At 72.7% G+C, this 56,738-nt stretch carries 50 protein-coding genes (2 of these 50 cut by a window edge); 33 read left to right on the forward strand and 17 right to left on the reverse strand.

Going from position 1 to position 56,738, the window contains the following annotated elements:
- Nucleotides 1–269, reverse strand: partial view of a zinc-dependent alcohol dehydrogenase gene (locus ABD817_RS20550; RefSeq protein ID WP_344919644.1) — the 5' end (the start) only. 778 nt of this gene lie to the left of the window's left edge; the window shows 269 of its 1,047 coding nt (coding positions 1–269); the start codon lies at nt 267–269; its stop codon lies off the left edge, out of view.
- A gap of 189 nt (nt 270–458) precedes the next feature.
- Between ABD817_RS20550 and ABD817_RS20555 the strand changes: the two genes are divergently transcribed.
- The 6 genes from ABD817_RS20555 (at nt 459) to ABD817_RS20580 (ending at nt 7,996) form a co-directional block, all read left to right on the forward strand.
- A complete protein-coding gene (locus ABD817_RS20555; RefSeq protein WP_344919645.1) occupies nt 459–1,817 on the forward strand; it encodes an ABC transporter substrate-binding protein in 1,359 nt (452 codons plus the stop codon).
- Nucleotides 1,818–1,851: 34 nt separating this feature from the next.
- On the forward strand, nt 1,852–2,865 hold the full coding sequence (locus ABD817_RS20560; RefSeq protein WP_344919646.1) for a carbohydrate ABC transporter permease: 1,014 nt from the start codon (nt 1,852–1,854) through the stop codon (nt 2,863–2,865).
- A complete protein-coding gene (locus ABD817_RS20565) occupies nt 2,862–3,728 on the forward strand; it encodes a carbohydrate ABC transporter permease (protein WP_344919647.1) in 867 nt (288 codons plus the stop codon). Before ABD817_RS20560 ends, ABD817_RS20565 begins: the two co-directional genes overlap by 4 nt.
- Nucleotides 3,729–3,747: 19 nt before the next feature.
- Complete coding sequence (locus ABD817_RS20570) at nt 3,748–4,956, forward strand: ROK family protein (RefSeq protein ID WP_344919648.1); 1,209 nt, start codon at nt 3,748–3,750, stop codon at nt 4,954–4,956.
- Between the two features lie 64 nt (nt 4,957–5,020).
- On the forward strand, nt 5,021–5,896 hold the full coding sequence (locus ABD817_RS20575; RefSeq protein WP_344919649.1) for a Gfo/Idh/MocA family protein: 876 nt from the start codon (nt 5,021–5,023) through the stop codon (nt 5,894–5,896).
- Between the two features lie 567 nt (nt 5,897–6,463).
- Nucleotides 6,464–7,996, forward strand: coding sequence for a hypothetical protein (locus ABD817_RS20580; RefSeq protein WP_344919651.1), 1,533 nt, complete (start codon nt 6,464–6,466; stop codon nt 7,994–7,996).
- A 17-nt stretch (nt 7,997–8,013) separates the two neighbouring features.
- Here ABD817_RS20580 and ABD817_RS20585 read toward each other — a convergent pair whose 3' ends face one another.
- Nucleotides 8,014–10,113 (reverse strand): tetratricopeptide repeat protein, encoded by a 2,100-nt coding sequence (locus tag ABD817_RS20585; protein WP_344919652.1) that lies wholly within the window; start codon nt 10,111–10,113, stop codon nt 8,014–8,016.
- Between the two features lie 286 nt (nt 10,114–10,399).
- The gene (locus tag ABD817_RS20590) at nt 10,400–11,446 is read right to left on the reverse strand and encodes a YihY/virulence factor BrkB family protein (RefSeq protein WP_344919653.1); all 1,047 of its coding nucleotides are present in this window, start codon (nt 11,444–11,446) and stop codon (nt 10,400–10,402) included.
- Nucleotides 11,447–11,583: 137 nt separating this feature from the next.
- Between ABD817_RS20590 and ABD817_RS20595 the strand changes: the two genes are divergently transcribed.
- Nucleotides 11,584–12,141: a ferritin-like domain-containing protein gene (locus tag ABD817_RS20595; protein ID WP_344919654.1), complete on the forward strand. Its 558-nt coding sequence runs from the start codon at nt 11,584–11,586 to the stop codon at nt 12,139–12,141.
- Between the two features lie 172 nt (nt 12,142–12,313).
- On the opposite strand, the gene menC is transcribed toward ABD817_RS20595, so the two are convergent.
- The 3 genes from menC to ABD817_RS20610 all read right to left on the reverse strand — a co-directional run bounded on the left by menC (nt 12,314) and on the right by ABD817_RS20610 (nt 15,685).
- Complete coding sequence (gene menC, locus ABD817_RS20600; RefSeq protein WP_344919655.1) at nt 12,314–13,414, reverse strand: o-succinylbenzoate synthase; 1,101 nt, start codon at nt 13,412–13,414, stop codon at nt 12,314–12,316.
- Nucleotides 13,415–13,505: 91 nt separating this feature from the next.
- Nucleotides 13,506–14,339 carry a GNAT family N-acetyltransferase gene (locus ABD817_RS20605; RefSeq protein ID WP_344919656.1) on the reverse strand — a complete coding sequence of 278 codons (834 nt, stop codon included), beginning with the start codon at nt 14,337–14,339 and terminating at the stop codon, nt 13,506–13,508.
- On the reverse strand, nt 14,336–15,685 hold the full coding sequence (locus ABD817_RS20610) for a M20/M25/M40 family metallo-hydrolase (RefSeq protein WP_344919657.1): 1,350 nt from the start codon (nt 15,683–15,685) through the stop codon (nt 14,336–14,338). Before ABD817_RS20610 ends, ABD817_RS20605 begins: the two co-directional genes overlap by 4 nt.
- A gap of 478 nt (nt 15,686–16,163) precedes the next feature.
- Between ABD817_RS20610 and ABD817_RS20615 the strand changes: the two genes are divergently transcribed.
- The 8 genes from ABD817_RS20615 (at nt 16,164) to ABD817_RS20650 (ending at nt 25,797) form a co-directional block, all read left to right on the forward strand.
- The gene (locus tag ABD817_RS20615; RefSeq protein WP_344919658.1) at nt 16,164–17,972 is read left to right on the forward strand and encodes an ABC transporter substrate-binding protein; all 1,809 of its coding nucleotides are present in this window, start codon (nt 16,164–16,166) and stop codon (nt 17,970–17,972) included.
- Nucleotides 17,969–18,976 (forward strand): ABC transporter permease, encoded by a 1,008-nt coding sequence (locus tag ABD817_RS20620; RefSeq protein ID WP_344919659.1) that lies wholly within the window; start codon nt 17,969–17,971, stop codon nt 18,974–18,976. Before ABD817_RS20615 ends, ABD817_RS20620 begins: the two co-directional genes overlap by 4 nt.
- A gap of 67 nt (nt 18,977–19,043) precedes the next feature.
- A complete protein-coding gene (locus ABD817_RS20625; protein WP_344919660.1) occupies nt 19,044–19,976 on the forward strand; it encodes an ABC transporter permease in 933 nt (310 codons plus the stop codon).
- Nucleotides 19,977–19,980: 4 nt separating this feature from the next.
- The gene (locus ABD817_RS20630; protein ID WP_344919661.1) at nt 19,981–21,414 is read left to right on the forward strand and encodes an ABC transporter ATP-binding protein; all 1,434 of its coding nucleotides are present in this window, start codon (nt 19,981–19,983) and stop codon (nt 21,412–21,414) included.
- Complete coding sequence (locus tag ABD817_RS20635; protein ID WP_344919662.1) at nt 21,411–22,421, forward strand: ABC transporter ATP-binding protein; 1,011 nt, start codon at nt 21,411–21,413, stop codon at nt 22,419–22,421. Before ABD817_RS20630 ends, ABD817_RS20635 begins: the two co-directional genes overlap by 4 nt.
- Nucleotides 22,418–23,428: a GNAT family N-acetyltransferase gene (locus tag ABD817_RS20640; protein ID WP_344919664.1), complete on the forward strand. Its 1,011-nt coding sequence runs from the start codon at nt 22,418–22,420 to the stop codon at nt 23,426–23,428. The genes ABD817_RS20635 and ABD817_RS20640 overlap by 4 nt, the downstream gene beginning before the upstream one ends.
- A 96-nt stretch (nt 23,429–23,524) precedes the next feature.
- Complete coding sequence (gene murQ / locus ABD817_RS20645; protein WP_344919666.1) at nt 23,525–24,454, forward strand: N-acetylmuramic acid 6-phosphate etherase; 930 nt, start codon at nt 23,525–23,527, stop codon at nt 24,452–24,454.
- Between the two features lie 260 nt (nt 24,455–24,714).
- A complete protein-coding gene (locus ABD817_RS20650; protein WP_344919667.1) occupies nt 24,715–25,797 on the forward strand; it encodes a serine hydrolase domain-containing protein in 1,083 nt (360 codons plus the stop codon).
- Between the two features lie 200 nt (nt 25,798–25,997).
- Here the strand turns inward: ABD817_RS20650 and ABD817_RS20655 are convergent, their stop codons facing one another.
- Both ABD817_RS20655 and ABD817_RS20660 read right to left on the reverse strand, forming a co-directional pair.
- Nucleotides 25,998–26,900 carry a MurR/RpiR family transcriptional regulator gene (locus ABD817_RS20655; protein WP_344919668.1) on the reverse strand — a complete coding sequence of 301 codons (903 nt, stop codon included), beginning with the start codon at nt 26,898–26,900 and terminating at the stop codon, nt 25,998–26,000.
- Between the two features lie 27 nt (nt 26,901–26,927).
- Nucleotides 26,928–28,433 (reverse strand): glycoside hydrolase family 3 protein, encoded by a 1,506-nt coding sequence (locus ABD817_RS20660; protein ID WP_344919669.1) that lies wholly within the window; start codon nt 28,431–28,433, stop codon nt 26,928–26,930.
- Between the two features lie 335 nt (nt 28,434–28,768).
- On the opposite strand from ABD817_RS20660, the gene ABD817_RS20665 reads away from it, so the two are divergent.
- Both ABD817_RS20665 and ABD817_RS20670 read left to right on the forward strand, forming a co-directional pair.
- Nucleotides 28,769–30,343, forward strand: a complete 1,575-nt coding sequence (locus ABD817_RS20665) for a glycoside hydrolase family 10-like protein (protein WP_344919670.1) — start codon at nt 28,769–28,771, stop codon at nt 30,341–30,343.
- Between the two features lie 28 nt (nt 30,344–30,371).
- Nucleotides 30,372–31,532 carry an anhydro-N-acetylmuramic acid kinase gene (locus ABD817_RS20670; protein ID WP_344919671.1) on the forward strand — a complete coding sequence of 387 codons (1,161 nt, stop codon included), beginning with the start codon at nt 30,372–30,374 and terminating at the stop codon, nt 31,530–31,532.
- A gap of 63 nt (nt 31,533–31,595) precedes the next feature.
- On the opposite strand, the gene ABD817_RS20675 is transcribed toward ABD817_RS20670, so the two are convergent.
- Entirely contained in the window at nt 31,596–32,576 is a 981-nt protein-coding gene (locus ABD817_RS20675) for a LysR family transcriptional regulator (protein WP_344919672.1), read from the reverse strand.
- Nucleotides 32,577–33,114: 538 nt separating this feature from the next.
- On the opposite strand from ABD817_RS20675, the gene ABD817_RS20680 reads away from it, so the two are divergent.
- Entirely contained in the window at nt 33,115–33,273 is a 159-nt protein-coding gene (locus ABD817_RS20680) for a hypothetical protein (RefSeq protein WP_344919673.1), read from the forward strand.
- A gap of 314 nt (nt 33,274–33,587) precedes the next feature.
- The gene (locus ABD817_RS20685) at nt 33,588–34,964 is read left to right on the forward strand and encodes an FAD/NAD(P)-binding protein (RefSeq protein WP_344919674.1); all 1,377 of its coding nucleotides are present in this window, start codon (nt 33,588–33,590) and stop codon (nt 34,962–34,964) included.
- Nucleotides 34,965–35,101: 137 nt separating this feature from the next.
- Here the strand turns inward: ABD817_RS20685 and ABD817_RS20690 are convergent, their stop codons facing one another.
- Nucleotides 35,102–35,725: a GNAT family N-acetyltransferase gene (locus ABD817_RS20690; RefSeq protein ID WP_344919826.1), complete on the reverse strand. Its 624-nt coding sequence runs from the start codon at nt 35,723–35,725 to the stop codon at nt 35,102–35,104.
- Nucleotides 35,726–36,295: 570 nt separating this feature from the next.
- On the opposite strand from ABD817_RS20690, the gene ABD817_RS20695 reads away from it, so the two are divergent.
- The 3 genes from ABD817_RS20695 (at nt 36,296) to ABD817_RS20705 (ending at nt 38,482) form a co-directional block, all read left to right on the forward strand.
- A complete protein-coding gene (locus tag ABD817_RS20695) occupies nt 36,296–36,850 on the forward strand; it encodes an NADPH-dependent FMN reductase (protein WP_344919675.1) in 555 nt (184 codons plus the stop codon).
- Nucleotides 36,851–37,034: 184 nt separating this feature from the next.
- Entirely contained in the window at nt 37,035–37,583 is a 549-nt protein-coding gene (locus ABD817_RS20700) for a hypothetical protein (protein WP_344919676.1), read from the forward strand.
- Nucleotides 37,584–37,606: 23 nt separating this feature from the next.
- A complete protein-coding gene (locus ABD817_RS20705) occupies nt 37,607–38,482 on the forward strand; it encodes a diacylglycerol/lipid kinase family protein (RefSeq protein WP_344919677.1) in 876 nt (291 codons plus the stop codon).
- Between the two features lie 185 nt (nt 38,483–38,667).
- Here ABD817_RS20705 and pgm read toward each other — a convergent pair whose 3' ends face one another.
- Entirely contained in the window at nt 38,668–40,305 is a 1,638-nt protein-coding gene (gene pgm, locus ABD817_RS20710; RefSeq protein ID WP_344919678.1) for a phosphoglucomutase (alpha-D-glucose-1,6-bisphosphate-dependent), read from the reverse strand.
- Between the two features lie 283 nt (nt 40,306–40,588).
- Between pgm and ABD817_RS20715 the strand changes: the two genes are divergently transcribed.
- From ABD817_RS20715 to ABD817_RS20725, 3 genes are read left to right on the forward strand one after another with little or no spacing between them, the layout of a single operon-like run.
- On the forward strand, nt 40,589–41,509 hold the full coding sequence (locus ABD817_RS20715; protein ID WP_344919679.1) for an ROK family protein: 921 nt from the start codon (nt 40,589–40,591) through the stop codon (nt 41,507–41,509).
- 57 nt (nt 41,510–41,566) lie between these two features.
- Nucleotides 41,567–42,316, forward strand: coding sequence for a sugar phosphate isomerase/epimerase family protein (locus tag ABD817_RS20720; RefSeq protein WP_344919680.1), 750 nt, complete (start codon nt 41,567–41,569; stop codon nt 42,314–42,316).
- Nucleotides 42,313–43,416 (forward strand): Gfo/Idh/MocA family protein, encoded by a 1,104-nt coding sequence (locus ABD817_RS20725; protein WP_344919681.1) that lies wholly within the window; start codon nt 42,313–42,315, stop codon nt 43,414–43,416. Before ABD817_RS20720 ends, ABD817_RS20725 begins: the two co-directional genes overlap by 4 nt.
- A 206-nt stretch (nt 43,417–43,622) precedes the next feature.
- Here ABD817_RS20725 and ABD817_RS20730 read toward each other — a convergent pair whose 3' ends face one another.
- Nucleotides 43,623–43,838: a hypothetical protein gene (locus tag ABD817_RS20730; protein WP_344919682.1), complete on the reverse strand. Its 216-nt coding sequence runs from the start codon at nt 43,836–43,838 to the stop codon at nt 43,623–43,625.
- A gap of 17 nt (nt 43,839–43,855) precedes the next feature.
- Here ABD817_RS20730 and ABD817_RS20735 point away from each other — a divergent pair, with 17 nt between their 5' ends.
- Together ABD817_RS20735 and ABD817_RS20740 are read left to right on the forward strand one after the other, a co-directional pair.
- Nucleotides 43,856–44,491 (forward strand): hypothetical protein, encoded by a 636-nt coding sequence (locus ABD817_RS20735; protein ID WP_344919683.1) that lies wholly within the window; start codon nt 43,856–43,858, stop codon nt 44,489–44,491.
- Nucleotides 44,492–44,633: 142 nt separating this feature from the next.
- Nucleotides 44,634–45,860, forward strand: a complete 1,227-nt coding sequence (locus tag ABD817_RS20740) for an NAD(P)/FAD-dependent oxidoreductase (RefSeq protein WP_344919684.1) — start codon at nt 44,634–44,636, stop codon at nt 45,858–45,860.
- Between the two features lie 19 nt (nt 45,861–45,879).
- On the opposite strand, the gene ABD817_RS20745 is transcribed toward ABD817_RS20740, so the two are convergent.
- Nucleotides 45,880–46,341 carry a PPOX class F420-dependent oxidoreductase gene (locus ABD817_RS20745; protein WP_344919685.1) on the reverse strand — a complete coding sequence of 154 codons (462 nt, stop codon included), beginning with the start codon at nt 46,339–46,341 and terminating at the stop codon, nt 45,880–45,882.
- 210 nt (nt 46,342–46,551) lie between these two features.
- On the opposite strand from ABD817_RS20745, the gene ABD817_RS20750 reads away from it, so the two are divergent.
- Entirely contained in the window at nt 46,552–47,226 is a 675-nt protein-coding gene (locus ABD817_RS20750; RefSeq protein WP_344919686.1) for a fasciclin domain-containing protein, read from the forward strand.
- Between the two features lie 191 nt (nt 47,227–47,417).
- Complete coding sequence (locus tag ABD817_RS20755) at nt 47,418–49,076, forward strand: RecQ family ATP-dependent DNA helicase (protein WP_344919687.1); 1,659 nt, start codon at nt 47,418–47,420, stop codon at nt 49,074–49,076.
- Nucleotides 49,077–49,159: 83 nt separating this feature from the next.
- Here ABD817_RS20755 and ABD817_RS20760 read toward each other — a convergent pair whose 3' ends face one another.
- The 3 genes from ABD817_RS20760 to ABD817_RS20770 all read right to left on the reverse strand — a co-directional run bounded on the left by ABD817_RS20760 (nt 49,160) and on the right by ABD817_RS20770 (nt 51,665).
- Nucleotides 49,160–49,978 carry an SAM-dependent methyltransferase gene (locus tag ABD817_RS20760; RefSeq protein ID WP_344919688.1) on the reverse strand — a complete coding sequence of 273 codons (819 nt, stop codon included), beginning with the start codon at nt 49,976–49,978 and terminating at the stop codon, nt 49,160–49,162.
- 105 nt (nt 49,979–50,083) lie between these two features.
- Nucleotides 50,084–50,899: an SAM-dependent methyltransferase gene (locus ABD817_RS20765; RefSeq protein ID WP_344919689.1), complete on the reverse strand. Its 816-nt coding sequence runs from the start codon at nt 50,897–50,899 to the stop codon at nt 50,084–50,086.
- Nucleotides 50,900–51,161: 262 nt separating this feature from the next.
- Complete coding sequence (locus ABD817_RS20770) at nt 51,162–51,665, reverse strand: ATP-binding protein (protein WP_344919690.1); 504 nt, start codon at nt 51,663–51,665, stop codon at nt 51,162–51,164.
- A 230-nt stretch (nt 51,666–51,895) separates the two neighbouring features.
- Here ABD817_RS20770 and ABD817_RS20775 point away from each other — a divergent pair, with 230 nt between their 5' ends.
- The 3 genes from ABD817_RS20775 to ABD817_RS20785 all read left to right on the forward strand — a co-directional run bounded on the left by ABD817_RS20775 (nt 51,896) and on the right by ABD817_RS20785 (nt 54,788).
- Entirely contained in the window at nt 51,896–52,132 is a 237-nt protein-coding gene (locus tag ABD817_RS20775; protein WP_344919691.1) for a DUF397 domain-containing protein, read from the forward strand.
- Between the two features lie 128 nt (nt 52,133–52,260).
- Entirely contained in the window at nt 52,261–53,178 is a 918-nt protein-coding gene (locus ABD817_RS20780; protein ID WP_344919692.1) for a helix-turn-helix domain-containing protein, read from the forward strand.
- A gap of 77 nt (nt 53,179–53,255) precedes the next feature.
- Nucleotides 53,256–54,788, forward strand: a complete 1,533-nt coding sequence (locus tag ABD817_RS20785; RefSeq protein WP_344919693.1) for an SDR family oxidoreductase — start codon at nt 53,256–53,258, stop codon at nt 54,786–54,788.
- Between the two features lie 13 nt (nt 54,789–54,801).
- On the opposite strand, the gene ABD817_RS20790 is transcribed toward ABD817_RS20785, so the two are convergent.
- A complete protein-coding gene (locus tag ABD817_RS20790) occupies nt 54,802–55,347 on the reverse strand; it encodes a TetR/AcrR family transcriptional regulator (protein WP_344919694.1) in 546 nt (181 codons plus the stop codon).
- A 92-nt stretch (nt 55,348–55,439) separates the two neighbouring features.
- Between ABD817_RS20790 and ABD817_RS20795 the strand changes: the two genes are divergently transcribed.
- Nucleotides 55,440–56,738, forward strand: partial view of a molybdopterin-dependent oxidoreductase gene (locus ABD817_RS20795; protein ID WP_344919695.1) — the 5' portion only. 1,215 nt of this gene lie beyond the right edge of the window; the window shows 1,299 of its 2,514 coding nt (coding positions 1–1,299); the start codon lies at nt 55,440–55,442; its stop codon lies off the right edge, out of view.

Below are 56,738 nucleotides of genomic sequence, written 5' to 3' on the forward strand. Positions count from 1 at the left end.
GAGACCTCGACGACCTCACCGACCTCGGAGTAGCCCCAGCCCGCCACCGGGTAGGAGATGCCGGGCCCCGCGTCGCGGAAGATCCTGGCCTCGGGGTCCCAGGTGCGGGTCAGGTAGGGGTTGGTCCCCCGGTAGGCGGTGAGCTCGGTGCCCGCGGAGATGCCGGAGTACAGGGTCCGGACGCGCAGGTGGCCGGGGGGCAGCGGGGGTGATTCGCCGGTGGCGACCTCCACCTGGCGGGGGCCGGTGAACTGGACGACGCGTTCCACGGGGGCTCCGGAAGATCGTTTTTGTGTATCTGTTGGTCATATACGAACTGCTTGTGTCGAAGATAGTGCAAACTTAGGTCTTGTCAATAAGCAAAAGTGGTGCTCTGATGCAACACGTACGAAACACGGCGGCAGTGAGGAAGATCTATGCGCGGGCGGTCTCGAAGGTCGAGGACACTGGCGGCCGCTGTGGCCGTCGCGCTGGGGATCGGGCTGGTGTCCGGTTGCGCCGCGCGGGGCCGGAGCGCTCCGGACGGCAGGATCACGGTCTGGAGCCTGGAGAACCTCACTCCCCGGGTCGAGGCGACCAAGAAGATCGTCGCGGCGTTCGAGAAGGAGAGCGGCGTCCGGGTGGAGCTCGTCGGGATCGACGAGGGCCAGCTGCCGCAGCTGATCATGTCCGCCGCGGCCGCGGGCACCCTCCCCGACGTCATCGGCAGCGTCCCGCTCGCCCCGGTCTGGCAGATGTACACCAACGGCCTGCTCGACACCGCCGCCTCGGGCAGGATCGTCGAGAGGCTCGGCGCCGGGACCTTCAACCGCAACGCCCTGACGCTGACCGGCGACAAGAACACCCGGCTCAGCGTCCCCAGCGACGCCTGGATGCAGATCCTCGTCTACCGCAAGGACCTCTTCGCCAAGGCCGGGCTCGCCGTCCCCGACTCCTACGACACCATGCTCCAGGCCGCCAAGGCCCTGAACGGCGCCGGCAACAGCGGCATGTCGCTCGCCACCGACCCGAGTGACGTCTTCACCCAGCAGAGCTTCGAGGACCTGGCGCTCGCCAACGACTGCCGCCTCGTCGGCGCCGACGGCCGCGTCGGACTCGACAGCCCCCAGTGCGTCCAGGCCTTCACCACCTACGACCAGCTCGCCGCCGACTACGGCGCGGCCGGCACCCAGAGCGTGGACTCGACCCGCGCCACCTACTTCGCCGGACGCTCATCGATGATCGTCTGGTCCACCTTCCTGCTGGACGAGCTGGCCGGCCTGCGCGCCGACGCCCTGCCCAGCTGCGAACGGTGCGCGGCCGACCCGCAGTACCTCTCCGACAACAGCGGGATCGTCACCGCCCTGAAGGGTACGGGTGCCGCGCGGCCCGCGCAGTTCGGGGAGATCTCCTCCTGGGTGGTCACCCGCACCGCCGAGACCGCGGCCGCGGAGAAGTTCGTCGAGTACATGATGAGCGGCGGGTACGAGGACTGGTTCGGCATGGCCGCCGAGGGCAAGATCCCGGTCCGCAACGGCACCGCCGAGGAGCCCGACAGATACCGTACGGCCTGGCGGGCCAGCGACATCGGCGTCGACACCAAGAAGCCCATGCAGTCCGTCTTCCCCGCCGAGCTCCTCGACGCGCTCGCCGCCGGTGTCAGCGACATGCGGCGCTGGGGCATCACCGAGGGCCAGGGCGCGCTGGTCGGCGCGACGATCGGCGAGCTGCCCATCCCCAAGGCGGTCGGCGCCATGACCTCCGGCCAGATCTCCCCCGGCGAGGCCGCCAAGGAGGCCGCCGAGGAAGTCAGGGCCCTGCAGAAGTCCCTCCAGTGAGCCGCCCCCGGCCCCGTCCCCCTAGGAAGCCGTGATGAGCACCGTGCACGACGCCAAGCAGCGCCCGTCCCCCGCGCCGGACCCCGGGCGGCGGCCGGGGCCGGGCAGACCCCTCACCCTGGCCCAGCGCGAGAACCGGGCCGGGATGGCCTTCGTGTCGCCCACCGTCCTGGTGGTCGCGGTCGTGGTCGTCCTGCCCATCGCCTGGACGGTACTGCTCGCCTTCCAGCACGCGCGGCTGGTCGACATCCAGAGCATGGACCTCCTGTCCAACTGGACCCTGGACAACTTCGCCGAGGTCTTCACCTCGCCCGGTTTCTGGACCTCGCTCTGGACCACCCTGCTCTACACGGCGGGCAGCACCGTCGGCTCGATCCTGCTCGGGCTGGTCGCCGCCCTCGCCCTGCGACGGCCGTTCCGCGGCCGGGCCCTGTTCCGCGGCTCGATGCTGCTGCCCTACGTCGCGCCCGTGGTGGCCGTCACGTTCGTCTGGGAGATCGCCCTCAGCCCGCAGTTCGGCATCGTCAACGAGTGGGGGAGCAGGCTGTTCGGCTGGGACGAGCCGCTGGCGTTCCTGTCGACCCGCTCGCACGAGGTCTCCGTCCTCGGCTGGCAGGTGGAGCTCCCGCTCGCCCTGCTCACCGTCATCGCCTTCGAGATCTGGCGCTACTTCCCGTTCGCCTTCCTGTTCCTGCTGGCCAGACTCCAGGCCGTGCCCGCCGGGATAGAGGAGGCGGCCACCGTGGACGGCGCCACGCACACCCAGCGCTTCCGCCACATCCTGCTGCCCCAGCTGATGCCGGTGATCGCGCTGCTGTCGATACTGCGCTTCATCATGACGTTCAACAAGTTCGACGACGTCTACCTGCTCACCGGCGGAGGCTCCGGCACCGACGTCGTCGCCGTGCGGGTCTACGACTTCCTCACCGCCCGCTACGACGTGGGGGCGGCCGCCGCGCAGGCCCTGGTCCTCGCGGTCATCCTCGCCGTACTGCTCGGAATCTACTTCACGTTCTTCGCCAAGAGGGTCCAGGAGGAGGCGTCATGAGCCGCGCGCGGACCGAACAGAGGATCTTCGGCGTCCTGCGCTGGATCGTGATCGCCTTCCTCGCGATCATCACCCTGTTCCCCTTCTACTACATGCTCGTGCTGTCGGTGAAGCCGATCGACCGGCTGCTGCTCGACCCGGGCCGGATCTGGGTGGACCTGTCCGAGCTCACCTTCAGCACGTACCAGGACGTGCTGCGGTCGGTCGACGAGGGCGGCCAGGGGTTCGTGCGGATGCTCGGCAACTCCGCGCTCGTCGCCCTCGCCACCGTGGCGCTCACCCTGCTGGCGTCGGTGCCCGGCGCCTACGCCGTCAGCCGGATGAGGTTCTTCGGCGGACGCCAGGTCAGCGCGGTGTTCCTGGCCGTCTACCTCTTCCCCGCCACCCTGCTGGCGGTCCCGCTGTTCGTGATGTTCGCCAGGATGGGCCTGCAGGGCAGCCTGTTCGGGCTCGTCGTCGTCTACATTGCGCAGACCGTGCCGGTCTCCATCTACATGCTGAAGAACTACTTCGCCACCATCCCCAGGAGCGTCGAGGAGGCCGCCGCGCTGGACGGCTGCTCGCGGCTGCAGACCGTGCGCCGGATCGTGCTGCCGCTCGCCGCCCCCTCGCTCATGGCGACCGGCCTGTACGTCTTCATGATCGCCTGGAACGAGTTCCTCTTCGCCCTGCTCTTCCTCGCCGCGGTCCCCGACAGCTGGACGGTCTCGCTGGGCCTGCAGCAGCTCGCCAACGGCATCGAGGTCCCCAAGACCGTTCTCATGGCGGGGTCGGTGGTCCTCACGATCCCCGTGGTACTTCTTTTCTACGCCGCCGAGAGACTCCTCACCGAGGGCCTCACCAGTGGCGCGGACAAGAGCTGAACGAGGAGAGACACACCGGATGGCAACCCCCTGGAGCACCGCGGGCCACCTTTTGGAACTGGTCCGCACCGGACAGGCGCGCACCCGGGGCGAGCTCCAGCGCGTCACCGGCCTGTCCCGCTCCACCGTCGGCCAGCGGCTCGACCAGCTCTTCGACGCCGGATGGCTGCGCGCCGTCCCCGGAGGACAGTCGACCGGGGGACGCCCCTCCAACCTGCTGGAGTTCGACACCGGGCACGCCGTGGTCCTCGCCGCCGACCTGGACGCCACCCACGCCCGCGCCGCCGTCATGGACCTGGCGGGCGGCGTCCTGGCCGAGCACGCCGAGGCCCTGCCGATCGAGGACGGCCCCGAGATCGTCCTCGACCGGCTCGGCCGGTGGTTCGCCGATCTGCTGGCCACCGCCGGGACCGCTCCGGAGACGGTCTGCGGGGTGGGCCTGTCGCTCCCCGGGCCCGTCGACACCTCGACGGGCCGGGTCGTACGGCCGCCGATCATGCCGGGCTGGGACGGCTACCCGGTCCCCGAACGGCTGCGGCGCTCCCTCGCCCTGCACGCCGGCGTGGACGCCGCCGTCCCGGTCCTGGTCGACAACGACGCCAACCTGATGGGGCTGGGCGAGCAGCGCCACTCGTTCGCCGACTGCTCCGCGTTCGTCCTGGTCAAGGTCTCCACCGGCATCGGCGCCGGTGTCGTCGTCGACGGCAGGGTCTTCCGCGGCATCGACGGCGGAGCCGGGGACCTCGGCCACATCCGCCTGCACGACCAGTCGGAGGCCCGCTGCATGTGCGGCTCGTACGGCTGCCTGGCCGCCGTCGCCAGCGGCCGCGCCCTGGCCGGGCAGCTCGCCGCCCTCGGCGTGCCCGCCCAGTCGGGCGCGGACGTCCGCGCCCACCTCGACGCGGGCTCCCCCGACGCCGGGCGGCTGGCCCGCGAGGCCGGGCGGCGCTGCGGGGAGGTGCTCGTCACCGTCGTCACCCTGCTCAACCCCGGCGTCCTGATGATCGCCGGAGACCTGGCGGAGACCCACTTCGTCACCGGGGTACGCGAGCTGCTCTACCAGCGCGCCCTGCCCCGGGCCACCCGCAACCTGCAGGTCGTCACCTCCCGGCTCGGCGACCGCGCCGCGCTCGCCGGGGCCACCGCGACGGTGGTGGAACACCTGTACGCCCCCGACCATGCCGACGCCCGCCTCGCGGCCCGCTCACCGGCCGGAGCCGCCTCGTGAGAGGCACCGTGTCCGACCGGGCCGGTGCGCGCCCGCATGACCGTTCACCGGCAGGAGCCGACTCATGAGAAGCACCGCGCCCGTCGAAGTGGGCCTGATCGGCGCCGGTCCGTGGGCCCGTGCCATGCACGCCCGGATGCTGGCCGCGGGCCCGGAGACCCGTCTCTCCGCCGTCTGGGCGCGCCGCGCCTCCGCCGCCGAGGAGGTCGCCGGACCGTACGGGGCGGTCGTCGCCGGCACGCCGGAGGAGCTGTTCGACCGGTGCGAGGCCGTCGCGTTCGCCGTACCGCCCGCCGTCCAGGCGGGGCTCGCGGTGCGCGCGGCCGGAGCGGGCAAGGCCCTGCTGCTGGAGAAGCCACTGGGGCCCGACCTCGCGTCGGCGCGTGCGGTGGCGGAGGCCGTCGCCGAGGCGGGGGTCGTCTCGCAGATGGTGCTGACCAAGCGCTACCACCCCTCCACCCGTGACTTCCTGCGCCGCGCGGCACTGGTGGAGACGACCGGTGCCCGCTCGTGTTACCTGCACGGCGCCTTCCTCGGCGGGGAGTTCGCCACCGGCTGGCGGCTGGAACAGGGGGCCCTGCTCGACCTCGGCCCGCACCTGCTGGATCTGCTGGAGGCCGCGGTCGGTCCCATCACCGGCATCCGGGGTACGGGCGACCCGCGCCGCTGGGTGGAGCTGACCTGCGAGCACGAGAACGGCGCCGTCAGCCAGGCCTCCCTGTCGGGCAGTGTCCCATTGCCCCGGGCACGCACCCGGATCGAACTGTTCGGGCCGGAGGGGGAGCTCGTCTTCGACACCTCCGGCATCGACCACGAGGAGTGCTGGCCCGTCCTGCGCGCCGAGTTCGCCGCCGCCGTGCGGTCGGGCCGCCCGGGTGAGCTGGACGCGGCCCGGGGCCTGCGCTTACAGGAGCTGATCGACGCCGCGACCCCGCGCTGACCTCGGTCAGGACCGCCGCGCCGGTGACGGCCGCCGAGGCTGACCGCTGACCCGCCACCGCCGCGTCGGCCATGGCCGGTGCGGACGTCCGCCGGTCGTGGCCGCCGGGACGTGGTGCTGTCCGGCTCCGTGATCGTGACCGCGCGAGAGGAGTAGGTCCGGCCGGGTGGGGAAAGGTCGTACCGGTTCGTATAGCTCTGGCAATATGGAGCCACGACCGGAGCTTTACATGGATGCATGGGAGCCGCGGTGAGCGACGACTTCTACCCGGAGGAGACGGGCCCGCCGCCCGAGGCGCACGCGTCACCGAGCCCGGCCTCTCCCACCGTGACCCGGGACCTCACCGCCCCGCACACCGTACGCGAACCCCCTCACCCGAGCCCGGAGACAAACGTCGGCTCCGTGCATCCGAGGCGCGACCGAATCGGGGCCGCCGAGACGCTCCGGAAGAACAATGCTCGGCAGCGGTCTTCCCATTCTCCCCTTCAAGGACGGTTCTTTACTTGCCACAAGGATGAGAGAATTCTATTTATATAGTTTCATACAGGCTCGGAAGGGAGATCCAGCATGGCTGGGGATGAGGTCACGCGGTTGCGTGCCCTGCGGGCGGAGGTGGTCGGCGCCTACGGCGAGGCCGGGTGGCGCCAGGCGCTCACCCAGGCGATCCTGCGCCGATGCGCGGAGGGGGACGTCCTGGGCACCGGGAACCGGGTGGATCTCGACGAGGCGGCCGAACACGCGGGCTGGCTCCTCGCCCACGACTGCGACCAGTGGTCCTTCGCCCTGGTGGGACGGGTGCACGAGGTCCGCTGGGAGGAGTTCGGGGATCCCGCCGATCGCGACGTCGCCATCACCATGCTCTCCGAGGCGGACGACCTCCGCGCGGAGAACGCCTGGTTCAGCGCCGCCGACCACGAGGCCCTCGCCGAGCTGCTGCTGAGCCGCCACGCCGACCGGGGCGTGCCGTACGACCTGGACCTGGCGGTCGACAGGCTCAGGGCGGCCCTGCGCGAGTGTGACGACGGGTGGTCGTCCCTCTACCTGCGCTACCGGCTGGGCACGACGCTGGCCCTGCGCGTCACCCGCCCGGGTGCCGGCCGCGCGGATCTCGGCGAGGCCGTCGCCCTGCTCGAGGACGTGCTCCCCGACCTGCCGGAGGGCGACCCGGCCACGCAGCAGGCGACGTTCACCCTGGGCGGGCTCCTGCGGACCAGGGGGCTCGCCAACGGCAGCGCCGCCGACCTGGAGCGGGCGGCGGGACACTTCGGGCTGTTCCTGGAGGCCACTCCCGACGACGACCCGCTCTGGCCGAAGGCGGCGCACGACCTGGCCAGCACGCTCACCCACCTCGGCGAGACGTCGGGCGATCCCGCGCCGCTGGGCCGGGGCATGAGCCTCCTGGCCAGGATCCACGCCACCTCCGACAGGAAGGCCGCCGTCGGAGCCGCCTGGGATCTCGCCCTCGCGCTGGCGACGCGCTCGGAGACCCCCGGAGGGTCGCCCGCCGACCTCGACGCGGCCGTGGAGTGGACCCGCCGCGTGCTCGGCGAGCCGGGTCTCGCCGAGCGCAGGGAGAGCCCCACCGTGGCCGGCTGCCACTCCTACCTGGCCGTCCTGCTCATCGTGCGGAGCCGGACCGGCCTCACGGCCGACCTCGGCGACGAGGGCGCGCTGCTCGCCCTCCGCCTCCGCCGGCGGCTCCCCCCGAGAGGGCAGGACGACCTGGACGCCGCGCTCCGGCACCTGGAGGTGGCCGTCGCCCTCGATCCCGGCGACGCCGGATCCGCCGTCCTGCTCGGCCTGGTACGGCTGGCGGGTGCCGACGGGCCGGCCGAACGCGCGGCCGGCCTCCTTGAGCGCGCCGCCACCCGGCTGGCGTCCGGCGATCCCGTGCGGTCCCGTCTCGGCGGGCTGGCCGTGCTGCTCCGCTCGGAACCCGTCACCGAGGCCGGACCGGGACACGACGGCCTCGTCGAGCACCTCGCCAGGGCCGCCGCCGGCCTCGACACCGGTCACCCGTTCCGCCCCGCCGTGCTCGCCGCGCTGGAAAGCGAGTCCGCCGTACGGGGGCCCGTGAGGGCTCGCCACGGAGAACCGTGACCGGCGGTGCGGGTCGGTCAGTCGTCCTCCCAGAGGCGGTCCTCCGGGGTGCTTGACGGGGGCTCGCCCACCCGCGTGGCCACGGACCGCGCCTCGGCCAGCAGCGGGTGCCCGTCACCCAGGGGCGGGCGGCCGTGGGCCAGCGGGCGGCGGTCGAGCAGCGGCGCCAGCAGGGGCGCCACCTCCTCCACCCGGCCCGAGCTCATCCGGCACAGCGCGAGGTCCAGCCGCCCGGCGAGGACCAGCGGGTGGGTGGCGTCCAGCACGTCCTCGCCCATGGCGACGAGTGCCGCGCTCGCGGCCTCCGCCTCGCCCTCCTGCCCGAGGGCGTACGCGGCACGGGCGGTGAGCAGCAGCCGCTCCGCCTGGCCGGGGAAGTCGTCGTCCATGTCGCGCTCGTCCTTCGCGAGGGACGCGAGCACCCGCGCCGCGCCGGCCGCGTCGCCGAGGGCGAGCCGCGCGACGGCCTGGGCGCGCCGCACCGGCCGCTCGGCGGGGATCGTCCGCAGGACGGCGAGCGCCTGGGTGGGGTCGCCCGACGCGGTGAGCGCCGTCGCGCGGACCAGCGTCGCCTCGGCGCCCAGCCGGGGCGACACCTCCCGCGCGAACCACTCCGTGGTGACGGCGGTCCCGGTGAGCAGCCGCACCGCCTGCGCGGGGAATCCCGCGGTCAGCTCGATCTCCGCCAGGCGCACCGTGTCGTACTGGGGCCAGTAACCCTCGGGCGGCAGGTACTGCGTCCGCAGCCGGAGCGCCTCGGTCAGGTGGTGGCGCGCCTGCGCGGGCTGGCCCGCCGCGAGCAGCGCCTCGGCGAGGGTCACCCTGGCCGAGGCGGTGTTGACGTTGTCGGGGCCGAGGCGCTGCTCGCGGTCGGCCAGCGTCGCCTCGGCCACGGTCACGCCGGTGACGATCCGGCCCGCGCGGGAGGCGGCCCTGGCCATCGCCTGCTGGGTGAGGGTGAACCGCCGCCACGCCGGGGCGACCCCGGTGGCGGGCACCCCCTTGGCCCGCTGCTCGCTCACCTTCCGCAACTCGCGCAGGCCCTCGCCGGGACGACCGGCCTCCACCAGCACCTCGGCGAGGTTGTGCCGGGCCCGCCCGCTGAGCGACGTCACGTCCGAGGAGGCGGGAAGCTCGCCCGCCACCCGCAGCGACCGCTCGAAGCAGGACCGCGCGCCCGGCAGGTCGCCCAGGCGCAGCAGGGCGAGGCCCTGCCTGCTGGTCACGTCGCACAGGGTGCGCGGGTCGGACTCGCCGGTCGCCAGCAGGCCCGCCAGCTCGCCGCCGACCTCCGCCGCCCGCGCCAGCAGGGGACTGCTGTCGAGCAGGACCTGCAGGACCACCTCCAGGGCGCGAACCCTGGCACGGCCGTCGGAGCCCATCCGCTCGGTGAGCTCGGCGGCCCGTTCGGCGGTGTGCAGCCGCTCGGCCCACTCCCCGGCCAGCGGGAACAGGTCGCGGGCGAGCCAGTGCGCGCAGAGCGCCGCCGCCTGGCGGTCCGCCGGTCCCTCGGGATCGTCGGCCATCGACCGGAAGGCCAGCTCCGACAGGCGCTCGGCGCTCGCCTCGGCCCACCCCGCGGACGGGACGCCGACCGCCAGCGCGGCGAGCTCCAGCCGGGGCTCCAGATACCGCGCGTACGCGGTGACGCGGCCCTCCCACCCCGTGGCGGCCGTGGCGCCGTAGACCTCCGCCGTCTCCCACACCGGCTGGGTCTGCCCGGCCGACGGGCGCTTCTCCGAGGTGGAGATGTCACCGATGCCCAGGCGCACCTGGGCCAGCATGAAACGCTCCACCTGGTGGAAGCGCGCCACCCTGCGCAATGCCGCCGTGACCAGGCGCTGGGCGTCGAGCAGTGAGCGCGGCGGCTCCGGCGCGCCGTCGCCGGAGGTGAACTCGTCGAAGGCGTGCTTGACCGCCAGGGCCACCAGCACGCGGCGGCTCCTGACCTCGTTGTACAGCCAGACGGCGCTGCGGCCCTTGTCGCCCTCGGCGCCCCTGGGCAGCCGCACCCGCTCCGCGACGTCCTCGGCCCTCACCTGGTGGTAGTCGCCGCCTCGGAAGGCGTCGGCCGATGCCGCCGCGATGGCCGCGAGCCTGCGTTCCTGTGCCGACACCCTCGCACCCCCTTCGGATCCGCACATGAATATATCTCACTATGGTTCGGTGAACCCTAGGTTGATGAGTTGACTATCGCAACGGATGTCCCGATGCCGCCCTGGCATCGCCGGATCGTGACCGGGAGGTCGGACGGAACGCGCCGGTCCGCCGGTGTCACCGGTGTCAGGAGACCGGCGAGTGCCAGAGGTGATCACACGTGAGGTCGACATCGTACGGCGCCCCGGACGAGGCCGAAGGCGGGCGAGGCGGGCGGAGCCGACGGCCGTCGCGCCGAGGACCGCGTCATCTACGGGCGCCGCCCGTCTTCGGGCCCCGCCGGCGTCCGCGCACGGCCTCCACGAGCGTCCTGGCGACCGCGATGGTCGCCGCGCCCGCCGCTCCGACCAGGGGTTCCCGCTCCTCGGCGGCCGTGGGGCCGGGGTCGGGGTGCGCGGGCCCGGCCCGGCCCGCGCGGACGGCCTCCAGCTGCGCGGCGAACGCGAGCCCCAGGAAGAGGGCGATCGAGCTGAGAAACGACCACAGCAGCAGCGCCATGACGGCCGTGAGCGGCCCGTACGTGGCGCCGAAGGTACCGCTGCTCTCGGTGTAGAAGGCCAGCAGGAGGGTGAAGACCGTCCACAGCACGAGCGAGACCAGGGCGCCGAACGCCAGCCAGGTGTGGCCCGGCTGCCTCCTGCGCGGCGCGGCGCGGAACAGCACGGAGGTCGACATCAGCGCGAGGAGGAAACCGAGCGGCCAGCGCACCAGGTTGAACGCCTCCCTGGCCCCGTCGTTCCAGTCGTAGACCTGAGCCAGTGCCCTGCCGATGGCGCCGCCGCCGACCATCACCACGAAACCGGCGGTCATGAAGGCACCGGCCGTCATCGCCATCAGCAGTGCTCTGCCGTACTTGCGGAGGAAGGGCCGGTCCCGCTCGACGCCGTAGATGCGGTTCGCCCCGCGCTCCACCTGGGCCATGGCGCTGGTCAGCGAGAACACGGCGGTGGCGAGGCCGAGCCAGAGCGCGAGGGCGCCCCCGGTACGGCCCGCCTGCCGGTGGCTGTCGGAGAGCACGGCCTTGACCGCGTCCACCCCCGCCCCCGGCGCGAGCCGGCTCAGGACCAGCTCCAGCACCTCGCCGAGATGCTCCTGGTTGACCACCGAGCTCAGCCCGACCAGCGCGATGGCGCCGGGGATGATCGACAGGCAGATCTGGAAGGCCAGGGCCCTGGAGTTGGTCAGGCCCTCGCCGTACCTGAACCTGGTGAGGGAGTCGCGGACCAGGTGCCAGCGGCCGTATTCGCGCAGTGCGGCCCAGGCGTGGTCGGCGGAGAGCTCTTCACCGTTCATGGTCCGCGTCTGCGGGACCTTCGTCGCTGTTCCCATGGCGACCGGCCCGCTACCCCGAAAGCGGCGTCACGAACAAAACGCCTTCGACTGTGGGCCACGACACTGGATAACCCGCTGATTCTGGGTAGGGCAGGCCCATGGCTGAATTCCTCACAGATATCAAGGAGCTTCGGGCGCGGGCGCGCCAGGAGATCGACAAGGGGCCCATCACCTCGGCCTACGGCGCGGACCTGCCCCGGGTGATCCAGGTGTGCAACGAGGCCCTGGCGACCGAGCTGGTCTGCGTGCTCCGCTACAAGCGGCACTACTACACCGCCTCGGGCATCCACGCCGGGGTGGTGGCCGCGGAGTTCCTGGAGCACGCCGCCGAGGAGCAGGAGCACGCCGACCGCCTCGCCCAGCGCATCGTCCAGCTCGGTGGCGAGCCGGACTTCAACCCCGAGACGCTGGCCGCGCGCTCGCACGCCGAGTACGACGACAGCCTCGACCTGGTCGAGATGGTCAAGGAGGACCTGGTCGCGGAACGGATCGCGATCGCCTCCTACACGGAGATCGTCAACTGGCTCGGCAACGACGACGTGACCACCAGGCGCGTCTTCGAGGACCTGCTGGCCCAGGAGGAGGAGCACGCCGACGATCTGAAGAGCCTGCTGGAGAGACTTCCCGCCGCCCTGAACGGCGGCCAGGACTCGTAGGGCCGGGACTCGTAGGGCCCGGCCGGGTGGGCAGGCGCCGGACGGCCGGTGCCTGGTTCGAAGGGGAAGTGCTGAGCCTCCGCCGCCGGGTGGCCGGGGCTCGACGCGAAGGAGGCGCGGCTGAGACGTCCGGTGCCGCGCCCCTTCCTCCGCGCGCTCGTCGGCTCCGGCGTCAGAGGGCGATCCATTCGGTGGAGGTGGTGAGTTCGTCGAGGACGGCGGGGATGGGGTCGACGCCGATGCCGGGTTCGGCGGGGACGGCGAGGTGGCCGTCCTGGAGCTCGAAGGGCGGGGTGAGGTCGGTGGTGTAGTAGCGGCGGGAGGCGGAGGTGTCGCCGGGCAGCGTGAAGCCGGGCAGGGCGGCGAGGGCGACGTTGGCGGCGCGGCCGATCCCGGTCTCCAGCATGCCGCCGCACCACACGGCGAGGCCGTGGGCGCGGGCGAGGTCGTGGATGCGCCTCGCCTCGAGATAGCCGCCGACGCGGCCGGGTTTGATGTTGATGATGGAGCAGGCGCCCAGGGAGATGGCCGCGGCGGCGTGCTGGGCGGATTCGATGGATTCGTCGAGACAGATGGGGGTGGTGATCTTCTTGGCGAGCTGGGCGTGCTGGACGAGGTCGTCGTGGGCGAGGGGCTGTTCGATGAGCAGGAGGTCGAAGGGGTCGAGTTTGGCGAGGTGGGAGGCGTCGGTGAGGTTGTAGGCGGCGTTGGCGTCGACCTGGAGCGGGAGGTCGGGGCCGAAGTGCTCGCGGACGGCGCGGGTGGGGGTGATGTCCCAGCCGGGGGCGATTTTGAGCTTGATACGCCGGTAGCCCTCGTGGAGGTAGCCGCTGACGGTGTCGAGGAGTTCGGGGATGGTGGCCATGATGCCGATGGAGACACCGGCGGGGACGCGGTCGGCGGTGGCGCCGAGGTAGGTGGCCAGGGACTGGCCGCCGGTGCGTAGCTGGGCGTCGAGGACGGCGGTTTCGAGGGCGGCCTTGGCCATGCGGTGGCCTTTGAAAGGACGCAGGGCCTGGTTGGTGGTGTGGGCGTCGGCGCGGGGCGGCAGGGCGGGGATGAGGAAGCGGCGCAGGACGTCGGCGGCGGCGTCGACGTATTCGGGGGAGTAGAGGGGGTCGGACATGGCCACGCATTCGGCCCAGCCCTCCGCGTCGGGGGTGACGACGCGCAGCAGCAGGACGTCGCGTTCGGTCTGGGCGCCGAAGGAGGTGCGGAAGGGCGCGACCAGCGGCATCGCCACCCGCCGCAACTCGATACCAGTGATCTTCATGATGGTCCGCGGCCCGCGCCGCGTCTCCCTTCGAGATGGTTTTGACGTCGTCATCGTCGCCGTCCGGGCGACCGCGGCTCGGGCCGCGCGCTCACGGTGGCCGTTCCACGACGTAGCAGGATTTGTCGTGGAAGCCGGTGACGCGGGCGCCGTCCCGCAGGAGGTCGCCCAGCACCTCGCGTACGGCCACCCGCCACTCCCTGGCCGCCCTCGGCTCCGCGCGCCGTAGCGCCTCGACGTCCCGGGGCACGGCGACCAGCACCGTTCCCGCGTCGGACGCGTCGGTCGGGCCTCGCACCGGCCTGCCGTTCCGTTCGCCCAGCCCGGCCACCGCGTCCGCCGGGATCACCGGACGGTGCGGCTCGCCCCGGACGGCGGCCAGGACGTGCGGCGCGGTCAGCCGCCAGACGGCCAGCACCCGGTCCGACTCGTCCCCGGTGTTGATCCCGTCGCTCATCGTGCCGTAGAAGGACGGCAGGTACTCCTCCGGGCGGGCCCCCAGCTTGGCCAGATTGAAGTACGCGTTGCGCCGCACCAGAGGATCGTAGGTCCAGGTGATCCGCTCCAGCCCCCGCTCCAGCGCCCACGCCCGCTGGTGCGTTTTCAGGGCGAACCCGGCTCCGTGCCCGGCCAGGGCGCCGGTGATGTGGGAGTGCAGCACCCGTTCCGCGCCGGTCATCCCCAGGAAGCCGACCGACGCGCCGACGATCCGGTCATACCGGTAGGCCCCGGCCACGTAGTTGCCCGCGTGCGACAGCGCCCGCATCATCTCCACCGTGACGGGCGCGCCGTCGGGGTTGGGGCGCCAGATGCCGTCGAAGAGGCGGAAGACGTCCTTGAACTCCTCGATGGAGCGCAGCTCGCGCAGCACCAGGTCGTTCACCCGGGCGTCCCCCCGGTTCGCCGGTGACATCACGCCGCTCACGCGAGCACCGCCCTGATCAGGCCCGTCAGCAGTGCCGTACGGCCGGGCATCTCGGCCACGACGACGTGCTCGTCGTCGGCGTGGGCACCGCCGCCCACCGCGCCGAGCCCGTCGAGGGTGGGGCATCCGGCCCCGGCGGTGAAGTTGCCGTCGGAGGCTCCGCCCACGCCGACACCGGTGAGGGGGGCGAGTCCCAGGCCGGCGGCGACCTGCCTGGCGAGGGCGAACAGGGCGGCCGACGAGGCGTGCTCCAGGGGAGGGCGGTTCGGGCCACCGGTGATCTCAAGGCGGGTCCCGGCGATCCGGGGGGAGAGCGCCCGCATCAGCTCGTCCACCCGTCTCTGCGTGGCGAGGGTGGGCACGCGGGCGTCCACCGAGAGGCGGGCCAGCGCGGGCACGGTGTTGGCCGTGGTCCCGGCCGACAGCACGGTGGGCGTGACGGTGACCGGCCCGAGGTGCTCCGGGGCGCCCCGGCCGCCGTCCGTCCGGTGCCGGTGGGCCTGGCCGTCGCTCGTCCGGTCGCCGTCCGTTCGGTCGCTGTCCGCCTGGCCGTCGCTCGCCCGGTGTCCGTGAGCCTGGCCGCTGTTCGTCCGGTCGCCGTCCGCCCGGACGGTGTTCGTCTGGCCGTCGATCCGGTGGCCGGGCGTCCGCTCGCTGCCCGCCCGGTTGTCACTCGCCTGACCGTCGGCCCGGTGGCCGTCCGTACGGCCGTCGTTCACCCGGTCGGCGATGCCGGTGACGGCGAGGATCTGGTGGGCCAGCTCGACCCCGGCGTTCGCGCCGCTGCCGGGGGCGAGCCCCGCGTGCGAGCCACGGCCGTGCACCACGACCTCGTACATCGACGTGCCCTTGCGTGCGATCTTGAGCGCGCCGCCCTCGGCGCTCGCCTCCAGGACGAACGCGGCCGCGCAGCCGCGCGCCGACTCCTCGACCAGCGCGCGCGAGGTCGGGGAGCCGACCTCCTCGTCCCCGGTGACCAGCACGCACACCCCGTCCGGTGACGGCAGCGCGGCCAGCGCGTGGAACATCTGGACCAGCCCGGCCTTCATGTCGAACACCCCGGGTCCCCGGGCGATCCCGTCGGCGACCGACCAGGGACGGGCGAGGAGGGAGCCGATCGGCCAGACCGTGTCGTGGTGGCCGAGCAGCAGCACCCTGGGCGTGCCGAAGGTCCACCGCAGGTGGGTGACCCCGCCGATCACGATCGTCTCCGCCCTGACGCCGAGCCTGCGGTGTCCCTGGTCGGCGACCACCCGCGCGCTGCGGGCCACCGCCCGGTGGTCGGCGGAGAACGACTCGCACACGACCAGCTCTCGCAGGTCCTCAAGCATGACATCCAGGTTCACCGTGGTCGCCTCTCCGCCGATCCGTGTTATCGCGACCGTATGACAGCGCGGGGTGCCGGAATCCGCCGGGTTCACCTGACAAAGGGTGTCCCACACCCGGCGCCCCCCTGCTCCCGATCTCCCCGTCCCCAGTCTCCCTTTTCCCAACCTGTCTGTCCCCAGCCTGTACGGGCGCGCGGTCCCTTCGCGGCCCGGTCGAGATCGTCACCCTCCGCCGTCCGGTCGGGACTCCCGGCCCGCGCGCCCGGCCGGGCGCACCGGATCCGCCGTCCGGCCCGGATCGTCCGCTCCGCGCGGGGCTCGCGGTGATCGGCGCGGGGCGGCGCCGGGGGAACGGAGGGTTGGTGAAGGAAAGCTACAGGGAGTATCACAAAAGTGGAGATAATTGACGCGGATGGCGGGTCGAACGTATTGTCCGGACAACGCCTGCACCCCGGTACCGGTGCCCTGACCTCGAAGAACACCCAACGGAGCGTTCATGAAGCGACTAGCAGCGGCAGCGGTCACCGTCTGCCTCGCCGCCGTCACCGCGGCGTGTGGCGGCAACGGGGACAGCTCCGCCGGTGGCGTCTTCACCACGATCGACGCGCTCAAACCGGGCATCGACGCGAACGCTCCGGTCAACCCGTACAACCCCAAGGGCAACGCCTTCCGGGGATACAACGCCGAGTGGCTCGGGTGGACCAAGAACCATCTGACCGATCCGAACCAGTTCTACCCGGGGGTCGCGCAGAGCTGGCGGATCGCCCCCGACCAGTCCTCGATCACCCTCAGGCTCCGCCCGGAGGGGAAGTGGTCCGACGGCGAGCCGATCACCGCGAAGGACGTGCGGTTCTCCATCGGGCTGGCCTACACCCAGGGTGGCACCGCCTACGCCCTCGACCCCTCCGCGGCCGGTACGGCCTCCGACATCAAGATCGTGGACGACAGGACGATCAAGATCACTCAGGCGGCGAGGAACCCGAGCTCCTCCTTCGTCCGCAGCGTCATGGAGACCGTCATCGTCCCCGAGCACGTCTGGCGCGGCGTACTGCCCGCCGACTTCTGGCAGAGGCTGAAGCTCGCGCAGAGCGACGCCCCCGGAGCCGAGGCGGCACGGGCGGGGATCACCAGCCTCGCGGACAAGGTCATCTCCTTCGCCCCGCCCAGGGACGTCTCGGCAGGGCCGTTCGTCCTGAAGCGCGTCAACCCGGGCGAGGCGCTGCTGGTCAAGAACAGGAACTTCTACAACGCGGCCAACGTCGCCGCCGACCAGGTGCGCATCCTCAACTACACCGGCAACGAGCAGGTCTGGAACTACCTGGTCTCCGGCAGGCTGGACAGCGCGCCGTTCACCGCGGTCCCCGCGGGGGTGATGCGGCGGATCACCGAGACCCCGGGCAACGCCGTCGTCAGGGGATACTCGCCCGTCAGCGAGGGGCTGGCGTTCAACCAGTCCAGGAAGCCCTACGACAACGTGCACGTCCGCCGGGCGCTGGCCTACCTCATCGACCGTAGGCAGGTCACCAAGGTCGCCTCCCCCGAGGGCGGCACCGCCTCCCTCACCACCTCGGGGCTGCACCAGCAGGCCGCGAAGGCGTGGCTGGGCGACGGCCTCGCCGCCCTGGACCCCTACCGGCACGACCCCGCCAGGGCCGCGAACGAGCTGCGGGCCGCGGGCATGAAGAAGGTCGCCGGGAAGTGGACGATGCCCGACGGAAGCCCCTGGAAGATGACCATCAACGTGCCCGCGTCCTTCTCCGACTGGCTGGCCGGAGCCAAGGCCGTCACCAGCCAGCTCAACGACGCCGGGATCGACGCCGAGGTCGTCACCACCGCCGACTACCCCCTCTACCTGGAGGAGATGGCGGCCGGGAAATACGACCTCGGCTTCTGGCTGGTGGCGCTCGGCCCCGCTCCGTACAACATCTTCCAGCGCCTGTACGGGGCCCAGAACGGCTGGCAGCTCTTCGGCGGCAGGCTCAGGCACGTCGCCCCCGGCACGGAGGGTAACTGGATGGGCGGCGCCGAGGTCATCGACGTCAAGGGCGCGGGCAGGGTCAACCCCGGGGAGCTGGCGGTCAGGCTGAACTCCGTGCCCGAGGCGGAGCAGCGGCGGATCGTCTCGACCCTCGCCAGGACCGCCAACCAGGACCTCCCGGTGATCCAGCTGTGGGACTACGTCAACACCCAGGTCGTCAACACCACCCGCTTCACCGGATTCCCGGGCGACGAGAGCGACGCGTTGCGCCTCACCTCCGGAGTCTGGCTCCAGCTCGGCATGGTCAAGAGGAAGAGCCACATATGACGGTCATCGCACGCCGCCTCGCGGGCCACCTCGCCCGAGGGCTCGTCATGATCCTGGTGGTCACCACGATCAGCTTTGTGATCATCAGGAACATCCCCGGGGACCCCATGCAGGCCCGCTACGAGAAGCTGGTCGAGCAGGGCATGTCGCCCGACCAGGCCGAACGCGCCGTCGCGGTGCTGTACGGGTTCATGCCGAAGGGCACGATGTGGGAGCAGTACCTCGACTACATGAGGGGCCTGCTCCACCTCGACCTCGGCCAGTCGCTGAGCGTCCCCGGCGCGGAGGTGACCACCCTGCTCGGCTCGGCGGCCACGTGGACGATCCTGCCGGTCCTCGTCGGCACCCTGCTCAGCTTCGCGGTCGGCATCATCCTGGGCGTCTACGCGGCGATCAAGCGGTCGAGCAGGCTGGGGGACATCCTGGCCGTCTCCGGTTCGCTCCTGCACGGCCTGCCGCAGTACGTCCTCGCGCTGCTGGTGAGCGCGGCCTTCACCACCCTGCTGCCGATCTTCCCCGCGAGCGGCACGGCGGACGTCACGCTCGAACCCGGCCTCAACGCCGCCTACATCGGCTCGCTGATCCAGTACGCCACGCTGCCGGTCCTCACCTACGCGCTGGCCGGATACGGGGGCTGGATCCTGGCGATGAAGTCGAGCGTGGTCACCGTGCTGGGCGACGACTTCATCCTCGCCGCCGAACTGCGCGGCATGAGGCGCGGGATCATCTTCCGCTACGTGGCGCGCAACGCCATCCTGCCGCTGTTCACCATCCTCGCGCTCTCGCTGGGCCTGCTGTTCGGCGGCGCGATCTTCATCGAGCGGATCTTCACCTACCCGGGGCTGGGCCTGCTGCTGCTCAACAGCATCACCGACCGCGACTACGCGCTGATGGGCGGGGCCTTCCTGCTGATCACCGTGGCGATCGTCATCGCCAACATCGTGGCCGACATGCTCTACACCGCCATCGACCCACGGGTCCGTTCAGGACAGGAGACGTCATGACCGGGCGAACCACACGGGCGGCGGAGGACCCCGCGAGCCCGTACACGCACCCGGCGGAGGTGGTCGCATGACGGCGCCGGTCATCACGGGTGGCGCCCCCGGCGCGTCCGCCCCCGGTGTCTCCGGCACCCGCGCGACGCTGCGGCGCAACTTCCGGCGCGGCGTCTGGCGGGTCCTGCGGCGCAAGCCCAGCCGGATCGTGGGCGTGGCCATCCTGGGCGTGTTCGCGTTCATGGGGATCTTCGGGCCGTTGCTCTACCCCGCGCGGCTGCCGCGCGACGACAACGCGCTCTACGCCGCGCCGAGCCTGGCGCACCCCTTCGGCACCGACTTCGAGGGCACCGACGTGCTCGCCCTGGTGGTCACCGGGGCCCGCTACGTCCTGCTGACCGCCCTGGTCACCGCCGTCATCACGGTCGCCCTCGGCACCGCCGTCGGGCTGTTCGCGGGGTTTCGGCGCGGGCGCTGGGACGCGGTGCTCATGCGGATCACCGACATGAAGCTGACCATCCCCGCCCTCCCGCTGCTGCTGGTCCTGTCGACCGTCTGGAAGTTCACCAGCGCGATCGAGATGGGCCTGGTGCTCGGGCTCCTCGGCTGGGGCGGCGTGGCGCGCGCCGTGCGGGCGCAGACCCTCTCGCTGCGCGAGCGCGGCTTCATCGAGGCGGCGAGGGGACTCGGCCTGTCCGGCGGGCACATCGTCGGCAGGGAACTGCTGCCCAGCATGGCTCCCTTCATCGCGATGAACATGCTCATCGCGGTGACCGGCGCGGTGTATGCGCAGGTGGGCCTGTTCTTCCTGGGGGTCCTGCCGTTCGACGCCAACAACTGGGGCGTCATGCTCAACCTCGCCGTGTTCGGCGGCGGCGCGCTGACGACGACCACCGCGCTGCCGTACATGCTGGCGCCGCTGCTGGCGATCCTGCTGCTCACCCTGGGCATCGTCCTCGTCGTCGACGCCATGGACGAGATCTTCAACCCCCGGCTGCGGGAGGACTGAACAGATGTTCGCACGTTCGGAGAAGGTGTCCGCGACACCGGGCGGACGGCTGTTCGCCGCCCTGAGGACCCGGAGCACCCGGGGCACCGGGAACCCGGAGGGCGCCGCGAGCACCGGGAGTGCCGCGAGCGCCCGCGAGGCGGGAAGGAGCGGGCCGCCCGGGGTGCGCGTCAGCGGCCTGTCCGTCGTCTACCGGACGCCGGCGGGGGAACTGCCCGCCGTGTCGGGGATCGATCTCGAACTGGTGCCCGGGACGATCACCGGGGTGGTCGGCGAGTCGGGATCCGGCAAGTCCACCCTGGCGCTGTCGCTGCTCAACGCGGTCCAGCCCCCCGGCAGGATCCGCTCGGGCGGCGTGGAGATCGACGGGCTCGGCGACGTCGTCGAGCTGCGGGGCGACGATCTGCGCCGGGCGCGGGGACGGCACATCGGGTACGTCTTCCAGGCCGCCCAGAACTCCCTCAACCCCCTCAAGACGGTCGGCAAGCAGCTCCTCGACCTGGGCCGCTCGCACGACGTCCAGGACCTGCGGGGGCTGGTCAGGGACGCCAAGAACCTGCTCGGCAGGATGGGCATGGACGGCGCGCGGGTGCTCGACTCCCACCAGCACGAGCTGTCCGGCGGGATGCGCCAGCGGGTCGGCATCATGTTCGCGCTGGTGCTCAACGCCCACCTCGTCGTGCTGGACGAGCCCACGACCGCGCTCGACATGATCACCCAGGCCACGATCCTGCGCATCGTCAGGGAGGTCCACGAGGAGCGCGGGCTCACCACGTTCGTCATCACCCACGACCTCGGCGTGGTGGCCGAGGTCGCCGACCGGCTCGCCGTCATGTACGGCGGGCGCGTGGTGGAGCAGGGACCGACCACCGAGGTGCTCGCCGCCCCCCGCCACCCCTACACCCAGGGGCTGATCCGGGCCATCCCGCGCCTGATCGGCGACATCGGGGAGGCCAGGGCGCTGCCCGGCCGCCCGCCGACGCTTGGGACCGTTCCTTCGCGGGGATGCGTCTTCAGGGAGCGTTGCGAGCTGCGTATGGACGTCTGCGAGACCGAGGAGCCGCCCGCCGTCTCGCGCGGCGAGTGGATCGTGGCCTGTCACGCCGTCGCCGCCCGCCACGCGGAAGAGGACGCGGGCGCGGCGCGTACCGCGAACGGGACCGGTGACGGGACCGGCGGCGGGGCCGGGAACGTCGCGCCCCCCGCGACCGGCACGGAGAGGGGGAACGTCGCGCGCGCCGCGAACGGAACCGGGACGGAGAACGCAGACGAGACCGGAGCCGGGAACACGAACGGGACCGAGAGCGCGACCGGGACGGAGAACGAAGACGAGGCCCGAGCCGGGAACACGAACGGGAACGCGTACGAGGACCGGGAGGTGCTTCTGCGGGGAGCCGGACGGACGGCCGGGACACACGGACCGAGGGAGAAGGCGTGATCACTGGGCAGGCAATCACGAAGACCTTCAAGCAGCGGGGCGGCATGCTCGCCGGGCGGGAGGTGAAGGCGCTGCGCGGCGTCGACTTCGCCATCCCGAAGGGCGGGGCGGCGTCGTTCATCGGGGAGTCGGGCTGCGGCAAGACGACACTCGGGCGGATCATCGCCGGGCTGGAGAGCCACGACTCCGGAGAGATCACCATCGACGGCACGCCCATGTCGTCGCTGCGCCCGAAGCGGCGCCAGCCCTACTTCCGCCGCATCCAGCTCATCCACCAGGACCCGTACTCGGCGCTCAACCCGACCCGCACGGTGCACCAGACGCTGGACGCGCCGCTGTCGCTGCGAGCCGCGCAGACCGGCCGCTCACGGTCGTGGGCCGACGGGCGCGCCCAGGAGCTGCTGGAGCTGGTCGGTCTCGACCCCGGCTACGTGCTGCCGCGCTACCCCCACCAGCTCTCCGGCGGCATGCGCCAGCGGGTCGTCATCGCCCGCGCCCTCACCGTCGACCCCGAGATGCTCGTCGCCGACGAGGCCGTCTCCATGATCGACGTATCGCTGCGGCTGGGCATCCTCGCCCTGCTCAAGGACCTTCGCGAGCGCCTCGGGGTGAGCGTGCTGTTCATCACCCACGACGTGGCGACCGCGCGCTACATCGGTGACGACGGCGAGCTGTACGTCATCTACCGGGGGGAGGTCGTCGAGCGCGGTCACGTCGAGACGATCATCTCCGGCCCCGTGCACCCGTACACCCAGTCGCTGCTGTCGGCCATCCCCGTGCTGCACGGCCTGGAGCGGCCCGGCGAGGAGCCGGTGACGCCGACCGGCGCGCTCGACGAGAGCCGCCTCGACGCGGGTTGCCTGTTCGCCCGGCGCTGCCCGTTCCGCACCGGCCGCTGCGAGTCGGAGCACCCGCCGCTCGGCCACGGCGGCGGCACGCCTCAGGAGCACGCCTGCTTCCACCCCGCTCCCCGCGACGTCGTCGCCATGCCGGTCGGCCGCTCGTGACCCCGCTGGGGAACGGTCCCGGCGCGGGGCCGTGGAACGTGGGCGGGACGCCGGGGGCTCCCGAAGTGCCGGGGACCCCTGAAGAGACGCGCGACTCCCAGGCGCCGGGAGTCCGCGAGACGTCCCGGACGCGCGAGACGTCCGGGATCCGCGAGGCCGTCGCGGCCGACGCGGCGGCGCTCGCGGGGATCGCCGGGGCGGCGCTCACCCATGACGCGGGGGAGGCCGCGAGCCTGGTCGCCAGGCTCGCCACCCCGCCCGCGCACCGGTCCTGGACGGCGCTGGTGACGCGCGATCTCGACGGTGTGGTGTTCGCCTCCATGTCGGCGCGCGACCCGCGCGCGGGCCATGTCGACCTGCTCGCCGTACGCCCCGAGGCCCGGGGGGCGGGGCTCGGCCGGGCGCTGGTCGCCGCGGCCGAGGAGTGGCTGCGCGGCCGGGGGGCGACCGAGGCCCGCTTCGCCGGCAACCCGCCCTGCTACGCCTGGCCCGGCATCGACGTGCGCTACACCGAGGCCGCCTGCCTGGCCGAGAGCCTCGGCTACGAGCGCTACAACGTCGCCTGGAACATGACCGTCGACCTCACCGGGGACCTGTCCGCCGACGCCGACCTCGCGCGGCTGGCGGACTCGGGGGTCACCGTGCGCGCCGCCGCCCCCGGGGACCGCGCCGCCGTGTCGGCCTTCGTCGCGGAGCAGTGGAACGCGAACTGGGCGTGGGAGGCGGAGCAGGCCGTCGGCTGCCACTACGCCGTCAGGGAGGGCGAGATCCTCGGTTTCGCCGCGTGGGGTACGAGGCCCTCCTGGTTCGGCCCGATGGGCACCGCGCCGGCCGCGCGGGGCCTGGGGGTCGGCCGCGTGCTCGTGCGCCGCTGCCTCGCCGAGCAGCGGGCCGCGGGCATGTCGAGCGCCCAGATCGGCTGGGTGGGGCCGCTGCGCTTCTACGCGCGGACGGTCGGCGCGCACGCCGAGCGGGTCTTCTGGCTCTACCGCCGTGGGTTGCCGTGACGGCCCCGCCCATCGGACACGGCCATCACGCCCGCACTGTCAGAAGATCATCCACTTGGCAGCAGTGAGACAGGACAACTAACGACATGGGACGTCATGAGTGATCAACCAGCCACACTGTCCACGCTTTCCACCGAGCAGAGCGATCCGCGCTACAGCCGGATCGACAGGCTCCCCACCGAGCAGGTGGCCCGGCTGATGAACGCGGCGGACACCGCGGTGCCCGCGGCGGTGGCCGAGGCGGTTCCGGAGATCTCGGCCGCGGTGGACGCGGTCGTGGCCCGGATGAAGTCGGGGGGCCGCCTGTTCTACGTGGGCGCGGGAACGTCGGGCCGGCTGGCCGTGCTGGACGCCTCCGAATGCCCGCCGACCTTCGGTACCGATCCCGAGCTCGTCCAGGGCGTCATCGCGGGTGGCCCTCCCGCGCTGACGCGTTCGGTCGAGGGTGCGGAGGACGACCACGCCGGGGGAGCGGCAGCCCTCGTGGAACGGGGAGTGGGCGAGCTCGACGCGGTGGTGGGCGTCTCCGCCAGTGGCCGCGCGCCCTTCGTGCTCGGCGCGCTCGCCGAGGCGAGCCGCCGTGGAGCCCTCACCGTGGCACTGTCGTGCAACGCCGAGACCCCGCTGTCGGCGGCGGCGCGGCACCCCATCGAGGTGATCGTCGGCCCGGAGGTGGTGACCGGCTCCACCAGGCTCAAGGCGGGGACCGCGCAGAAGCTGGTCCTCAACATGATCTCCACGATCGCGATGGTCAAGCTGGGCCGTACCTACGGCAACACGATGATCGAGGTGTCGGCGATGAACTCCAAGCTGGCCGACCGGGCGGCCAGAATGGTGAGCGACATCACCGGGGCGGCCCTCTCCGCCGCCCGCTCCGCGCTGGAGGCCGCCGGATGGCACGTGAAGGTCGCGGTCCTGATGATCGAGCACGGCCTCGACGCCGGTGGCGCCCGGGTCCTGCTGGAGCGGCACGGCGATCACCTTGACGCGGCGCTGGAGGCGGCGGGACAGGCCAGGGGGGCCTGACCCTCCGGCGGAGGGGAACCGACCGGGACCGGACGTGAGCCGGTGCCGGGCACGAAACCGCTTTTTCCCGTGCGGCACCGGAACCTTTTCCCGTGCGGCACCGGAACCGAGAGCGGGCGCGAGGCGGGAACGCGGGACCGGGGTGGGAACGGGACCGGAGTGGGAACGAATCGGGACTGGAGCGGGACCGGGGTGGAAACGGGAACGGGACCGGGAGCGAAGTGGGACCGATGCCGGACCGAGGGCGGGAGCGGAGAGCGGTGTCCGATCGTGAGGAAGACGCCCGGCTCGCCGGGATCCTCGGCGCGGCGGTGCCGCGCGTCTGCTCGGCCGCGGTGGCGGCGATCGCCGTGGGCGGGGTCACGGTGGCCGCCGCCGCGGCGGGGGAGGCCGTACGCTACTCGTCGGCCTCGGAGGAACTCGCCGGAGACCGGCCGCCCGCCCTCCGCGACTCGATCTTCGACCTCGCCTCGATCACCAAGCTCTTCACCACGGCCGTCATCCTGTCGCTGGCCGAGGACGGCCTGCTCGGCCTGGACGAGCCCGTCGCCGCCCGGCTGCCCGCCTGTTACGGCGGCGCCCCGGAGGTCACCCTGCGGCACCTGCTCACCCACACCGCGGGACTGCCGCCGGGACGCAGGGCCCACGAGGAGATTCCCGGTGACGGCCCGGAGATCCACGCCACACGCATGGAGCGGATCCTCTCGACGCCGCCGATCGGCCCCGCGGGTGAGCGCTACCTCTACTCCGACGTCGGGCTGATCACGGCGGGCCGGGTGGCGGAGATCGCCGGCCGGGCCCGCCTGGACGAGCTCGTCCGCACCCGGGTCACCGGACCCCTGGGCCTGCCCGACACCGGCTACCGCCCCGCCGCGTCCCTGCTGTCGCGGATCGTCGCCACCGAGCACAAGCCCGAGCGCCCGGGGCCGGGATGCGTGCGCGGCGAGGTCCACGACGAGACCGCGCACGGCCTGGGCGGGGTCGCCGGGCACGCCGGGATCTTCTCCACCGCCGACGACCTCGTACGTTTCGCCGAGGCCCTGCGCACGGGAGGAGCCCCGCTGCTGAGTGAGGAGACGGCCGCCGAGATCATCCGCGACCACCCCGTCAGGGGCGCGGACTTCCGCCACGGCCTGGGGGTGCGGATCGGCGACCCCGCGATCGTCGGCCCGCTGGCCGACGCCTACGGCCACTCGGGCTTCACCGGCACCTCGCTCGTCGTCGATCCCGGGCGCGCCCTCACCGTCGTCCTGCTGACCAACAACGTCCACCCCCTGCGCGGCCGCGCGGGCATCCGCGACCTGCGCCACGCCGTCGCCGCCGAGGCCCTGCGCCTGTCCTGAGCCCGAGCGCCCCGCGTCAGAGGGCCCCCGCGGCCCCGGCGCTGTAGACGGTGGGGTGGATCGGCCGGAAACCGAGCTCATCGCGGATCTTGGAGGTGTCCGCGATGCCCTCCCAGGGGTCGTCGAGTGTCCGGCTCGCCGCCCCGTCGGGGACGGATCCGCGACCTCGTGATCCGAGCCCCGGACAGGCCCTGGGAGCCCTAGGAGGAGGACCTGCTCCGGCGGCGGTAGTCGGTTCTGAAGCCGTCGATGGCGTCCCTGGTCGCCCTCAGCGCCGCGTCCGAGGTCTCGAAGGTGCGCTGGGCGATGCCGACGAAGATGCAGTCGACGATCAGGAGCTGGCTGATCCGGCTGGCCAGCGCCCCCGGGCGGAAGGCGGTCTCCCGGCCCGCCGAGACCAGGACGTGGTCGGCGAGCCCGGCCAGGGAGGAGCGCGGGTTGTTGGTGATGGCCACCGTGGTCGCGCCCGCCCGCCGCGCGACGCGCACGGGCGCGAGCACGTCGGGGGTCTCGCCGGTGCAGCTCACCGCCACCGCGACGTCGTCGTCCCGTACCAGCGCCGCGCTGGTCAGCGCCAGGTGCGCGTCGGTGTAGGCGTGACCGGGCAGGCCGATCCGCATCAGCTTCTGCGCCATGTCGGCCGCCACGAGCCCGGAGGCGCCGACCCCGTAGACGTCGACCTTGCGCGCCCCGGCCACGGCCTCCACCACCATGCCCAGCCGGTCGGGGTTGAGCTGCGCCGCGGTGTCGGCCAGCGCCTCGGACTCGGCCCTGGCCACCTTCGCGATCACGTCGGTCAGCGGGTCGTCGGGGCCGAGGTCACCGGGAACCAGCCGCTCGGGCTCGTCCCTGGCCACCGCCGCGGCCAGGGCGAAGCGCAGCTGGGAGTATCCGGCGAAGCCCAGGGCCCTGGCGGTGCGCACGATCGTGGCCTCGCTGGTGCCGGAGGCCGCGCTGAACTCGGTGATGGTGCTGCGGGCCACCACGCCGGGGTCGTCGAGGATGAGGCGGGCGATGGACTGGGCCGCAGGGGTGAGGGAGGGAAGGACGGCCCTCACCGTGGCCACCAGGTTCACGGGGGTGGGGCCATCGAGGACATTCATTAAGCACCTTTCATTTCATAAATCAGCCTATTGGTCGCCGGTCAACCAGCGGGCCACGGCGCGGGCCGAAGCCCGGGAGATGCCGTTCGTGGTCACGTACACGGCTCCGGAGGGCTCGCCGGGCATCCCGGTCTCGACCACCACGGTGTCGGGGCGCAGCGCGACGGCCCGCGCCAGCAGCTCGCCGACCCAGGGGTGACGCCTGGCGTCGTGCACCACCATCACCAGCGGACGGCTCCCGTCACCCAGGTCGGGCAGCTCGGGCGCCTCCACGGTGACGACGTGGCCGACGGTGTCCGGCAGCAACTCGGTGAAGGCGCCGATGAGACCGGTGAGCAGGCCCGGCTCGACCGCCTCGCTCAGCCGGGGGGCGATGTCGACGACCAGCGGCGGCCCGGAAAGCACGGTCGGGGCGCCGGTGGCGGTCACCCGGATGGCCGCGCGGGCGGTCCGCAGGCCGAGCTCCTCGCCCTCGCTCCCCGTGCCCCGGGCGGCGTTCCCCGCCGCCCGCGCCGCCACGGCGGCGTCCGAGGCGTACCAGCCGGACAGCGCGAGGACGCGGGAGGCGGCCTCGGCCAGCCGGTCCTCGCCGAGCCTGCCCTCCCGTACGGCGTCCACGATGGCGTCGCGCAGCTCGTGGACGTTCTCGCCCCCGGGGGAGGAGATGCCCGCGCAGACCGCGTCGGCCCCGGCCGCCAGGGCACGGACCGCGATCTCCCCCGGTGAGTGAAGGGCCGCGACGGCGCGCATCTCGATGGCGTCGGTGACGATCATGCCGGTGAACCCCATCTCCTCGCGGAGCAGCCCGGTCGTGATCCTCCGGCTCAGCGTCGCGGGGTTCTCCGGGTCGAGGGCCGGGATCAGCAGGTGCCCGCACATGACGGCCCGGACCCCGGCGGCCACCGCCGTGCGGAAGGGCGGCAGATCGCGCTCGGCGAGGAGCCGGGGGGAGACGTGCACGGTCGGCAGGGCGTGGTGGGAGTCGGTGTGGGTGTCGCCGTGGCCGGGGAAGTGCTTGGCGCAGGCGGCCACCCCGGCCCCCTGGAGCCCGGAGACCCAGGCCACGGTGTGCCGGGAGACCAGCTCGGGGTCGGCCCCGAAGGAGCGGACGCCGATCACCGGGTTGGCCGGGTTGGCGTTGACGTCCGCCACCGGGGCGTAGTCGAGGGTGATGTCGGCCGAGGCGAGGAGGCGGCCGATCTCCTGGGCGACCAGCCGGGTCCTTTCGACGTCGTCGCCCACGCCCAGCGCCCGGTTGCCCGGCCACGAGCTGCCCAGCCTCGCCTGCAGGCGGGTGACGGACCCGCCCTCCTCGTCCACCGCGATCACCGCGGCGGGGTTCTCCGCGCGCAGCCGGGCGACCAGATCGGTCGTGTGGCCGAGGCCGGCGAGGTTGCGGGCGAACAGCACGGTCCCGCCGAGGCCCTCGTCGCCGAGGGCGCGGAGCAGCCATCCGGGCGGCTCCGTGCCGTCGAAACCCGGCTGGAGGACGGTCATGGCCAGCCGGGCCAGGTCGGGGCTGCGATGGGGCATGCGGTCACCTTCTCGATCGAGGCAGGCGTCTTCCGACGGGTCGGTGCAGGGAGATGTCTCAAGGCAGATTACCCATCAATGACAATTTTCTTCATTATCATTGCCTTCAAAGTAGCTTTCTGTCATTCTCGCGATCGAGAACCCCGGGACCCGGTGGTCCGGTGACCGGCTTCGCGATCATCTCCGCGTCCGTTCCCGTGTCCGCTCCGTGCTCGCCTCATGTCCGCTTTGTGTCCGTCCTCATGTTCCTTCGCGCCCGCCCTCGCGGCGGCCCGGCGGCGCCCGGCCCACGGCCCCCGGCCCGCCGCCAGGGGCCGAACACCCCTGGAGTCCGCATGAGCCCATCCAGCCGGCGAGCCGTCCTGCGCGGCCTCGCCCTCGCCGCCGCGGCGACCGCCATCCCCCTGTCCGGCCGGACCCCGGCCGCCGCCTCCGGAATCTCCCACGAGGGCTCCTCCGGCGCCGAGGGCGCGCCGCCGCTGCGCCAGATGCGCGGCATGTGGATCGCCTCGGTCGCCAACATCAACTGGCCGTCGAGGACCGGGCTGAGCGCGGAGCGGCAGAAGGCCGAGTACGTCGCCTGGCTCGACCTGGCGCGGGCCCGCGGGCTCAACTCGGTGTTCGTGCAGGTCCGGCCCACCGCCGACGCCTTCTGGCCCTCCCCGTACGAGCCCTGGTCGCAGTATCTGACCGGCGTCCAGGGGGGTGACCCCGGCTACGACCCGCTGGCCTTCCTCGTGGCGGAGACCCACCGGCGGGGTCTGGCCTTCCACGCGTGGTTCAACCCCTACCGGGTGTCGATGCAGGCCGACCCGGCCCTGCTGCACCCCGACCACCCCGGCCGCAGGCACCCCGACTGGATCGTCCCCTACGGCGGCAAGCTCTACTACAACCCCGGCATGCCCGAGGTCCGCGCCTTCGTGCAGGACGCGATGATGGACGCGGTCACCAGGTACGACATCGACGGCCTGCACTTCGACGACTACTTCTACCCGGTCAACACCACCGCCTTCGACGACAGCGAGGCCTACGCCCGTTACGGCGGCGGCTTCCCCGACCTCGCGGCCTGGCGGCGCGAGAACGTCGACCTTCTCGTCCGGGAGATGCGGCGGCGGGTGCGGCGGGCCAAACCCGAGATCGCCTGGGGCATCAGCCCCTCGGGCATCTGGCGCAACAGGGCCACCGACCCCCTGGGCTCGGAGACCAGCGGCAGCCAGTCCTACGACAACCTGCACGCCGACACGCGCGGCTGGGTCAAGAAGGGCTGGCTCGACTACATCGCGCCGCAGCTCTACTGGTACATCGGCCAGTCCAACGCCGACTACGCCAAGCTGGTCCCCTGGTGGTCCGACGTGGTGGCGGGCACCGGCACGCAGCTGTGGATCGGCCAGGCGGCCTACAAGGCCGGGGCGGCGGGCCAGCCCGCCGAGTGGTCCCGGCCCGACGAGCTCAGCAGGCACCTCACCCTCAACCGGGACCACCCCGAGGTCGGCGGCGACATCTGGTACAACTCCGGCGACGTACGCGACGACCGGATCGGCTCGATCAGCGCCGTCGTGACCGGCCACTACACCCGTCCCGCGCTGCCCCCGCTGCTGCCCAGGCTCGCCTCGGGCCGGGCTCCGGGCCGCCCGCTCGTCCCCCTCGCCCGCCGGGTGGACGGCGGCGTCGAGCTGCGCGTCCTGGCCGCGGGCCCGAAGGTCCCCTTCCAGTACGCGATCTTCCGGCTCGACCGTCCGGCCGGGCCCGGGGACCTCGCCGACGCCCGGCACCTGATCGCGACCGTCCCCGCGAGCCGTGACCTGCGCTGGGTGGACCCGGCGGGCACCGCGGGCGCCCGCTACCACGTGGTGGCCGTCGACCGGGCCGGTCGCCTGAGCCCGCCCAGCACCGCCCGCCGCGCGCGGTGACGGCCGTGCGCGTACCTGGGGGTGAGGCATGCGCGTACTGGGCCTGATGTCGGGAACGTCCCACGACGGGATCGACAGCGCGATCGTGGACTGGTCCCCGGACGGCGACGTGCTCACCGGCGCCGTCGAGCACACCGGCGCGTGGCCGTACGAGGAACGGCTCCGCGAGCGCGTCGCCGGGGCGCTGCCGCCGAACCCGGCCGACCTGGCCGAGGTGTGCCGGCTCGACACCCTGATCGGCCAGGCGTTCGCCGACGCCGCCGAGGCGTGCGGGCCGGTGGACCTCATCTGCTCGCACGGGCAGACGATGTTCCACTGGGTGGAGGGCGGCCGGGCGCGCGGCACGCTGCAGCTGGGCCAGCCCGCCTGGATCGCCGAGCGGACCGGTGTGCCGGTGGTCTCCGACCTGCGGGCCAGGGACGTGGCCGCCGGAGGGCAGGGCGCCCCGCTGGTCTCCTACCTCGACCTGCTGCTCCTGGCCGGGCTGCCGGGGCCGAGCGGCGCGCTCAACCTGGGCGGGATCGCGAACCTGACCGTGCGGGACGCGGGGACGGCCTACGACACCGGCCCGGCGTCGGCGCTGATGGACGCGGCGGTGTCGGCCGCCACGGGCGCGCCCTACGACGAGGACGGCCGCCTCGCCGCCTCGGGGGAGGTGCACCGGGGGCTGCTGGAGGACCTGCTGGCCGAGCCGTACTACCGGGCGCCGCCGCCCAAGAGCACCGGCAAGGAGCTGTTCCACCTCGGCTACCTGGTCAGGGCGGCGTCGCCGTACGGGCTGTCCCTGCCCGACCTGCTGGCGACGCTGGCCGCGCTCACCGCCGAGACCGTCGCGGCGGAGATCCGGCGCCACCGCCTGGAAACGGTGGTGGTCTCCGGCGGCGGGGTGCGCAACCCGGTCCTGATGGCGATGCTGGCCGCGCGGGCCGGGGGCGCGCGGCTCGTGCCGAGCGACGAGCTGGGCGTCCCCGCCGACGCCAAGGAGGCGATCGCCTTCTCGCTCTTCGGCTGGCTGACGGCGCACGGGCTGCCCGCGACGGTCCCCGGCTGCACGGGCGCGTCCGGCCCCCGCCTCCTCGGCACGATCACGCCCGGCGACGGGCCGCTGAGGTTGCCGGAGCCCCTGGGGCAGGGGCCCCACCGACTGTGCCTCACCACGGACTCCGGGTTGCCCGGGGTGGCCGGTTAGACCGAAGGGGACCTTCTCTCCGCCGCTCCGGTCACGCGGGCGGCCCCTGATCCCGGAGGTCCGTCAAGCCGAGGCGCCCACGGCCTCGCGTACGGCCCTGATGACCGGCCGGTCGCGCTGGCAGGCGAGCCATCCGAGCGCCGACAGGCAGGGGGAGAGGTCCGTCACGTCCAGGTACCGGACCCCGGGGCGGGGGAAGAAGTCCCGCGCGGCCGAGGGCAGGAGGCACACCGCCTCGCCCCGGGCCACGGCGAGCAGGAGCCCCTCCATGTCGGACACCACGGGCCCGTAGCGCACCGGCACCCCGTCCGGGCGGGGATCCACCGCCCAGTAGTCCCACCACACCCGTGGGATCTGAGGCGGCATGTCGACGAAGGGACGACCGGCGAGGTCGCTCAGGGACACGGCGTCCCGGGTGGCCAGGGAGTCGTCGGCCGAGACGCAGGCGACGCGGGGCTCGGTGGCCAGCTCCGCGAACTCGATACCGGGCGGGACCGGCGGGCGCAGGAACGCGACGTCCAGATCACCGTCGATCAGCCGCGCCATGTGGTCGACGAAGTTCAGGGTGCGCACCTCGATGGTCAGCCGTGGGTGCCTGGAGCGCAGGTTCTCCAGGATCGCACGGGTGTAGGGCATCGCCGCCTCCGCCCCGACCGCTCCGACGACCAGGTGCCCGGTGAGGGTGCGAGACCACTGGCCCGCCCTCGCGCGCAGCCGCTCCATGGCGTCGACGACGGCGCGCGCGTCGCCGGTCAGGGCGCGGCCCGCCTCGCTCAGCCGCACGGTACGGCCGTCGCGCGCGAATAGCCGTACCCCGAGCCGTTGTTCCAGCACCTGGATCTGACGGCTCAGCGCCGGCTGGGTTATGAAGAGCCGCGCCGCGGCCCTGCCGAAATGCAGCTCCTCGCTCATCACGAGAAAGAGACGTAACTGGTGCGGCGTGACGTCGATTCCGGACGGCCCGGAAAAGGAGCAGGGCCCGGTGTCGTCTGCCGTGGACGCCTTTGTCGTACGTCCCCGGGGAAGGCTCTGATCGGCGGTCATGACCAATAGGTTATTGGTCGGGTCAAGTCCTTCATGACCGTAAAGGTGGTACCGCCTTTCCGCTGGTGAGACCGTCTCCGTGGGGGGCGGTTTCCCGGTGCTCACGCCTTTGGGCGGTAATCCGGCGACCGGGTGGCCCACGGCGAACCGTCGGCTCCCTCCCGCTCGCCGGGCACGGGGCGCGGCCTCCGGCGGGGAAATCCGAGTACGCCCACGAGGAAGGGGTCCGAAAAGAGGGTGAGGTCAATGTGAACGGAGAGAGCGTGCGACGTTTCGGGCTTCCCTTGGCCAGTGCCCTGGGGATGGCACTGCTTTTCGCCTTTCCCGGTGTTTCACAGGCGGCGCACGCTTCGCCCTCGACGGCGGTGCTGGCGGACGGAGGGTGCCGCCAGGCGTACAACGGCGGTGGCTGGACCAACGTCCATCCATGCGTCTCCAAGGACAGCAGAGGTATAAAAGCCGACGCCCATGTGGGGGCGCACCGGCCAGTTGCGCGTATTACGTGGTCGCCATCGTCCGGGCTGGAACCAGTACCGTGTTGAGGCGATCACTTGTCCAGCCCCGCAACCGGGGGCACTCCGAGATCGTCAGGCTCAACACCACCGCCGTGAGCGGCGTCGTAGCCAGGATCAGGGGCTACAACAGCAGCGGGGAAAGTTTCCTCAGCCTGGAAAGCCCTGTGATCACGTATCCCTGACACGCGGGGACGGACCGGACGGGAGGGGGCCCGCCCGGTCCGTCTGACCGGAGGCCGTAGACCGGCCTGGCGCGGGAAGGCGGGCGCCGGCCCGCGCCCGTTCCGGGGCGGCGCGCTGGACTTCCGGCGGCGGCTCCCCGGCAGGCCCCCGGGCCTGTGGTAGCCGTTCGCGGGTCCGGGGTGGGCGCGGGGGCGGCCCGGGGCGGTGACGTCCCGGGCGTGGCCGCCACCGTGATCGTCGAGATCGTGGATTGACCGGCGCGCCACCCCCTATCCCAAATATCCTACAGGGATAGTGGGTTATGCTGGGTCGCGTGTCAGGTTCCCCAACGGTCGCCGTCGTGGGCGGCGGCGCGAGCGGCACGCTGGCGGCGGTCCACCTGCTCCGCGAGGCGCGGGCACGGGCCATGCCGCTGGAGGTCGTGCTGATCGACCAGTACGGACGGCACGCGCTGGGACAGGCGTACTCGACCACCGATCCGCACCACCTCCTCAACGCCTGCGCGAACAAGATGAGCGGGCTGGAGGACGACCCCGGCCACCTCCTGCGCTGGGCCCTCGACGACGGGCTGGACGTCTCCGACTCCGATTACCTGCCCAGACGGACGTACGGCCGCTATCTCCGCGACCTGCTGGCCGGTGCCGAGGAGTGGCCCGCCCGCGTGGTGCGCAGGGTGACCGGCACGGTGAGCGCCCTGACCCGGGAGCGGGGGGTACGGGTCCACCTGTCCGGAGGCGGCCGGATCGACGCCGAGGCCGCCGTCCTGGCCCTGGGCAACCGCTCGCAGTCCGCCCGGCCGCCGATCGTGGACGCGGAGAGCCCCGGCTACGTCGCCGATCCGTGGGTGCCGGACGCGCTGGCCGGGATCCGCGACGGCGCGCCGGTGTTCGTGCTGGGGACCGGGCTGACCATGGTGGACGTGGCGGTCACCGTCACCCGGGCGCACCCGGAGACCGTGGTCCACGCGGTGTCGCGGCACGCGCTGCTGCCGAGGCCACACATCCGGCCCGTGCCGCCCCCGGTCCCGACGACGATCCCGGACGGGCCGCTGGGCGTCGGCGACCTGCTCCGCGCGGTACGCCTCGCCGTACGGGACAACGGAGGCGACTGGCGCGGCGTCGTCGACGGGCTGCGGCCACAGGCCCAGAGGCTGTGGACCCGGCTCACCCCGGAGGAGCAGAGGAGGTTCCTCGGCCTCGCCGCCCGCTACTGGGAGGTCCACCGGCACCGGATCCCTCCCGTCACGGCCGCCAGGATCGCCGACCTGCGGGCCACCGGACGCCTTCACGTGCTTCGCGGCCGGATGGTGCGGGCCGTGTCCGGCCCCCGCGGGCTGCGCGTCCAGGTGGGCGCCGACGGCGCCGTCCGGGAGCTCGACGTCGGCTGGCTGGTCAACGCCACCGGGCCCGGGGCCGACATCACCCGCGATCCCCTCCTCGCCGGTCTCGTCGCCGACGGCCTGGTCCGGCCGGACCGGCTGCGGCTCGGGCTGGACGCCGACCCCGGCGGCGCGGTCCTGGACGCGTCGGGAGACCCGGACGACAGGATCTTCACGCTGGGTCCCATGCGGCGCGGAAGCCTGTACGAGACGACGGCGATCCCGGAGATCCGCGCCCAGGCCGCGGCCCTCGCGCCACGCCTCGTGGCGGCGGTCGTCTCCGCCCCCCGGCGCGCCGCGTCGACCGGCTAGCGGGATCCCGGCGTCCGCGAACCCGCCGGTCACCGGTGGCCGGGACGGTTCAGCGGGCCGGCAGGGTCGGATACGGAGACGCTGGCCGGGTGCCGGTCATCTCCGCACACCCGCCGGTCGCCGGGGCCCGGAGCGGTTCAGCGGGCCGGCAGGGTCGGATGCGGAGGCGCCGGCCGGGTGCCGGTCATCTCCGCGGTGATCGCCCACCGTTCGTGGTCCCGCCAGGCGCCGTCGATGAACAGGAGGCCGGGCGAGTAGCCCTCCTTCCTGAAACCGAGCCGCCGGACGAGCCTGAGGGACGCCTCGTTGCCGGGCTGGATCTGGGCCTCCAGGCGGTGGAGCCGCAGGTCCTCGAAGGCGTACCTCAGCACCAGTCCGACGCCCTCGGACATGTAGCCCCGGCCGGCGGAGGGGGCGAAGGCCGCGTAGGCGAGGGATGCGGACTGGAAGCGTCCGCGGATGACGCTGTTGACGTAGACCACGCCGGCGATGGCTCCGGTGCCGCGCACGCGGACCAGCAGGCACTCCTCGCCGGGCTCGTCGTAGCGGGCGACGAGAGCCTGGAACTCCTCGGTCGTGGTGGGCGGAGCCATCCACGGACGGTGCAGGCCGGCACTGGCGCGGGCCAGTTCGAGGAACTCGTCCCGGTCGTGGCCGGTGACCGGCCGCAGGGTCACGCGGGGGGCGTCCGCCCGCCCGTCGGCGGAGGACGCCTCGAACGCCGCCGCCCGTTCGCTGCCCTCGGCCCCGTCGTCTCGCATCACGGATGGAACGGTATCGCGGCCCGGCGGGCCCACCCGTACGAGGGACGGTGATCAGCGCGTCCTGGACTCCGGTGGCGAGTCCACGCCCGCGCGGAAGCGGAACGCCTCTCCCCTGAGCCGTCGGGCACCCCCGGAACCGGTGATCGCCGCCGCGCCGGCCGACGCCGGGCTGCCCGGAGGTCCCGCAGCGCGGGCCGGGGCCCTCCTGCGAGCGTCCTCGCCGCCCTTGGCGGAGAAATAACCGGCTTTTTCGTGAACTATATGCCTGATCATGTTCGTCCTCCCTTTCTGAGGGCAGGCCCCCGAGTGTGATGGAGCGTGAGGTTCGCCGGCACCGCCGTCGCGGCGCCGGCCTGCGGAAACGTGATTGTCGTTCCGGGTTTCGCGAGCGGGGCGGCTGGGCCGGTACCGCGCGTGGATCCCTCGCTCCGTGTCACGGTGGCGTCGAGTAGCGGTTTTTGTCGGTGAGTTCGGGGAGCGCCCCGTCGACGGCCGCGACCGCGTGACCGAAAGCGGGACCTCCCTCACTCGTAACGTCGCCGGATGGCGACAGGGATGGGGCCGGGGATGAGAATCGTTGGGATCGCGGGAAGCCTTCGCCCGGGGGCGTACGTCTGGAGGCTCCTGGAGGCGGCGGCACGTGAACTGCCCGAGACGGTGGACTTCGAGATCTGGCGGGGCCTGGAACAGGTGCCGTCCTTCGAGGAGGGCGAGCTCCCGCGGCCGGTGGCCGACCTGTGGCACCGCCTCTCCGCCGCGGACGGCGTGCTGATCACCGCGCCGGCGCACAGCGCGCTCCCGGCGCAACTGGGACACACGCTCGACTGGATCTCGTCCGCACGCGGCGGCGCGGTCCTGGTGGGCAAGCCGGTGGGCGTGGTGACCGCCTGCCCGCGCGCCCACGAGGGGATGTGGACCCAGATCCAGCTGCGCAGGGCCCTCGGCGCGGCGGGCGCGGTGGTGCGCGGCGCGGAACTGGCCGTGTCCTCGGCCCCGGACCGGTTCGACGCCGACGGCAGGCTCGCCGACCAGGGCTACCGGGCCCGGCTCCGCGGCGTCCTGGACGAGATCTGCTCCCTCTCCCTCACCGGGGCCGGTTCTCTCGGCAGGTCCGCCGTGTGAGAGCCGGGTGAGAGCCGCCCGGCCGCCCGATCGCTCGCCGGGGCACTCGGCCCCGGCCCCCGGGATCCGCCCGTATCGGGCTCGCGATCCCGCCGTACAGTCCAGGTTCCCCGAACACCCCCGACCCGTCATCGGGCACCCCCCGCCAGGATGCGCCACGAGGGGATGAGGAAGGGAGGCAGCCGTGGGGAGATCCGGCCAGGAGGTGGCGCTGCGGGCCCTCGGCGCGGCGCTAGACGTACACGCCCCGATGGCCAGTCACGGCGTCCGGACGTTCCCCGAGGGCACGCCGTTCCTGTGGCTGACCGTTCCCGGCGCGGGAGGCGCCATCGTCTTCCTCGAGGAACGCCACTGGATCTGCCTGAGCGAGCCGGGGCGGGGCGGGGTGAGCGTCCAGCTCGTCGCCGGAGGGGTCGACGACGACCCCGCCCTCGTCGTGAGCCGCCTCATGGTCGTCATGACGCCGGTGCCCCGGCCCGCGGGCGGCCGCCTGTCACGGGCGCTGAAGGTGGGGCTGCTCGGTCTCGCGGGGGGAGCGGGCATGGGGCTGCTCACCGCGCTGCTCATGGCCATCCTCGTGGCCGGCAACGGCTACACCTCGGACACGACGATCCGCGTGGTGTACGTCCTGGCCGCGCTGATCGGCGTCGCGACCGGCCTGTGGGTGTCCCTGCGCTGGTGGCGGATGGACAGGGAGCCGCGTGATCGGGACTCCGGTGGGCAGGGACCATAGGGACGATCACGTGGAGGAACGACATGGCCGAACTGCTGGCGATCTACAACGAGAGCGCGGGGAGCGCCGACGAGGAGGCCAGGACCGCCGCCCTCGAAACGCTGCGCGGCGGCGGCGCCGACGTGATCGAGGCGCCCGCCGGGGAGAAGGACCTGGACGAGATGCTCGACGCCTGCCCCGGCAGGGACGTGGTCGTGCTGGGCGGTGACGGCACGCTGCACGTCGTGGTCGCCACCCTGCACCGGCGTGGCGAGCTGGACGCCCGCACGGTGGGGCTCGTCCCGCTGGGCACCGGCAACGACTTCGCCCGCGGCCTGGGCATCCCGCTGGACCCACAGGTGGCGGCCCGCGTCGTGCTCGCCGGACGGCCCCGGCCACTCGACCTCCTGGTGGACGACGAGGGCGGGGTCGTCGTCAACGTGGTCCACCTCGGCATCGGCGCGGAGGCGTCCGAGGGGGCCACGCCGCTCAAGCCGGTGCTCGGGCGGCTCGCCTACGCGGCGGGAGCGTTGCTCGCGGGCGTGCGAAGCCCCGGCTGGCGGCTGCGCGTCACCGTGGACGGCCGCCCCGTCGGCGAGGGGCGCCCGGTGCTCATGCTGGGGATCGGCAACGGCGTCACCATCGGCGGCGGCACCCCGCTGGCCCCCCGGGCCAGGCCCGACGACGGCATGGCCGACGTCGTCCTCTCGCTGACGACCGGCCCGCTGGACAGGCTCGTCTACGCCCTCCGGCTGCGCAGGGGGACCCATCCCGGCCTGCGCGACGTGACCACCACCCGCGGCAGGAAGGTGACCGTGGAGGGCGCACCCGTCCCGGTGAACGCCGACGGGGAGCTGACCGGCCGGATCACCCGGCGCAGCTGGACGGTCCTGCCCGCCGCCTGGCGCATGTTCACCTGAGACCGCGCCCGCTCGGCCCGAGGTCGTGTCCCTGCGATTCCGGCCGCCCGGGACGTGTCCGTCCGAGGTCGTGTTCGCGGGGGCGGGCCGTCCCGCCGGGGGCGCGTCCGGGGCCGGTTCGCGGGATTCCGGCCGACCGGCGGGTGTCCACAGCCGGGGACGCGCCCGCCGGTCGTACGTCGTCGTCAGCCCAGGGACGCCGAGACCAGGTCGCGTGCCTCCTGCTGCACCCGCTTCAGGTGCTCGGGGCCCTTGAAGGACTCGGCGTAGATCTTGTACACGTCCTCGGTGCCGGAGGGGCGGGCGGCGAACCAGGCGTTCTCGGTGGAGACCTTGAGCCCGCCGAGGGCGGCGCCGTTGCCGGGGGCCGAGGTCAGCACCTGGGTGATCTCCTCCCCGGCGAGGCTGCCCGCGGTGACCTGCTCGGCCGAGAGCCTGGCCAGCACCGCCTTCTCCTCCCGGGTCGCGGGGGCGTCGACACGGGCGTAGGCGGGGTCGCCGAACCGGGCCGTCAGGTCGCCGTAGTGCTCGCTCGGCGAGCGGCCCGTGGTCGCGATGATCTCCGAGGCGAGCAGCGCCAGGATCAGGCCGTCCTTGTCGGTGGTCCACACCGAGCCGTCGCGCCGCAGGAACGACGCCCCGGCGCTCTCCTCGCCGCCGAAGCCCAGCGAGCCGTCCAGCAGGCCCGGGACGAACCACTTGAACCCGACGGGGACCTCCATCAGCCGCCTGCCCAGGTCGGCGGCGACCCGGTCGATCATCCCGCTGCTCACCAGCGTCTTGCCGACCCCGGCGCCGGCGGGCCAGCCGGGCCGGTGGGAGTAGAGGTAGGAGATCGCCACGGCGAGGTAGTGGTTGGGGTTCATCAGCCCCCCGTCGGGGGTGACGATGCCGTGCCGGTCGGAGTCGGCGTCGTTGCCCGTGGAGACGTCGAAGGCGTCGCGGTTGGCGATGAGCGAGGCCATCGCGTACGGCGACGAGCAGTCCATCCGGATCTTGCCGTCCCAGTCCAGCGTCATGAACCGCCACGTCGGATCGGTGAGCGGGTTGATCACCGTCAGGTCCAGCCGGTGCCGCTCGGCGATCTCGCCCCAGTACGCGACGCTCGCCCCGCCCAGCGGGTCGGCGCCGACGCGCACCCCCGCCTCCCGGACGGCGTCGAGGTCCAGCACCGAGGGCAGGTCGTCCACGTAGCGGCCGAGGAAGTCGTACCGGCCGGTGGTGTCGGCGGCCAGCGCCCGGGTGTACGGGACCCGCCTGACCTCCTTCAGGCCGCCGGCGATCAGCGCGTTGGCCCGGTCCTGGATCCAGGAGGTGGCGTCGGTGTCGGCCGGGCCGCCGTGCGGCGGGTTGTACTTGAAGCCGCCGTCGCCGGGCGGGTTGTGCGAGGGGGTCACCACCACGCCGTCGGCCCGCCCCGAGGAGCGTGCCCGGTTGTGGGCCAGGATCGCGTGGGAGACCGCGGGGGTCGGGGTGTAGCCGTCCCGGCTGTCGATCATGACCGTCACCCCGTTGGCCGCGAAGACCTCCAGCGCCGACACCTGGGCCGGTTCCGACAGCGCGTGGCTGTCGGCGCCGAGGAACAGCGGGCCGTCGACGCCCTGCGCCGCCCGGTACTCCACGATGGCCTGGCTGGTCGCGAGGATGTGGTCCTCGTTGAACGCGACGTTCAGCGAGGAGCCCCGGTGTCCCGACGTCCCGAACGCCACCCGCTGGCCGACCTCGCCCGGGTCGGGGTGCAGGGCGTAGTAGGAGGTCACCAGGCGGGCCACGTCGACCAGGTCGGACGGTCTGGCGGGCTGTCCCGCGTGTTCGTGCGTCATCGCAATCTCCTCACATCACACCTGAGCTAACCGTATCTGCCCTTAAATCGGATAAGCCTTCACAACTCATTGGGGCTCTGTGATGAACCGGTGGCTCCGCGCTCCCCGCAGGCCGTTGACAACGTTGTCATCGCCGTCGTACCTTCACCCTGTTTGCCCGGTCACTTGGGGAAAGCGCCCTTTGTGTCATCGATCAGCGGAGGATCCCCTTGTACAGCCGCGTGGTGGCCCCGGTGGCCGCCTGCCCTCCAACCGTGCTCCGGCCTGCCGGGCGGGCCGGCCGATGACCGCCCTCGCGATCGACATCGGCGGCACCAAGTTCGCCGCGGCGCTGGTCCGGCCGGACGGGACCGTGACACGCAGGCTGGAGGTGCCGGTCGGCCGGGACCCCGAGGCGACACTGGTCTCACTCGTCCGGGAAATCCGTAATGACCGGGATGTTCGCGAGACCGGCACCGGGGATCTGGTCGGGGCCGGCATCGGCTCCGCGGGTCCCCTCGACGCCGTCGCCGGCACGGTCAGCCCGGTCAACATCCCCGCCTGGCGTGAATTCCCGCTGGTCGGCGCGGTGAGCGAGCTCCTTCCCGGCCTTCCCGTCGCGCTCGCCGGGGACGCGCAGTGCATGGCACTGGGGGAGTGGTGGCGGGGCGGGCACTCGCGCTCCCGTGCCCTGCTGGGCATCGTGGTCTCCACCGGGGTGGGCGGGGGCCTGGTCCTCGACGGGGTGCCGTACGTCGGACCGACCGGGAACGCCGGGCACATCGGGCACATCGCCGTGGACCGCGACGGGGAACTCTGCCCCTGCGGGGCGGTCGGCTGCCTGGAGACGATCGCCAGCGGCCCGAGCATGGTCCGCTGGGCGCTGGCGAACGGCTGGAATGCCCCCGATGAGCGCCCGGACGCCCGCGCGCTCTCGGCCGACGCCGCGCGCGGGACGCCGGTCGCCCAGCTGGCCTTCCAGCGAGCCGCCGACGCGCTGGCCACGGCGATCCTCACCACGGCGGCGCTCTTCGACATCGACGACGTCGTCATCGGGGGCGGCGTGTCCGGGGCGGGGGAGACCCTGCTCGCCCCGCTGCGCCAGGCGGTCGCCAAGCGGGCGGGCCTCGCCTTCCTGCGCCGCCTGAACGTCGAACGTACCTCCCTGGAACGCGACGCCGGCCTGTACGGCGCCGCGGCCCTGGTCCTCCCCGTCGCGGGGTAGGGGACCGCGTTCTCTCCTCCGCCCGCAGGCGGAGGTGTCCACGCCTAAGGAGAACCGATGAGCTCACTCGCCGTCCAGCTGTACTCCGTGCGCGAGCAGGCGGCCGTCGACCGCCGCGCCGTGCTGCGCCGCATCGCCGGCATGGGGTACGACGCGGTCGAGCCGTACGACGTGCACCTCGATCCGGGCGGTCTCCGCGACGACCTGCGGGAGGCGGGGCTCTCGGTGTGCAGCGTGCACGCCCCGCTCCTCGACGAGCGGCGCGCGGCCGCGCTGGCCGGGGCCGTCACCGTCGGCGCGGAGACCGTCATCGTGCCCGCCGCCCCCGCCGAGTGGTTCGCCGACAGGGAGGGGGTCGAGCTGGCGGCGAGGAACATCGGCGAGGCGGCCCGCGAGGCGGCCGACCACGGGCTGCGGCTCGGGTACCACAACCACTGGTGGGAGCTGGAGCAGCGGGTGGACGGCCGCCCCGCGCTGGAGGTGCTCGCCGAGCTGCTGGATCCCTCGATCCTGCTGGAGGTCGATCTCTACTGGGCGGCGACCGGCGGGGTCGACCCGTCCGAACTGCTGACCCGGCTGGGCGAGCGGGTGAGCCACCTGCACGTCAAGGACGGCCCCGCCACCCAGGAGGGCCCGATGACCGCGGTCGGCTCCGGCCGGGTGCCCATCGTGGACGCGCTGAACACCGCGCCGGACGCGGTGCGGATCGTGGAGCTCGACCACTGCGCCACCGACATGCTCCAGGCGCTGGCCGACAGCCACGCCTACCTGACCAGTCTCGCCGACGCCGGGCGGGTGAGCCCGTGACCGGCCCGCTCGGCGTGGCGATCGTCGGCTGCGGGAACATCAGCCACCAGTACCTGGGCAACCTCACCTCCTTCCCCGGCGTGCGGGCGGTGGCGTGCGCCGACCTCGACCTGGACCGCGCCCGGGAGGTCGCCGCGCGGTACGGCGTGCCGCTGGCCACCTCGCCGGAGGAGGCGATCTCACACCCCGACGTGGAGCTGGTGGTCAACCTCACGATCCCGTCCGCGCACGCCGAGGTGGCGCTCGCCGCCGTCCTGGCCGGGCGGCACGTCTACAACGAGAAGCCGTTCACCGTGGACAGGGAGTCCGGCGCGCGGCTCGTCGAGGCCGCCTCAGCGGCCGGGGTGCTCCTGGGCAGCGCCCCCGACACCTTCCTGGGCGCCGGGCTGCAGACCGCGGCCAGACTCGTCGCCGAGGGGGCCATCGGCACCCCGCTCACCGCCCTGACCCTGTTCCAGACGCCGGGCCCCGAGTCGTGGCACCCAAACCCCGAGTTCTTCTTCCAGCCGGGGGCCGGGCCGCTGTTCGACATGGGCCCCTACTACCTGACGACCCTGGTGACCCTGTTCGGCCCGGCGGCGCGGGTGTCGGCGGTCGGCCGCAGGGCCAGGGACGAGCGGGTCGTCGGCTCCGGCCCCAAGGCCGGGGCGCGGTTTCCGGTGGCGGTGCCCACCCACACGACCGCGCTCCTGGAGTTCGCCTCGGGGCAGGCCGCCACGCTGGTCTTCAGCTTCGACTCGCCGCTGCGCCGCACCGGGTTCGTCGAGATCACCGGTACCGAGGCGACCATGGAGGTGCCCGATCCCAACACCTTCGGCGGCGAGGTGCGGCTGCGCCGGGCCGACGACGACGAGTGGGTGCCGGTTCCCACCAAGGGCACCGAGGCCGGTCGCGGCCTGGGCGTGCTGGACATGGCCCAGGCCATCCGCGAGGGAAGGCCGCACCGGACCACCGGCGAGCTGGGCCTGCACGTCCTGGACACGATGATCGCCATCGCGGAGTCCGCGGAGCGGGGCGAGTTCGTGGAGATCGGGAGCACCTGCCGGGTGCCCGCCCCGCTGCCCGAGGATTGGGACCCGGCCGCGATCCGGTTCGGCTGACGGCTCCGGTTGGCGGCTTCGGCTGACGGTTTCGGCTGACGGCGAGGACGCGAGGGGCGGGGCGTCTCCCGGCCCGTCTCTCGCGCGCGTCGCCCACGCGAGTCGTCGATCGTTCGCGCGAGTGACCAGGCCGCCCCGTGTCCGTGAGCCCCCTCACGGTGAGCGCCGGGCCCCCGGTTCCCGCTCTGGGAAGGAGCGGGGAAGGTCTAGGGTGCCTGGTCGGCGGGGCCGACGATCCTCAGGCCGGGGGCGGGGGACTCCTTGGCGGGCTCCGCCGAGGACTCCTCCAGGCGGGCGCGGAGACGGGTGCGGATCTCGTCCGGGGTGTACGCCTGCCTGCGGCGCTCGGCCCGCGCGATCACGACCCCGGTGGCCGCGACGCCCGCCACACCCGCCAGACCGAGTATCTTCCACCATCGCATGTGCCTACGCTATCGGAATGTCCGGCAAGAGCATCAGCCTCGATGAGGCCGTCAACCTGACCCGCACCGGCGACGTGTGGCTGTTCCGCGGTCGAACGGTGCCCGATCGAGCGATCCAGACCATGACGAACAGCCCCGTCAACCACGTCGGCATGTCGATCGTCATCGACGACATGCCGCCCCTGATGTGGCACGCGGAGCTGGGCCGCTCCCTGCCCGACCTGTGGTCGGGAACCCACCAGCGCGGCGTCCAGCTGCACGACCTGCGGGACGCGGTCACGGTCTGGGCCACCAGATACGGCCAGCGCGGCTGGCTGCGGCAGCTGGAGCCGCAGACCCCCCACGAGATGGAGGACGCCGTCCTGCGCACCGTCGCCCGGCTGGACGGCACGCCCTTCCCGTCGACGGCCAGGCTCGCCGGCCGCTGGATGAAGGGGCGGGTGCCCAAGATCTTCAAACGGGGCGCGGAGGAGAGCGCCCTGGAGAGCGCCTACTGCGCCGAGGTCGTCGCGGTCACGTACGAGGCCATGGGGCTGCTGCCCGGAGGGCGGCGGCCGAACTGGTACGACCCCGGCCGCTTCTGGAGCGGTGACGACCTGGAGCTGACCGGCGGTTTCCGGCTTGGAGGAGAGATCACCGTGAAGCTGGGGTAGGCCGTACGAGGAACGGAGGGACGGGCGCAACCCCCGGCGCCCGTCTCTCGAAGACACGGGAAGACACGGATGGCGGATCCCCACCGGGGACTCCACGGACTCCACACGGGCTTCGTGCCGCCGCGACTCGGGGGGATGCGTCATGCCGGACACGGTGGTCGTCGTCGGTGCGGGGCTCGCCGGTCTCGCGTGCGCCCTCCGGTTGCGCTCGGCGGGAGTGGAGGTCCGCGTCGTCGAGGGCGCGGACGAGGTGGGCGGCCGGGTACGCACCGACGTCGTGGACGGTTTCCGGCTGGACCGCGGCTTCCAGGTGTTCAACACCGCCTACCCCGAGGCCGCGCGGGCCCTCGACGTCGGCGCCCTGGACCTGCGCCCGATCCCGTCCGGCCTGATCTCCTTCGAGAGGGGGCGCCGGGAGCGGCTCATGCTGCCCTGGCGCCACCCCGGCCAGGTGCTCGGCGGGCTCCTGGCCGACGTGGGCTCCCCGGCCGACAAGGCGGCCCTGGCGGCGCTGACCGCGCGGGACGTCCTGCTGCCGGCGAGCCGGTTGCGCGACGGGCGCGAGCGCACCACGCGCGAGGAGCTGCGGCATTGGGGCATCTCGCCGAGGATGGTCGAGAAGCTGTTCCGCCCGTTCCTGTCGGGTGTTGTCCTGGAGCGGGAGCTGGAGACCTCCAGCCGTTTCTTCCACCTCGTGTGGCGTGCCTTCGTCCGGGGAACGGTCGGGGTGCCCGCGCTCGGCATGGGGGAGATCCCCCGGCAGCTCGCCGCCCGCCTTCCCCCGGAGGCGCTCGCGCTGGAGACCCGGGTCGTCGCCGTGACCGGGGAGGGGGTGGAGACGGCCGGGGGCGCGACGATCCCGGCCCGCGCGGTGGTGGTGGCCACCGACCCCGCCACGGCCGCCGCCCTCTACCCGGGGCTGGAGATCCCTGAGATGCGTTCGGTGACGACCTTCTACCACGCCGCCTCCCGCTCGCCCATGGACGATCCCACGCAGATCGTCGACGCGGAGGGCCACATCACCGACACCCTGGTCATCAGCGACGCGGCGCCCGAGTACGCCCCGCCGGGCCGGGCGCTGGTCTCCACGTCGGTGCTGGGCGTCCTCTCCGACGCTGACGAGCCCCAGGTCAGGGCGCGGTTGTCACAGGTCTACGGGACCGACACCTCGGGCTGGGAACATCTGGCGACGTACGCCGTCGAAGGGGCGCTGCCCGCGATGGTGCCGCCCTTCCCGCTGCGGCGCCCGGTGCGATTCGCGCCGGGCCGCTACGTGTGCGGGGACCACCGCGACACCGGTTCGCAGCAGGGCGCCCTGGTCTCGGGTCGCCGGGCGGCCGACGCCGTCCTGGCCGGTCTGGAGCCCTGACCGGGGGAGACGACGCCCCTCAGCCCAGCCTGGCGGGGAAGCCGCCGGTGGCGATGGGCCCCCAACGCTCCGGGGTGACGCGCAGCAGCGACTTGCCCTGGCGCGCCATGGCCTCCCGATACTCGTCCCAGTCGGGGTGCTCGCCGGAGATGGACCGGTAGTAGTCGACGAGCGGTTCGAGGGCCTCCGGCAGGTCGAGGACCTCGGCCGTGCCGTCCACCTGCACCCAGGGGCCGTCGAAGTCGTCCGACAGGACCACGACGCTCACCAGGGGGTCGCGGCGGGCGTTGGAGGTCTTGGCGCGCTCGGGGTAGGTGGACACCACGATGCGGCCCTCCGCGTCGACACCGCAGACCACCGGGGACGCCTGCGGCCTGCCGTCGCGCCGGGTGGTGATGACCAGCGCGCGGTGGCGGTCACGGAGGAAGTCGAGCAGCCGGTCGCGGGAGACGACCTCGTTGGTCGCGATCTTTGGGCTCATGATTCCCACTCTACGGGGATACGGCACGCCCGAATTAACGCCCTGCCGAACGGAAAATAGCTATCTTTCTCAGGAGATATGTGGTCAAGAGTCGTCTAATGGGGCATTTAGCACCAAATATCAGGGAATTGATCTCCAATGCAGGACATGAGTGGCTCGGGAACCCGCGACGGACCCGGATGGCTCATCCGCCCAACCAAGGAGATAACCGTGAAGCAGAAGGCTCTTCTGGCATCGGCCCTGACCGTGCTCGCCCTGACCGCCGTCCCCGCCGCGCAGGCGGTCGCCGCCCCCGTACGGATCGTCTCTCCCACCCCGCTCCCGAACGACAGCGCCTCGCCCACGGACTCCATGATGCCCGGCGAGAGCGCCGCGCCCACGGACAGCATGTCGCCCGAGCCCTCCGGCGCGATGACGGAGCCCTTCGGTCCCGGATGCGCGTCCCTGCCCGCCAGCGGTGAGGGCAGCCTCAGCGAGATGGCCTCGCAGCCGGTCGCCACCGCCGCCGCCGCCAACCCCTCCCTGTCCACGCTGGCCCAGGCGATCGAGCAGGCCGGCCTGACCGAGACGCTCAACTCCGCCAAGGACATCACGGTGTTCGCGCCCACCAACGACGCGTTCGCCAAGATCCCGAAGGATCGGCTCGACAAGCTCCTGGCCGACAAGGCGGAGCTGACCAAGGTCCTGACCTACCACGTCGTGGAGGGGAAGAAGACTCCGGAGGCACTGGCGAGCGGCGAGCTGACCACGATGCAGGGAGGGACGCTGACCGTCAAGGGCTCCGGTGAGGACTTCACCGTCAACGACGCCAAGGTCCTCTGCGGCAACATCCAGACCTCCAACGCCGTCGTCTACCTCGTCGACAAGGTGCTCATGCCGAAGTGAACGCGGTGACCACGGTGAGCACGACGGCCGTGGCGGTCACGCCGACCGCCACGGCCGCCACGATCCCGGCGGCCGCCCGTTCCGCTTCCCGCCCATACCGTCTCGTGCCCTCCGCCGATCAAGAGGGCCTCGTGTGACTAGTGCCCCGATCCGGGGGTAACTGGCCGTCACACGGCGGGAAGGCGGAGGTCATGAGCATCAAGGACAGGTTCGGGCCGAGGGCGCGGAGGCTGCGGGCGGTGGCCCGCGAGGTCTTCGGCTGGCGGGACCTGCGGCCCGGACAGCTCGACGCCATGCGTCACCTGCTGGGCGGGGGCGACGCCCTCGTGGTCATGCCCACCGGCAGCGGCAAGTCGGCCGTCTACCAGGTACCGGCACTGCTGCTGGACGGGCCCACCGTCGTCGTCTCACCGCTCATCGCCCTCCAGCGCGACCAGGTCGCCGGGCTGGCCGAGGCCGACGCGGGCGGGGCGGTCGCGGTCAACTCCGCCCAGTCCGGTGGCGAGGCGTCCCTGGACGCCGTACGCGCGGGCACGGCCGAGTTCGTGTTCCTCTCACCCGAGCAGCTCGCCAAACCGGAGACGGTCGAGCGGCTGCGCGCCGCGCGTCCCTCGCTGATCGCGGTGGACGAGGCGCACTGCGTGTCGGCGTGGGGCCACGACTTCCGGCCCGACTACCTGAGGCTGGGCCAGGTCATCGAGCGGCTGGGGCATCCGCCGGTGGTGGCGCTGACCGCCACGGCCGCCCCCGTGGTACGCGAGGAGATCGTCGCCGCCCTCGGCCTGAGGAACGTCCGCCAGATCGTACGGGGCTTCGACCGGCCCAACATCGACCTGGAGGTGCGCCGCTTCGTCACCCAGGAGGACCTGAGGCGGGCGCTGGTGGAGGACGCGGCGTCCCGCTCCGGGCTCGGCCTGGTCTACGTCGCCACCCGCCGCGCCGCCGAGGAGTACGCCACCGCGCTGCGCGAGGCCGGTCGCAGGGCCGAGCCGTACCACGCGGGGATGAAGGCGGCCGAGCGCCACCGGATCCACGAGATGTTCCGCGACGACGAGCTGGACGTCGTGGTCGCGACCTCGGCGTTCGGCATGGGCATCGACAAGCCGGACGTGCGGTTCGTGCTGCACGTGGCCCCGCCGGAGTCGCCGGACTCCTACTACCAGGAGATCGGCCGCGCCGGGCGGGACGGCGAGCCCGCCGCCGCGGTGCTGTTCTACCGTTCCGAGGACCTCGGGATACGCAGGTTCTTCGCCGGGGGACGGGCCGACGAGGAGCTCCTGCTGCGGGTCGCCACGCTGGTGCACGAGCACGGCGGCACCGTACCCGCGGGAGAGCTGCGCACCCTGCTCGACATCGGCGCCACCCGGCTCACCCGGCTGGTCAACCTGCTGGAGCGGGCGGGCGCGATCGAGGTCACCGGGGACGGCGACCTGCGCCGGGTGCCCGGCGGTCCCGGCCCCGAGGCGGCCACGGCGCGCGCCGTCGAGCTGGACGACACCCGGCGCCGCATCGACGACTCCCGGATCGACATGATGCGCGCCTACGCGGAGACCACGGGCTGCCGCCGCCGCTTCCTGCTCGAATACTTCGGCGAGCCGCGCGAGCGCGGCTGCGGGGCCTGCGACACCTGCCGCGCGGGCCTGCCCGACGAGCGGGAGGCCGTGGCCGGGGCGGGGGCGGGGGACGGCGGGCCCTTCGCGATGCACGCCAGGGTGCGGCACAGCGCCTGGGGTCCGGGGATGGTGATGAGCAGGGAGAGTGACCGGATCACGGTGCTGTTCGACGAGGTCGGCTACAAGACGCTCTCACTGGAGGCCGTGGAGCGTGACGACCTCCTGGTCGCGGGGTAGGCCGGGCGCACGGAACCCGTCTGGCGCGGGCCGGGCGTGGGGACCCCCGGGCGCGGGCTGGGGGGGCGGTGCCGCGGGTCCCGTCAGCCCTCGACCTTGCGGGCCACCCCGCCCATCGTCCACGTCTTGTCGCGGCCCTGCGCGGCGAGCGGGTTGTCGGGGCGCCAGTGGCGTACGTAGACCAGGCCAGGATCGACCAGTTCCAGGCCGTCGAAGAAGCGCAGCACCTGCTCGCTCCGCCGCGAGGCGTCCTCGGTGCGGCCGAGGACTCGCTGGAAGATCTCGACCAGCGGGGCCTTGACCTCCTGGCGCGTGTCGAAGACGACGTGGCCGATGCCGAAGTGGCTGCCGACCGGCACCGCGTCGCGCAGGATGGCCACGCTCTTGTGCGGGTCGTCCTCGTCGGGGATGAACTGCAGGGCCGACAGGATCAGCACGGCCACCGGCAGGTCCAGGTTGACCAGGCGCAGCAGTTCCGGGTCGGCGAGCAGCTCGCGCGGGTGCAGGACGTCACCCTCGACGGCGGTGGTGTACGGGTTGGTGGCCAGCGTGGCGCGGGCGTGGGAGAGCACCACCGGGTCCCTGGAGACGTAGACCACGCGCGTGCCGGGCACGATCTCCTGGGCCACCTGATGGACGTTGCGGCGGTTGGGCAGCCCGGAGCCGATGACGACGAACTGGGTCATGCCCTGCCCGACGAGATAGCGCACCACCCGGCCCAGGAACGCCTGGGCCTCGTGCGTCATGGCCCTGACCTCGGGCGCGACGGCGAGCACCTCCTCGGCCGCCTTACGGTCGGCGGCGAAGTTGTCCTTACCGCCCAGGAAGTAGTCGTTCATTCTGGCGATGTTGGGAACGCTGGTGTCCAGGCCCGCCCCCGGCCGCCGGGACGCCTCACTCATGTGTCATCTCCTCCGTTGCCTGTGACACTAAAGAACCGCGCGTTGTGTGAACAGATGTCAAGGCGCAATGAATGCATGAAAAACTCAGTTATTTCCCAAGAAAGTCTATTCTTTGCGGGCAACCCCGCCGACGACCCAGATGGAGTCCGGCCGGTGCGGTGCCTCGCCCTCCGGCCGCCAGTCGGGGATGTAGACGACGCCCGGCTCGACCGGCCTCAGCCCGTCGAGGAAGAGCTCGACCTCGGCCTTGGTCCGCAGGTTCGCGCGGCGGGGACCGGTGATCGACCCGCTGTCCTGGAAGAGGGCGGCGAGCCGCGCCGTCCTCTCCGGGTAGAGGTCCGAGACCGCGTGGGAGAGGGCTAGGTAGCTGCCCGGCACGAGGGCCTTCTGCAGGGCGGCCGTGGACTGCAGGGCCTCCACGTCGTCGGGGATGTCGGTCAGCATCGAGAACAGCAGGACCGCCACGGGCTCGTCGAGGTCGATCATGTCGGTGAGGCCGGGATGGGCCAGGAGCCGCTCCGGGTCGCGGAGGTCCGCCTCGATGACCGTGGCCGGGCTGTTCTCCTTCAGGAGGGCCTGGGCGTGGACGACCACCATCGGATCGTTGTCGACGTAGACGACCCGCGCCTCGGGCGCGATGCCGCGCAGGATCTGGTGCGCGCTGCCCTGGGTCGGCAGGCCGCAGCCGATGTCGACGAACTGGCGGATACCGGCCTCCACCAGGAACCGTACGGCGCGGCCGAGGAATCTGCGCCCCTCCCGCGACATGGCGGGGAGCTCGGGGGCGATCGAGAGCGCCGCCTGCGCGGCGGCGCGGTCGGTGGCGAAGTTGTCCTTGCCACCCAGGAAGTGGTCGGTTATCCGGCCCGCGTTGGGGATGGTGGGGTCGAACCTGAGGCGCTCAGGTTGCGGCGACGCCATGATGTCCTCCATCCAGCCATGCGGTTCCAGCGGACATTATCGACCTTCCGCCCACGCTGTGATGTATTTCGTGGCAGAGTCTCCTTCTGCTCATGTCACTTTTTGGGCACTCGGCAGTCAGCGCCGCGCTCCCGTTCCCCCGTCGTCGGCGGGGCCGGGCCGCGCTCACGGCGCCGCGCCGCTGGTGGCGGGCCCGCGTGCCACCGGTTCCGGGTTCCGGTGCCGTCGGTGGCGGACCTTCACATGGCGTCAGTGGGTGGCGTCAGTGGCAGGCCTCCAGGTGGCGTTCACCTCTCGGGGGCAGGGCGAAGGCCGCCCACACCGCCTTGCCTCGGCTCTCCAGCGGAGCCCAGCCCCACGTCTCGCTGACGCCGTCGACCAGCTGGAGACCCCGGCCGTTCTCCGCCTCGTAGTCGGGCTCGCGCAGGCAGGGCCCCTGGTCGCTGGGGTCGGTGACCGCGCACAGCATCGAGCGTTCGGTGTGGCAGAGGATCACCTTGACCTCGGGGAAGGAGCGGGCGTGCAGGACACCCCGCGTGCCGTGGCGTACGGCGTTGGTCACGAGTTCGGAGACCACGACACCGGTGTCGTCGATCAGCGGCTCCAGTTCCCAGGCCCGCAGGGCCCTGGCGGTGAACTCGCGGGCGGTCCGTGCCGCGCACGGGTCGTAGCGGAGGCTGCGCACGGCCATCTGTAACTGGCCGGCGTGTCCCTCCTCGCCCGCCCAGGGGGGCAGGCCGCTCGGGGGGAGTAGGTGGTCAAGCATCGACAACCACCGTTCCCACCCTCCGATCTCGGCTCGGATGGGTGTGGCTTCATGTCTTTGGTAACCAGTCATCGGCGACCTTGCGGAGGGGGGCGATCGTATGGCGAGGTTGATCCGTCTAGTCATCTTGCCTTCCGTAATGTGCATAGGCAAGTACAGATGCACGTGCATCTGCACAAAAAGCTCTATGCTTCGGGGTGTTGTATCCCTCCCTGAACGGAGAGGCGAGGATGAACCAGCTGTACAGCGGCATGTCGGCCGCCCTGATGGACGGCGTCGTCTGGCGCAAGAGCCACTTCAGCAACCCCAGCGGCAACTGCGTGGAACTCGCGGAGCTTCCCGACGGCAGGATCGCGATGCGCAACTCCCGCGACCCCGAGGGGCCCGCGCTCATCTACACCCGCCGCGAGGCCGGCGACTTCGTCCGCGGGGTGAAGGGCGGGGAGTTCGACGATCTGATCATCTGAAATCCCGCGTCTGTGGTTGAAAGATAAAATTCTCTATGGTCTGAGCGCGGCGAGCGGAGTACCGTGAAGGCTCGCGATCGCCACAAAGAGTGGGCAGAGGCTCGCGTTCCGCGCCCAAAGGACTGTAGATGATCACACCTAACGCCGACGGCCGGCCGGTCAGTCCCACCCCCATGGCCGCCCCGAGGGGGAGCTCCACCGTGCTGCGGATCGTCCTGGGCGCACAGCTCCGCCGTCTGCGCGAGCAGCGGGGCATCACGCTGGAGGAGGCGGGGCATTCCATCCGCGCCTCGCACTCCAAGGTCAGCCGCATGGAGCTCGGCAGGGTCAGCTTCCGGATCAGGGACGTGGCAGACCTGCTCACCCTGTACGGGGTGACCAGTGACGCCGAGCGTGAGCCGCTGCTGTCCCTCGTCGAGAAGGCCAACCTCACCGGCTGGTGGCACAACTACAACGACGTGCTGCCCCCCTGGTTCGAGACGTACGTGGGCCTGGAGGAGTCGGCCACCGGCATCCGCAACTACGAGGTCCAGTTCGTGCCCGGCCTGCTGCAGAGCGAGGGTTACGCGCGGGCCGTCGTCCAGCTGGGCTTCCCCTCGGCCTCCGCCGAGGAGCTGGACCGCAGGGTGAGGCTGCGCATGGCACGCCAGCGGCTGCTGCGCCGCCCGGAGCCGCCCCACCTGTGGGCCGTGCTGGACGAGGCCGTGCTGCGCCGCCCGCTCGGCGGGGTCCGGGCGATGTGCGAGCAGATCGACCACATCCTGCGGGCGCTCGAACTCCCCAACGTGACCGTCCAGATCGTGCCGTTCAGCGTCGGCGGCCACGCCGCGGCCGGAGGGCCCTTCAGCATCCTGCGGTTCTCCCAGCCCGACCTGCCCGACGTCGTCTACATGGAGCAGCTCACCAGCGCCGTCTACCTGGAGAAGCGCGACGACGTCGACAGCTACCTGGAGGTCATGGAGCGCCTGTGCATCGAGGCCGAGCCGGTCACGCGCACTCGTGAGATCCTCCTGGGGATCCGCGAGGAGTTCCAGCGCAGGCTCTGAGCCGGAGAACGCGGGGCCGTGGTCCCGTGACGCGGCCCGGCCGCAACCGCCGGGCGGCGCCGTACGAAGATGTCTGAATGAGATGTCTCGTGACCGGCGCGACCGGATACATCGGGGGGCGGCTCGTCCCCGAACTGCTGGACGCGGGGCACGAGGTCCGCTGCATGGCGAGGTCGGCGGGCCGTCTGCGCGACCAGCCGTGGGCCTCCCTGGTCGAGGTCGCCCAGGCGGACGCCTCCGACGCCGAGCGGGTGGCCGAGGCCCTGGAGGGCGTCGAGGTGGCCTACTACCTGATCCACACGATGGGCGGGGGGAGCGACTTCGCCGCCGCCGACCGCGAGGCGGCCACCACCTTCGCCGCCGCGTGCGAGCGCGCGGGGGTCCGTCGCGTCGTCTATCTCGGCGGCCTCGTCCCGGACGAGAGGCTCTCGCCGCACCTGCGCTCCCGCGCCGAGGTGGGGGAGATCTTCCTGAACTCCTCGGTGCCCGCGGTGGTGCTGCGGGCGGCGGTCATCATCGGATCCGGCTCCGCCTCCTTCGAGATGCTGCGCCACCTCACCGAACGGCTGCCCGTGATGACGACGCCGCGCTGGGTCGCCACCAGGACGCAGCCCATCGCGATCCGCGACGTCCTGCGCTACCTCGTGGCCTGGGCCTCCGTCGAGGAGGAGGTGAACCGCTCCTTCGACATCGGCGGCCCGGACGTGCTCACCTACGCCGACATGATGCGGGCCTACGCGGAGGTCGCCGGGCTGCCGCCACGGCTGATCATCCCGGTGCCGCTGCTCAGCCCCGGCCTGTCGAGCCACTGGGTGGGGCTGGTCACCCCGGTCCCGGCGGGTCTGGCCCGCCCGCTGGTGGAGTCGCTGCGCAACGAGGCCGTCTGCGGTGAGCACGACATCGCCCGCTACGTCGAGGACCCGCCCGGCGGCCTGATCGGGCTGAGGCGGGCGATCGAACTCGCCCTCCGGCGCGTCAAGGAGGCCAAGGTCCTCACCCGCTGGTCCTCGGCCTCCACCCCCGGCGCGCCGAGCGACCCGCTGCCCACCGACCCCGGCTGGGCGGGCGGCAGCCTGTACGTCGACGCGCGGGCCCGCCGGGTCCACACCTCACCGCAGGCCCTGTGGACGGTCATCGAGGCGGTCGGCGGCGAGGTGGGCTGGTACTCCCTGCCGCTGGCCTGGAGCCTGCGCGGCCTCCTGGACCGGCTGGTCGGCGGCGTGGGCCTGCGCAGGGGGCGCCGCGACCCCCGGCGGCTCCGGGTGGGCGACTCGGTCGACTTCTGGCGGGTCGAGGAGGTCGAGCCGGGGCGTCTGCTGCGGCTGCGTGCGGAGATGCGCCTGCCCGGCCTCGCCTGGCTGGAGATGCGGGTGCTCACCCACCGGGGGGAGACCGTCTACGGCCAGCGGGCGATCTTCCACCCCCGCGGCCTGGCCGGGCACCTCTACTGGTGGTCGGTCGCGCCCTTCCACAGCCTGATCTTCGGGCCGATGCTGCGCAACGTGGCGAGGGCCGCCGAGCGCGGCCGGTCCGTCTCCCGGCCCTCCCCGGACGGCGCCCTCCGCGACGGTGACCCGCAGGACGCCGTCGCGGAAGGCGCCGTCGGGTGACCCGGGGTGTTCGTCACCGCTCGCCGTCGGGGTTCACGAGGACGTCGACGATGTCCGCGTACCCGAGCCCCTTGTGCGCGAACTGTCCCGCCACCGCGAGCTCCGCGAGGCCGTGGGCGGTGGAGATCAGGGCCATCACCCGGGCCTTGGGCGCCGTCCCCTCCCAGGGGCCCCGCATGCCGAGCGCGGTCATCACCTGGTCGATCGCCGTCTCCAGCTCGGGATGGTTCCCGGCGAGGAACTCCGAGGCGAACACCAGCCGGTACTCCTCGCGGTGTGTGGTGGCGTACTCGACGTAGCTCAGGTAGAAGGCCCGCAGCCGGTCGCGCGGGCCCTCGCCCTCCAGGGTCGCGGTCGCGACGTGCGTGCTGAGATCGGTGATGACCCGGACGGCGAGCGCCGCCAGCAGCGCGGTCTTGTCGGTGAAGTGCCGGTAGGGGGCCGTACGGGACAGGCCGGCCAGGTCGCCGACGGCGCGCAGCGTCACGGCGTCGAGACCCTCCTCGCGCAGCAGTCTCAGCGCGCTCTCGACCAGGCGGGTCCTGGTGTCGTCCACCATGTGGGTCTCTTTCCCCGGCACCTCGTGTTGACAATGTCAACGTACCTGGTTGACACTGTCAACATGATGTTGACGACGTCAACTGGAGGGCCATGAAGATCACGGTGAACGGGCTGCCCGCCACGGCGGACGCCCGCCCCGACGACGCCGCCGTGGACGTCCTGCGTGACGGACTCGGCCTGACCGGCGCCAAGGCCGCCTGCCGTACCGGGGTCTGCGGCGCGTGCACGGTCCTGGTGGACGGCGTTCCCCAGGCGAGCTGCCTGCTGCCGTCCACCGCCCTGGAGGACCGCGAGATCACCACCGCCGAGGGCCTCGACCACCCCGTCCAGCGGGCGCTCGCGGTCCACGACGGCCTGCAGTGCGGCTACTGCACGCCCGGGTTCGCGGTCGAGGGCGCGGCCTTCGTCGACGCCTGGCGCGCCGAGCACGGCGACGTCGCGCCGCCGCGCGAGCGGATCGCCGCCGCCCTCGCCGGTCACCTGTGCAGGTGCGGCGCGTACGAGGGCATCCACGCCGCGATCGCCGCCGCCTGCCGGGGAGAGCACGACGACGCCGAGGGGACGCCCGCCCGGGTGGAGGCGATGGACAAGGTCGCCGGCCGCGCCCGCTACACGACCGACGTGCGCCTCGAAGGCCAGCTGGAAGGGGTGATCATCCGTTCCGCGCGGGCGCACGCCCGCGTCACCTCGGTCAGGGTGGACGCCGCCCACGTGGTCGACCTGCTGCCGCCCGACCGTACCGTCCGCTACGCGGGACAGCCCGTCGCCGCCGTCGCCGCCCCCACCCGCCGCGAGGCGCTCGCGATCGCGGAGGCCGCGGAGATCGGCTACGACCCGATGCCCGCCGCGTTCGACGACGCGCCGGACGCCCCGCCCGTCTACGACGAGGCCGCCAAGAAGCACGTCCCCAGCTCCAGCGAGGGGGTGAACCTGCCCGGCGGCTGGGACGGCAACGTGCGCGGTCCCTTCACCAGGGCGAGCTGGCGCGGGCGCACCGCCGTCAAGCGGATCGAGGCGGCCAGGCGCGACGCCGCCCCCGACCTGGTGACCGGCACGTTCACCACCGCCGTACAGGTCCACACCCCGCTGGAGCCGCACGCCTGCGTCGCCCGCTGGGACGACGCGGGCGACCTGCACCTGCACCTGTCCACCCAGACCGTGGGCCTCGTCGCCGAGCAGGCCGCCAAGCGGTGGAACCTGCCCGCCGGGCGGGTCCACATCGTCACCGACCACGTCGGCGGCGGCTTCGGGGCCAAGAGCGGCATCGGCACCGAGACGATCGCCGCCGTCGAACTCGCGCGGGCCTGCGGTGCGCCGGTGCGCGTGGTGTTCAGCCGCGCCGAGGAGCTCACCGACGCGGGCAACCGCCCCGGCACCCGCACCACGATC

Source organism: Streptosporangium oxazolinicum, assembly GCF_039537505.1.
In the GTDB taxonomy this organism is placed as follows: domain Bacteria; phylum Actinomycetota; class Actinomycetes; order Streptosporangiales; family Streptosporangiaceae; genus Streptosporangium; species Streptosporangium oxazolinicum.

Excerpts from the sequence above, each read along its gene's own strand:
- ABD817_RS20790 (WP_344919694.1), bottom strand. The coding sequence starts at position 55,347 with ATGGTGGACGACACCAGGACCCGCCTGGTCGAGAGCGCGCTGAGACTG.
- ABD817_RS20740 (WP_344919684.1), top strand. The coding sequence starts at position 44,634 with ATGCCGGACACGGTGGTCGTCGTCGGTGCGGGGCTCGCCGGTCTCGCG.
- ABD817_RS20735 (WP_344919683.1), top strand. The coding sequence starts at position 43,856 with ATGTCCGGCAAGAGCATCAGCCTCGATGAGGCCGTCAACCTGACCCGC.
- menC (WP_344919655.1), bottom strand. The coding sequence starts at position 13,414 with ATGAAGATCACTGGTATCGAGTTGCGGCGGGTGGCGATGCCGCTGGTC.
- ABD817_RS20715 (WP_344919679.1), top strand. The coding sequence starts at position 40,589 with ATGACCGCCCTCGCGATCGACATCGGCGGCACCAAGTTCGCCGCGGCG.
- ABD817_RS20630 (WP_344919661.1), top strand. The coding sequence starts at position 19,981 with ATGTTCGCACGTTCGGAGAAGGTGTCCGCGACACCGGGCGGACGGCTG.
- ABD817_RS20560 (WP_344919646.1), top strand. The coding sequence starts at position 1,852 with ATGAGCACCGTGCACGACGCCAAGCAGCGCCCGTCCCCCGCGCCGGAC.
- ABD817_RS20675 (WP_344919672.1), bottom strand. The coding sequence starts at position 32,576 with ATGACCGCCGATCAGAGCCTTCCCCGGGGACGTACGACAAAGGCGTCC.
- ABD817_RS20655 (WP_344919668.1), bottom strand. The coding sequence starts at position 26,900 with ATGAATGTCCTCGATGGCCCCACCCCCGTGAACCTGGTGGCCACGGTG.
- ABD817_RS20730 (WP_344919682.1), bottom strand. The coding sequence starts at position 43,838 with ATGCGATGGTGGAAGATACTCGGTCTGGCGGGTGTGGCGGGCGTCGCG.
- ABD817_RS20570 (WP_344919648.1), top strand. The coding sequence starts at position 3,748 with ATGGCAACCCCCTGGAGCACCGCGGGCCACCTTTTGGAACTGGTCCGC.
- ABD817_RS20580 (WP_344919651.1), top strand. The coding sequence starts at position 6,464 with ATGGCTGGGGATGAGGTCACGCGGTTGCGTGCCCTGCGGGCGGAGGTG.
- ABD817_RS20625 (WP_344919660.1), top strand. The coding sequence starts at position 19,044 with ATGACGGCGCCGGTCATCACGGGTGGCGCCCCCGGCGCGTCCGCCCCC.
- ABD817_RS20670 (WP_344919671.1), top strand. The coding sequence starts at position 30,372 with ATGCGCGTACTGGGCCTGATGTCGGGAACGTCCCACGACGGGATCGAC.
- ABD817_RS20620 (WP_344919659.1), top strand. The coding sequence starts at position 17,969 with ATGACGGTCATCGCACGCCGCCTCGCGGGCCACCTCGCCCGAGGGCTC.
- ABD817_RS20615 (WP_344919658.1), top strand. The coding sequence starts at position 16,164 with ATGAAGCGACTAGCAGCGGCAGCGGTCACCGTCTGCCTCGCCGCCGTC.
- ABD817_RS20780 (WP_344919692.1), top strand. The coding sequence starts at position 52,261 with ATGATCACACCTAACGCCGACGGCCGGCCGGTCAGTCCCACCCCCATG.
- ABD817_RS20705 (WP_344919677.1), top strand. The coding sequence starts at position 37,607 with ATGGCCGAACTGCTGGCGATCTACAACGAGAGCGCGGGGAGCGCCGAC.
- ABD817_RS20595 (WP_344919654.1), top strand. The coding sequence starts at position 11,584 with ATGGCTGAATTCCTCACAGATATCAAGGAGCTTCGGGCGCGGGCGCGC.
- ABD817_RS20765 (WP_344919689.1), bottom strand. The coding sequence starts at position 50,899 with ATGGCGTCGCCGCAACCTGAGCGCCTCAGGTTCGACCCCACCATCCCC.
- ABD817_RS20565 (WP_344919647.1), top strand. The coding sequence starts at position 2,862 with ATGAGCCGCGCGCGGACCGAACAGAGGATCTTCGGCGTCCTGCGCTGG.
- ABD817_RS20660 (WP_344919669.1), bottom strand. The coding sequence starts at position 28,433 with ATGCCCCATCGCAGCCCCGACCTGGCCCGGCTGGCCATGACCGTCCTC.
- ABD817_RS20590 (WP_344919653.1), bottom strand. The coding sequence starts at position 11,446 with ATGAACGGTGAAGAGCTCTCCGCCGACCACGCCTGGGCCGCACTGCGC.
- ABD817_RS20785 (WP_344919693.1), top strand. The coding sequence starts at position 53,256 with ATGAGATGTCTCGTGACCGGCGCGACCGGATACATCGGGGGGCGGCTC.
- ABD817_RS20690 (WP_344919826.1), bottom strand. The coding sequence starts at position 35,725 with ATGCGAGACGACGGGGCCGAGGGCAGCGAACGGGCGGCGGCGTTCGAG.
- ABD817_RS20745 (WP_344919685.1), bottom strand. The coding sequence starts at position 46,341 with ATGAGCCCAAAGATCGCGACCAACGAGGTCGTCTCCCGCGACCGGCTG.
- ABD817_RS20755 (WP_344919687.1), top strand. The coding sequence starts at position 47,418 with ATGAGCATCAAGGACAGGTTCGGGCCGAGGGCGCGGAGGCTGCGGGCG.
- ABD817_RS20665 (WP_344919670.1), top strand. The coding sequence starts at position 28,769 with ATGAGCCCATCCAGCCGGCGAGCCGTCCTGCGCGGCCTCGCCCTCGCC.
- pgm (WP_344919678.1), bottom strand. The coding sequence starts at position 40,305 with ATGACGCACGAACACGCGGGACAGCCCGCCAGACCGTCCGACCTGGTC.
- ABD817_RS20695 (WP_344919675.1), top strand. The coding sequence starts at position 36,296 with ATGAGAATCGTTGGGATCGCGGGAAGCCTTCGCCCGGGGGCGTACGTC.
- ABD817_RS20720 (WP_344919680.1), top strand. The coding sequence starts at position 41,567 with ATGAGCTCACTCGCCGTCCAGCTGTACTCCGTGCGCGAGCAGGCGGCC.
- murQ (WP_344919666.1), top strand. The coding sequence starts at position 23,525 with ATGAGTGATCAACCAGCCACACTGTCCACGCTTTCCACCGAGCAGAGC.
- ABD817_RS20575 (WP_344919649.1), top strand. The coding sequence starts at position 5,021 with ATGAGAAGCACCGCGCCCGTCGAAGTGGGCCTGATCGGCGCCGGTCCG.
- ABD817_RS20770 (WP_344919690.1), bottom strand. The coding sequence starts at position 51,665 with ATGCTTGACCACCTACTCCCCCCGAGCGGCCTGCCCCCCTGGGCGGGC.
- ABD817_RS20760 (WP_344919688.1), bottom strand. The coding sequence starts at position 49,978 with ATGAGTGAGGCGTCCCGGCGGCCGGGGGCGGGCCTGGACACCAGCGTT.
- ABD817_RS20775 (WP_344919691.1), top strand. The coding sequence starts at position 51,896 with ATGAACCAGCTGTACAGCGGCATGTCGGCCGCCCTGATGGACGGCGTC.